Source organism: Nocardia sp. NPDC049526 (assembly GCF_044465765.1).
Lineage (GTDB): Bacteria > Actinomycetota > Actinomycetes > Mycobacteriales > Mycobacteriaceae > Nocardia.
Map to the genome: position 1 here is coordinate 379482 of NZ_JBITMA010000004.1, position 57671 is coordinate 437152.

General features: G+C 66.6%; 51 protein-coding genes and 1 pseudogene (2 of these 52 cut by a window edge). 17 read left to right on the plus strand and 35 right to left on the minus strand.

Going from position 1 to position 57671, the window contains the following annotated elements; translation table 11 throughout:
* Both ACIBW7_RS15320 and ACIBW7_RS15325 read right to left on the minus strand, forming a co-directional pair.
* Window positions 1–620: the 5' portion of a helix-turn-helix transcriptional regulator gene (locus ACIBW7_RS15320; protein ID WP_397046851.1), read on the minus strand. It extends 268 nt beyond the left edge of the window; the window shows 620 of its 888 coding nt (coding positions 1–620); it begins with the start codon at window positions 618–620; its stop codon lies off the left edge, out of view.
* Window positions 621–789: 169 nt separating this feature from the next.
* Window positions 790–1860: a fatty acid desaturase family protein gene (locus ACIBW7_RS15325; RefSeq protein WP_397046852.1), complete on the minus strand. Its 1071-nt coding sequence runs from the start codon at window positions 1858–1860 to the stop codon at window positions 790–792.
* A 531-nt stretch (window positions 1861–2391) separates the two neighbouring features.
* On the opposite strand from ACIBW7_RS15325, the gene ACIBW7_RS15330 reads away from it, so the two are divergent.
* Window positions 2392–3291 (plus strand): ADP-ribosylglycohydrolase family protein, encoded by a 900-nt coding sequence (locus ACIBW7_RS15330; RefSeq protein WP_397046853.1) that lies wholly within the window; start codon window positions 2392–2394, stop codon window positions 3289–3291.
* Window positions 3292–3388: 97 nt separating this feature from the next.
* On the opposite strand, the gene ACIBW7_RS15335 is transcribed toward ACIBW7_RS15330, so the two are convergent.
* Entirely contained in the window at window positions 3389–3835 is a 447-nt protein-coding gene (locus ACIBW7_RS15335) for a hypothetical protein (RefSeq protein ID WP_397046854.1), read from the minus strand.
* Window positions 3836–4276: 441 nt separating this feature from the next.
* Between ACIBW7_RS15335 and ACIBW7_RS15340 the strand changes: the two genes are divergently transcribed.
* Both ACIBW7_RS15340 and ACIBW7_RS15345 read left to right on the plus strand, forming a co-directional pair.
* On the plus strand, window positions 4277–4891 hold the full coding sequence (locus ACIBW7_RS15340; protein WP_397046855.1) for a class I SAM-dependent methyltransferase: 615 nt from the start codon (window positions 4277–4279) through the stop codon (window positions 4889–4891).
* A gap of 72 nt (window positions 4892–4963) precedes the next feature.
* The gene (locus ACIBW7_RS15345; protein WP_397046856.1) at window positions 4964–5515 is read left to right on the plus strand and encodes a dihydrofolate reductase family protein; all 552 of its coding nucleotides are present in this window, start codon (window positions 4964–4966) and stop codon (window positions 5513–5515) included.
* Between the two features lie 164 nt (window positions 5516–5679).
* Here the strand turns inward: ACIBW7_RS15345 and ACIBW7_RS15350 are convergent, their stop codons facing one another.
* Together ACIBW7_RS15350 and ACIBW7_RS15355 are read right to left on the minus strand one after the other, a co-directional pair.
* Window positions 5680–6009: a DoxX family protein gene (locus ACIBW7_RS15350; protein WP_397047083.1), complete on the minus strand. Its 330-nt coding sequence runs from the start codon at window positions 6007–6009 to the stop codon at window positions 5680–5682.
* 247 nt (window positions 6010–6256) lie between these two features.
* The gene (locus tag ACIBW7_RS15355; protein ID WP_397046857.1) at window positions 6257–7048 is read right to left on the minus strand and encodes a GTP-binding protein; all 792 of its coding nucleotides are present in this window, start codon (window positions 7046–7048) and stop codon (window positions 6257–6259) included.
* 157 nt (window positions 7049–7205) lie between these two features.
* On the opposite strand from ACIBW7_RS15355, the gene ACIBW7_RS15360 reads away from it, so the two are divergent.
* A complete protein-coding gene (locus ACIBW7_RS15360; protein ID WP_397047084.1) occupies window positions 7206–7628 on the plus strand; it encodes a Zn-ribbon domain-containing OB-fold protein in 423 nt (140 codons plus the stop codon).
* The gene (locus tag ACIBW7_RS15365) at window positions 7621–8823 is read left to right on the plus strand and encodes a lipid-transfer protein (protein WP_397046858.1); all 1203 of its coding nucleotides are present in this window, start codon (window positions 7621–7623) and stop codon (window positions 8821–8823) included. Before ACIBW7_RS15360 ends, ACIBW7_RS15365 begins: the two co-directional genes overlap by 8 nt.
* 143 nt (window positions 8824–8966) lie before the next feature.
* Here ACIBW7_RS15365 and ACIBW7_RS15370 read toward each other — a convergent pair whose 3' ends face one another.
* The 4 genes from ACIBW7_RS15370 to ACIBW7_RS15385 form a co-directional block, all read right to left on the minus strand.
* Complete coding sequence (locus ACIBW7_RS15370) at window positions 8967–9440, minus strand: NUDIX hydrolase (RefSeq protein WP_397046859.1); 474 nt, start codon at window positions 9438–9440, stop codon at window positions 8967–8969.
* 420 nt (window positions 9441–9860) lie between these two features.
* Window positions 9861–11837: a protein kinase gene (locus tag ACIBW7_RS15375; RefSeq protein WP_397046860.1), complete on the minus strand. Its 1977-nt coding sequence runs from the start codon at window positions 11835–11837 to the stop codon at window positions 9861–9863.
* Between the two features lie 72 nt (window positions 11838–11909).
* Entirely contained in the window at window positions 11910–12563 is a 654-nt protein-coding gene (locus tag ACIBW7_RS15380; protein WP_397047085.1) for a response regulator, read from the minus strand.
* Window positions 12564–12601: 38 nt separating this feature from the next.
* Window positions 12602–13975 (minus strand): sensor histidine kinase, encoded by a 1374-nt coding sequence (locus tag ACIBW7_RS15385; protein ID WP_397046861.1) that lies wholly within the window; start codon window positions 13973–13975, stop codon window positions 12602–12604.
* Between the two features lie 158 nt (window positions 13976–14133).
* On the opposite strand from ACIBW7_RS15385, the gene ACIBW7_RS15390 reads away from it, so the two are divergent.
* The 3 genes from ACIBW7_RS15390 to ACIBW7_RS15400 all read left to right on the plus strand — a co-directional run bounded on the left by ACIBW7_RS15390 (window position 14134) and on the right by ACIBW7_RS15400 (window position 17804).
* On the plus strand, window positions 14134–14523 hold the full coding sequence (locus ACIBW7_RS15390) for a hypothetical protein (protein WP_397046862.1): 390 nt from the start codon (window positions 14134–14136) through the stop codon (window positions 14521–14523).
* Between the two features lie 75 nt (window positions 14524–14598).
* Entirely contained in the window at window positions 14599–15315 is a 717-nt protein-coding gene (locus ACIBW7_RS15395) for an ABC transporter ATP-binding protein (RefSeq protein ID WP_397046863.1), read from the plus strand.
* Window positions 15312–17804, plus strand: coding sequence for an FtsX-like permease family protein (locus ACIBW7_RS15400; protein WP_397046864.1), 2493 nt, complete (start codon window positions 15312–15314; stop codon window positions 17802–17804). The genes ACIBW7_RS15395 and ACIBW7_RS15400 overlap by 4 nt, the downstream gene beginning before the upstream one ends.
* A 57-nt stretch (window positions 17805–17861) precedes the next feature.
* Here ACIBW7_RS15400 and ACIBW7_RS15405 read toward each other — a convergent pair whose 3' ends face one another.
* Window positions 17862–20018 carry a protein kinase gene (locus ACIBW7_RS15405; protein ID WP_397046865.1) on the minus strand — a complete coding sequence of 719 codons (2157 nt, stop codon included), beginning with the start codon at window positions 20016–20018 and terminating at the stop codon, window positions 17862–17864.
* 245 nt (window positions 20019–20263) lie between these two features.
* Here ACIBW7_RS15405 and ACIBW7_RS15410 point away from each other — a divergent pair, with 245 nt between their 5' ends.
* The gene (locus ACIBW7_RS15410; RefSeq protein ID WP_397046866.1) at window positions 20264–21169 is read left to right on the plus strand and encodes a hypothetical protein; all 906 of its coding nucleotides are present in this window, start codon (window positions 20264–20266) and stop codon (window positions 21167–21169) included.
* On the opposite strand, the gene ACIBW7_RS15415 is transcribed toward ACIBW7_RS15410, so the two are convergent.
* On the minus strand, window positions 21166–21831 hold the full coding sequence (locus ACIBW7_RS15415) for a response regulator (protein ID WP_397046867.1): 666 nt from the start codon (window positions 21829–21831) through the stop codon (window positions 21166–21168). The genes ACIBW7_RS15410 and ACIBW7_RS15415 overlap by 4 nt on opposite strands.
* A gap of 149 nt (window positions 21832–21980) precedes the next feature.
* Window positions 21981–23213: a sensor histidine kinase gene (locus ACIBW7_RS15420; protein WP_397046868.1), complete on the minus strand. Its 1233-nt coding sequence runs from the start codon at window positions 23211–23213 to the stop codon at window positions 21981–21983.
* 169 nt (window positions 23214–23382) lie between these two features.
* Between ACIBW7_RS15420 and ACIBW7_RS15425 the strand changes: the two genes are divergently transcribed.
* The 3 genes from ACIBW7_RS15425 to ACIBW7_RS15435 all read left to right on the plus strand — a co-directional run bounded on the left by ACIBW7_RS15425 (window position 23383) and on the right by ACIBW7_RS15435 (window position 26090).
* On the plus strand, window positions 23383–24132 hold the full coding sequence (locus ACIBW7_RS15425) for a hypothetical protein (RefSeq protein ID WP_397046869.1): 750 nt from the start codon (window positions 23383–23385) through the stop codon (window positions 24130–24132).
* Window positions 24133–24257: 125 nt separating this feature from the next.
* Entirely contained in the window at window positions 24258–25583 is a 1326-nt protein-coding gene (locus tag ACIBW7_RS15430) for an alpha/beta-hydrolase family protein (RefSeq protein ID WP_397046870.1), read from the plus strand.
* 60 nt (window positions 25584–25643) lie between these two features.
* A complete protein-coding gene (locus ACIBW7_RS15435; protein WP_397046871.1) occupies window positions 25644–26090 on the plus strand; it encodes an SRPBCC family protein in 447 nt (148 codons plus the stop codon).
* Window positions 26091–26301: 211 nt separating this feature from the next.
* Here the strand turns inward: ACIBW7_RS15435 and ACIBW7_RS15440 are convergent, their stop codons facing one another.
* A complete protein-coding gene (locus tag ACIBW7_RS15440) occupies window positions 26302–26889 on the minus strand; it encodes a TetR/AcrR family transcriptional regulator (RefSeq protein WP_397046872.1) in 588 nt (195 codons plus the stop codon).
* 108 nt (window positions 26890–26997) lie between these two features.
* Between ACIBW7_RS15440 and ACIBW7_RS15445 the strand changes: the two genes are divergently transcribed.
* A complete protein-coding gene (locus ACIBW7_RS15445; protein WP_397046873.1) occupies window positions 26998–27843 on the plus strand; it encodes an SDR family NAD(P)-dependent oxidoreductase in 846 nt (281 codons plus the stop codon).
* A 68-nt stretch (window positions 27844–27911) separates the two neighbouring features.
* Here ACIBW7_RS15445 and gatA read toward each other — a convergent pair whose 3' ends face one another.
* Together gatA and gatC are read right to left on the minus strand one after the other, a co-directional pair.
* Entirely contained in the window at window positions 27912–29387 is a 1476-nt protein-coding gene (gene gatA / locus ACIBW7_RS15450) for an Asp-tRNA(Asn)/Glu-tRNA(Gln) amidotransferase subunit GatA (RefSeq protein ID WP_397046874.1), read from the minus strand.
* Window positions 29384–29683, minus strand: a complete 300-nt coding sequence (gene gatC / locus ACIBW7_RS15455) for an Asp-tRNA(Asn)/Glu-tRNA(Gln) amidotransferase subunit GatC (protein ID WP_040693716.1) — start codon at window positions 29681–29683, stop codon at window positions 29384–29386. The genes gatA and gatC overlap by 4 nt, the downstream gene beginning before the upstream one ends.
* A gap of 261 nt (window positions 29684–29944) precedes the next feature.
* On the opposite strand from gatC, the gene ACIBW7_RS15460 reads away from it, so the two are divergent.
* Window positions 29945–30595, plus strand: coding sequence for an amino acid-binding protein (locus tag ACIBW7_RS15460; protein WP_364357815.1), 651 nt, complete (start codon window positions 29945–29947; stop codon window positions 30593–30595).
* A gap of 64 nt (window positions 30596–30659) precedes the next feature.
* On the opposite strand, the gene ACIBW7_RS15465 is transcribed toward ACIBW7_RS15460, so the two are convergent.
* The 3 genes from ACIBW7_RS15465 to ACIBW7_RS15475 all read right to left on the minus strand — a co-directional run bounded on the left by ACIBW7_RS15465 (window position 30660) and on the right by ACIBW7_RS15475 (window position 33257).
* The gene (locus ACIBW7_RS15465; protein ID WP_397046875.1) at window positions 30660–31169 is read right to left on the minus strand and encodes a GNAT family N-acetyltransferase; all 510 of its coding nucleotides are present in this window, start codon (window positions 31167–31169) and stop codon (window positions 30660–30662) included.
* Between the two features lie 96 nt (window positions 31170–31265).
* Window positions 31266–31610 carry a hypothetical protein gene (locus tag ACIBW7_RS15470; RefSeq protein ID WP_397046876.1) on the minus strand — a complete coding sequence of 115 codons (345 nt, stop codon included), beginning with the start codon at window positions 31608–31610 and terminating at the stop codon, window positions 31266–31268.
* A gap of 402 nt (window positions 31611–32012) precedes the next feature.
* A complete protein-coding gene (locus ACIBW7_RS15475) occupies window positions 32013–33257 on the minus strand; it encodes an ATP/GTP-binding protein (protein WP_397046877.1) in 1245 nt (414 codons plus the stop codon).
* 174 nt (window positions 33258–33431) lie between these two features.
* On the opposite strand from ACIBW7_RS15475, the gene ACIBW7_RS15480 reads away from it, so the two are divergent.
* A complete protein-coding gene (locus ACIBW7_RS15480; protein ID WP_397046878.1) occupies window positions 33432–33797 on the plus strand; it encodes a hypothetical protein in 366 nt (121 codons plus the stop codon).
* Here ACIBW7_RS15480 and ACIBW7_RS15485 read toward each other — a convergent pair.
* The 7 genes from ACIBW7_RS15485 to ACIBW7_RS15515 form a co-directional block, all read right to left on the minus strand.
* Window positions 33784–34875, minus strand: coding sequence for an S-adenosylmethionine:tRNA ribosyltransferase-isomerase (locus ACIBW7_RS15485; RefSeq protein WP_397046879.1), 1092 nt, complete (start codon window positions 34873–34875; stop codon window positions 33784–33786). The genes ACIBW7_RS15480 and ACIBW7_RS15485 overlap by 14 nt on opposite strands.
* Window positions 34872–35570 (minus strand): SDR family NAD(P)-dependent oxidoreductase, encoded by a 699-nt coding sequence (locus tag ACIBW7_RS15490; RefSeq protein WP_397046880.1) that lies wholly within the window; start codon window positions 35568–35570, stop codon window positions 34872–34874. The genes ACIBW7_RS15485 and ACIBW7_RS15490 overlap by 4 nt, the downstream gene beginning before the upstream one ends.
* 84 nt (window positions 35571–35654) lie before the next feature.
* Window positions 35655–37769, minus strand: a complete 2115-nt coding sequence (gene ligA, locus ACIBW7_RS15495) for an NAD-dependent DNA ligase LigA (RefSeq protein ID WP_397046881.1) — start codon at window positions 37767–37769, stop codon at window positions 35655–35657.
* Window positions 37770–37831: 62 nt separating this feature from the next.
* Window positions 37832–39013, minus strand: coding sequence for an FAD-dependent oxidoreductase (locus tag ACIBW7_RS15500; RefSeq protein WP_397046882.1), 1182 nt, complete (start codon window positions 39011–39013; stop codon window positions 37832–37834).
* Between the two features lie 150 nt (window positions 39014–39163).
* A complete protein-coding gene (locus ACIBW7_RS15505) occupies window positions 39164–40216 on the minus strand; it encodes a methionine synthase (protein WP_397047086.1) in 1053 nt (350 codons plus the stop codon).
* A 112-nt stretch (window positions 40217–40328) separates the two neighbouring features.
* The gene (gene mnmA, locus ACIBW7_RS15510) at window positions 40329–41450 is read right to left on the minus strand and encodes a tRNA 2-thiouridine(34) synthase MnmA (protein WP_397046883.1); all 1122 of its coding nucleotides are present in this window, start codon (window positions 41448–41450) and stop codon (window positions 40329–40331) included.
* Window positions 41450–42676: a cysteine desulfurase family protein gene (locus tag ACIBW7_RS15515; RefSeq protein WP_397046884.1), complete on the minus strand. Its 1227-nt coding sequence runs from the start codon at window positions 42674–42676 to the stop codon at window positions 41450–41452. Before ACIBW7_RS15515 ends, mnmA begins: the two co-directional genes overlap by 1 nt.
* Before the next feature lie 253 nt (window positions 42677–42929).
* On the opposite strand from ACIBW7_RS15515, the pseudogene ACIBW7_RS15520 reads away from it, so the two are divergent.
* Window positions 42930–46054: pseudogene (locus ACIBW7_RS15520) on the plus strand (multicopper oxidase domain-containing protein).
* On the opposite strand, the gene ACIBW7_RS15525 reads toward ACIBW7_RS15520, so the two are convergent.
* The 9 genes from ACIBW7_RS15525 to ACIBW7_RS15565 form a co-directional block, all read right to left on the minus strand.
* A complete protein-coding gene (locus tag ACIBW7_RS15525; RefSeq protein ID WP_397046885.1) occupies window positions 46051–47022 on the minus strand; it encodes an antibiotic biosynthesis monooxygenase in 972 nt (323 codons plus the stop codon). The pseudogene ACIBW7_RS15520 and the gene ACIBW7_RS15525 overlap by 4 nt on opposite strands.
* A gap of 10 nt (window positions 47023–47032) precedes the next feature.
* Complete coding sequence (locus ACIBW7_RS15530; RefSeq protein WP_397046886.1) at window positions 47033–49750, minus strand: molybdopterin-dependent oxidoreductase; 2718 nt, start codon at window positions 49748–49750, stop codon at window positions 47033–47035.
* The gene (locus ACIBW7_RS15535; protein ID WP_397046887.1) at window positions 49747–50574 is read right to left on the minus strand and encodes an FAD binding domain-containing protein; all 828 of its coding nucleotides are present in this window, start codon (window positions 50572–50574) and stop codon (window positions 49747–49749) included. The genes ACIBW7_RS15530 and ACIBW7_RS15535 overlap by 4 nt, the downstream gene beginning before the upstream one ends.
* Before the next feature lie 103 nt (window positions 50575–50677).
* Window positions 50678–51937: an MFS transporter gene (locus ACIBW7_RS15540; RefSeq protein WP_397046888.1), complete on the minus strand. Its 1260-nt coding sequence runs from the start codon at window positions 51935–51937 to the stop codon at window positions 50678–50680.
* The gene (locus tag ACIBW7_RS15545; RefSeq protein WP_397046889.1) at window positions 51924–52469 is read right to left on the minus strand and encodes a flavoprotein; all 546 of its coding nucleotides are present in this window, start codon (window positions 52467–52469) and stop codon (window positions 51924–51926) included. The genes ACIBW7_RS15540 and ACIBW7_RS15545 overlap by 14 nt, the downstream gene beginning before the upstream one ends.
* Before the next feature lie 135 nt (window positions 52470–52604).
* Window positions 52605–53078 (minus strand): cupin domain-containing protein, encoded by a 474-nt coding sequence (locus tag ACIBW7_RS15550; protein WP_397046890.1) that lies wholly within the window; start codon window positions 53076–53078, stop codon window positions 52605–52607.
* Between the two features lie 239 nt (window positions 53079–53317).
* Window positions 53318–54331, minus strand: a complete 1014-nt coding sequence (locus ACIBW7_RS15555; RefSeq protein ID WP_397046891.1) for a lysophospholipid acyltransferase family protein — start codon at window positions 54329–54331, stop codon at window positions 53318–53320.
* Between the two features lie 5 nt (window positions 54332–54336).
* Window positions 54337–55164: a GNAT family N-acetyltransferase gene (locus tag ACIBW7_RS15560; RefSeq protein WP_397046892.1), complete on the minus strand. Its 828-nt coding sequence runs from the start codon at window positions 55162–55164 to the stop codon at window positions 54337–54339.
* A gap of 178 nt (window positions 55165–55342) precedes the next feature.
* Window positions 55343–56614: an NAD(P)/FAD-dependent oxidoreductase gene (locus tag ACIBW7_RS15565; RefSeq protein WP_397046893.1), complete on the minus strand. Its 1272-nt coding sequence runs from the start codon at window positions 56612–56614 to the stop codon at window positions 55343–55345.
* A gap of 111 nt (window positions 56615–56725) precedes the next feature.
* Between ACIBW7_RS15565 and ACIBW7_RS15570 the strand changes: the two genes are divergently transcribed.
* Window positions 56726–57583 carry a LysR family transcriptional regulator gene (locus ACIBW7_RS15570; RefSeq protein WP_397046894.1) on the plus strand — a complete coding sequence of 286 codons (858 nt, stop codon included), beginning with the start codon at window positions 56726–56728 and terminating at the stop codon, window positions 57581–57583.
* A gap of 37 nt (window positions 57584–57620) precedes the next feature.
* Here the strand turns inward: ACIBW7_RS15570 and ACIBW7_RS15575 are convergent, their stop codons facing one another.
* Window positions 57621–57671 carry the end of an ABC transporter permease gene (locus ACIBW7_RS15575; protein ID WP_397046895.1) on the minus strand. 711 nt of this gene lie beyond the right edge of the window, so only the last 51 of its 762 coding nucleotides appear in the window; its start codon lies beyond the right edge, outside the window; the stop codon is at window positions 57621–57623.

Below are 57671 nucleotides of genomic sequence, written 5' to 3' on the forward strand. Positions count from 1 at the left end.
TCGAACTCGGGATCGTCGGGATAGCGGGCGGCGTCGGCGCGGAACCCGGCGGCCACCGCCGGGGCGATCTCATCCCACTGCTGGTGCGACACCCGCAACCGCGTGTTGGTGAAAAACGACGTCAGGCAGTTGTGGTCGGTATCGCCATAGCCGAACACCGCCCGAGCCGCATCGTTGACCGCGGTGAAGTTCCAGTGCCGGTCCCGGATGTAGCCCGGCCGCGGAGCCCAGGTGTCGAGTAGACGCCGCATCTGCGGTGATGCCGGAATCGACGGCGCTGCCTGCTGTTGCGGCGGATTCAGGCCCGCCAACCGGTACAGGTGAGCGCGTTCGATGTCGTCCAGTAGCAACGCACGCGCGACCGCGTCGAGCACGTCGTCGGACACCTTGATATCGCGGCCTTGCTCGAGCCACGTGTACCAAGACACGCCCACCCCCGCCAATACCGCGACTTCCTCGCGCCGCAACCCCGGTGTGCGTCGTCGCCCGGCTTCGGGCAGCCCCACTGCCGAGGGAGTCAACCGCTCGCGTCGACTACGCAGAAACTCCCGCAATTCCTCCCGACGTCGGTCCCGGGCCATGCCGCGGTCGGGTTCCTGGTTCAGAGAGGTAGTGCTCACGGATCCACGATAGATCGACACTATTCAGCCTCGGCACCGTCGGGTGCGGCGTGGGTGAACGAACATGTGAACGATTTCTTGCCCCCGCGCGCCGCCACCCCGCCGCCGAAGGCTCAGGTGTGTCCGGACTCCGGCCTACTTTGTCGCTGTTGCCCGGCCGGGGAAAGGTTCATCTGGTGACCGTGTGTCGGTCGGGGGTGCGGAGGGGCGCGCCGACGTGGTGCATGTGCCGCAGCGCCTCGCGGTAAGAGGAGATCAGCCCGGTCTCGTGGTACGGCACGCCGATTTCGGCGCAGTAGTCGCGGACGATCACCTGGGCGTGACGCAGATTCGGCGTCGGCATGCTCGGGAACAAGTGGTGCTCGATCTGATAGTTGAGCCCGCCGAGGGCGAGGTCGGTCAGCACGCCACCTCGCACGTTGCGGGAGGTCAGCACCTGCCTGCGCAAGTAGTCGGGGCGGTCGTCGCCGGTCAGGGTTGGCATGCCCTTATGGTTCGGGGCGAAAATGCAGCCCATGTACAGGCCGAACAGCGCCTGGTGGACAGCGAGGAACGCGAAGGCTTTGTCGGCGGGCAGGACCGCGAACAATGCGGCCAGATAGGCGGCGAAGTGGCCGAAGAGCAGCGCGCCCTCCAATCCGCGGTATTTCACCGATCGATTTCTGAGCGCACGTACGCCGGCCACGTGGAGGTTCAGGCCCTCCAGCATCAGTAGCGGGAAGAACAGGAACGCCTGCGCCCTCCCGATGAGACGAGGCAGGCCACGGCTGGCCCGCGCCTGCTGTTGTGACCAGACCAGAATGTCGGGCGCGACATCGGGGTCGAGTTCCTCGTGGTTCGGATTGGCGTGATGCCGGGTGTGCTTGTCCTGCCACCAGCCGTAGGCCAGGCCTATGCCGGCGTTGCCGACGAGTCGGCCCACGACCTCCGTCGGCCGCCGTAACCGGAAGACTTGGCGGTGCGCGACATCGTGCATGACGAGTGCGACCTGGGCGCACGTCACGGCCATGAGCGCCGCGACGATGAGCGTCCACCACGAGTCGCCGACGAGGACGAACGCCGCCCAGCCGGCCGCGAACGCAATCCCGACGAGGCTGAGCCGGACGGCGTAGTAGACAGGACGCCGATTCATCAGTCCCGCGTCGGAGATCCGGCGCAACAGACGGGCGTAATCACCGCCGGCGCCGCCGCGCCGCGATGACTGTGGAAATGACTGTGGGGCCAAGGCCGGTGTCGTCATAGATCTTCCTGAGGGCTGAGTCGGAGATACCACCTCCGTCCGTCCTCGATGCCGACCGGTAGATGTCGATCGGAGATCTGATCCAGCGGGCACTGCTCGGTGTGTCCGGGGCGGGGTGGCGATTTCGATACTCCGAAGCTATCGGCCCGATTCTCATTCCATGTAATCCCTTGGTATGACCTGGAATCGGACTGCGGTGTGATATCGGATGTCCACCGCAGAGCGAGGATCCGGGGTGCTGATCCGGACGTCGTAGCCGACTGCCCTGCGGCTGCAGCGTCCAGTCGACAATCCACCGGGCGGGATGCTCAGCCAGCGGATACATCCAGCTGTACGTCAACTGCTTGCACGGCCAGGCCGCGCCGCATGGCGGGCAGGCTCCGAGACACGATCGGCGGCATGTGGTCTCGGCAGCCCAAAAGTGAGTCGACCGCAGCGGTCATACGGTGGAATGCAACTGTGGACCGTTGTGCCGTTTGCTCATACCGAGTGTTGCGGTAGCTGATTGCGGTTGGCACTATTGACCACCGTATGCCGTTGGATTCCGCGTATCACAGCCTCGAGGGTTTGTCCGTTGGTGATGCGCTGGGTGCTCAGTTCTTCGTGCCCGGCCACTCCGTCGCTGACCTGCTCGCCGGGCACCCGCCCGCGGCCCCGTGGCAGTGGACCGACGACACCGAGATGGCCTGTTCGGTGTACTCGGAAGTCCACGGCCGCGGCTGTGTCGACCGGGACGCGCTCGCGGCCGCATTCGCCGATCGCTGCGAACCCTATCGTGGCTATGGCGGCGGCACAGTCGTTGTGCTGCACGAGATTCGCGACGGACGCCCCTGGAACGAAGCGGCCGCAGCTGCTTTCGGCGGCCGCGGATCGTGGGGGAACGGGGCTGCGATGCGGGTCGCGCCGCTCGGGGCGTACTTCGCTGGAGACCCGCGCCGAGCGGCAGCGCAGGCCGCATTCTCCGCCGAGGTCACCCATCGGCACCCGGAAGCGATCGTGGGCGCCATGGCGGTCGCCGCCGCGGCGAGCCACGCTGCGGCGACTCGCGGAAAAGGCTGTACACCAAGTGAATTGATGCACGTAGTAGAGCCGTACCTGGTCGATGGCCGGACCACGGACGGTATCCGGCGAGCTCGAAAGCTACTCGGCCGATCGGTAGCCGAAGCAGCGTACGAGCTGGGCAACGGCGCACAGGTCAGCGCCCAGGACACGGTGCCGTTCACGCTGTGGGCGGCCGCCACGTTTCTCGATGACTATCCCGCCGCCGTCACCGCCTGCATCGAGGCCGGAGGCGATGTGGACACCACAGCCGCGATCGTCGGTGGAATCGTGGCAGCACACACCGGGATCGGATGCCGAGGCACGGTGCGCGGAATACCGGAACAGTGGTTGTCGGCACGCGAGCCCCTGCCCGCATGGGCGACGGACTGACGCCGATCATCAGCGAGAGGAACCAGTCGGAGACGAACATGCGCATCGCGATCCCGAAACTGCGGCACACAGATGCGCGGTCCTGCGGTGCGAGGCGCTACGCGACCTTCGTGTAGGTCAGGTCGAAGTCCGTCTTCCAGGTCCTTCGGTCCTCGGCCAGCTCCCAGCGACCCAGGATCGTCCTCCCGTCGTCGGAGAACCTGCCGGTGAATCGCTGGGCAAAGGGCTCGCCGTCGCGCTGCAACGTCCAGATGCCGTCGGTCAGGGTCATCTCATAGATTCGCTGGACGTCCCGGTCGTCAGTGTAGAGCTGGTAGTAGGTGTCGCTCATTCCATCGCAACCGATGACTGCGACACCGTCGGGAGCCTCGGGCAGGTCGATATGCCAGCGCTGAACCAACAGCGGTGTGCCCGTGAGCCATTCGAAGGTGACCACGCCCGCACCCGGCCACGGCGGCCCGCCAGCAGGTCCGGCCTGCATCGTCCATTCCCCGACGAAGACCTCCAGGCGCTCGCGTGCCGATTCGTTGGTGGACTGGTTCATAACGCTCTCCTCTCGGGTGGATTACCGATATCGACGCCGCGAGACAATCGATCTCATCGGTGACCCAGGCAGCAGATCGAGGAGACTGCAAAAAGGTCGGTCGGCTGAGACAGACCGCGACGGTGACCACCTCATCGCACCCAAGTACGGCAAACTGCGCGGATGTCAATAGTGGCCGATGCCGATCTCCGATAGCGACCGTCACCGTCGGCGAAAGGGCCGAAAGACGTCGACGCCGACCGTTTCGGGATACACGTCGAACGCCCGGAACTGTGTCACGAGCGACCGCCGCACCAATCATTCGGTGGTAGTCGAACGGCGTGAGGTCCGGCGTCAATGGGCGGCTGCACCGGCGCGGACACGATCAGGTCGCGCGGTACCGATCGGCCCTACGGTGGCACAGTGAACGGGGAGGCGGGCTCGAATGAGAAGGAGCAGACGATGAGCGGACGTATTCCCAGCCAGTGGGAGGAGCTCACTGCTGCCGACCCGGCTCATTCGACGTGGTACGCGGAGCGGTTCCGTGCGTTGGCGGCCGACGGTACGGATATCGTCGGCGAGGCACGGCTCGTCGACGCGATGCTCGAGCGCGGCAGCCGGGTTCTGGATGCGGGGTGCGGTCCAGGACGGGTGGGTGGCTATTTGCACCAAGCTGGTCACGTCGTGGTCGGCGTCGACGTCGATCCGGTATTGATCGCCGCGGCGGAGCAGGACTATCCCGGTCCGGCCTGGATCGTCGGTGATCTCGCCGAACTGGACCTGGCGGGCCGTGGGATCGCCGCCGACTTCGATGTCATCGTGTGCGCGGGCAACGTGATGACATTTCTGGCGCCGTCCACCCGGGAGGCGGTGCTGGCTGGATTCGCCCGCAATCTCGCCCCGGCCGGTCGGGTGGTCGTGGGATTCGGCGCCAATCGTGGTTACGAGTTTCCACAGTTCCTCGCCGACGCCGCGGACGCCGGTCTCGCGATGGATCTGCGGCTTTCGACGTGGGATCTACGCCCATTCACCGACGAGTCCGACTTTCTGGTGGCGGTGTTCTCCCGCGCACTGTGAGAGCCCGTGTTCCGCAGAACTTGTCTCGTCGGTGTCCGATGAGTTCTCCGCGTCCGGGAGGTCTACCCAGTCATGAGGAAACTGATCTACTCGTTCGGCGTGTCCCTGGACGGCTACGTCAACGACCGCGACGGCAGCATCGACTGGACGAACCCGGACGAGGAGCTGCACCAGTTCCACAATGACCGCTACCGCGAGATCGAGGTCTCGCTGCACGGCCGTCGCCTGTACGAGCTGATGGCCGAGTACTGGCCGCACGTGTCCGAGAACGCGCCGCGCATCGAGCGTGAGTTCGGCAGGCTCTGGACGGAGAAGCCGAAGGTCGTCTTCTCCCGGACGCTCACCGAGGTCCACTGGAACAGCACCCTGATCAGTGAGAACGCGGTCGAGGAGGTCCGCGGGCTGAAGGCTGGGGGCGACGGCGTCATGGAGGTCGGTGGCGCGAGCCTCGCGGCCTCGCTGATGCCGCACGGGCTCATCGACGAGTACTGGCTGTTCCTCTATCCGGTGGTCGTCGGCGGCGGCACGCCGCTCTTCCCGTTGCTGGACAAGCGAATCCAGCTCCGGCTGGCCGAGACGAAGCACTTCGACAAGGTGGTGATGCTGCGCTACGTGGCCGACTAACGGCCCATTCAACCGCAGCCCGCGCTCGAATGCGACCGTCACCGCCGCGCGGACCAGATGGCCGCTGGATCGATCGCCGCCAACCCGACGGGCTATCGATCCGGGAACGCACGACCGGCGATCGGTGGGTGGACAACCGATCGCCAGTCGTGGGTATGGATTTGTCATCGCGAGAGCGAGTCGCGCAGATCGGTGATGGTGGCGCGGCGCTGGTAGGCGATCCAGGCGAAGATCGCGGCGAGCACCAGTGGGAAGATCCCCATCAGGGGCTTGTCGGCGATGAAAGCCTGCGTCCCGGCGGCGAGCACGGTGAGAACCGACAGACCCGCGGCAGCCAGGGCACTGAGCCTGGGCACCATCAGGCCGACACCGCCCGCGACCTCCGCAACTCCGATGAAGACGAGCAGCCCGAGGGGGATGGTCAGATTCTCGGGGGCGTTGTCGGTTGCGCCTGGGCTGGCAGTAGTCGGTCTGCTTGTAGAGCGGGATCGTATTCGGCACTTTCACCTGTGTGACCACAATTTGGCCGCCCAATGGAAATGAGCGGCGCTGTAGCGGCGAGCCACTCCCCCGTCGAGGGCAGCAGGCAACACCATGACCAAACCAGTAGCAGATGCTCCCGAGCCGCTCTTGAACCGATATCACATGGTTGAAAGATTGGTGGAGGACGCGAACACAGAGGCCCGATTATTGCCGCGTAGTCGCTGAACTGCCGAAGGCGTCGCCCGATGGCAGCGTCCGTCAATAGTCGAGAGCATGTTCCGGTTGACAGACGTGCATGGGAGACGGCAGATACCGGACGATGGCTTCCACGAGCGGGGCGATGTCGTCACTCCATGGCGCCGCATCACACAGGACGGGCACAGCGTCGCCGATGCGCGTGAGGCAGCGGATGCGCTCGTGCAAGTATTCGGGTGGGATCTCTCGCAGGCCGAGGATTGCGTCCGAATCCGGCGCGTCCTGTTCCATCACCGTGGCCGAGAGGTCGCGGTACCACTGCTCGGCGACTTTCCAATGGCTGCCGTAGAATTCGACGGCCATCGGTTCGAGCACCCACATCCGGACCAGATCGATGACGCCTTCGAACTCGGTGCCGATGCCGATAGGAATCTGCAGCGCCAACGGCACCGCCCCGCGCGTCTCGGTGATCGTGCGGACGCAGCGGTCGAAGTCGGCGGCGGGATGATCGAGTCCGGTCACCAGACACAGCCGTGCGACCTGGTGGTCGTCGGCAAGCCGCAGTATCGTCCCGAGTCGCGGGGTGCTGTTCACGGCAGCATTCACGACCGCGATCACCCCGTCGGCTACCCGGATGGACCGCTCCAGGTCCGCGATGGGCGCGTTGCTCGACAGCTCGGCGATATGGACAGTGTGGTCGACGCGGCCCGTCACCCAATGGACCGTGGCCGCCGTGCCGGACCCGGTCCTGGCGAAACGGCGGAACAGGCGGTGGACGACCCGCGTCGTCTCGTCGGGGTCCCCGATGATCGTGACGTTGCGGATCGACTGCGGGTCAATGGCTTTGGTGCCCATCGGCGTTGTGGTACTCCAGCTCGGCTCGAGGGTCTCGTCGCGTCCTCAATCCGCACTCACCGTACCGCCGCGCGTACATCGCCGGAGCGAATTTCCGCCCCAAAATAGAACATGTTCCTATAACGTCGGGTTTGTGCAGAAAGAGCAACGGCCCGCGGTGGCAGATTGGTTCACTGCGGACGACGGCGCGGTACGTCTCGTGGGAAGTCGCTGCAATGTGTGCGGCACACCGTATTTCCCGCGGAACACGCTGGCCTGTCGCAACCCGCAGTGTGCAAGTCCGAAGGACGGCTCCGAGCTGGCCGAGTACTTGTTCTCCACGAGTGGCCGGATCTGGTCATACGCGGATGCCCGGTACAAGCCGCCCCCGCCCTATGTCTCGCCCGATCCGTTCGAGCCGTATGTCGTCGCCGCGGTGGAGCTCGAGGTCGAACAGATGGTGATTCTCGGGCAGGTCGTGCGCGGCCTCACGGTGGACGACCTGGCCGTCGGCATGCCGGTCGAACTGACCCTCGGCGTGCTGTACGAGGACGAGGACGCGGAGCACACGGTGTGGATGTGGAGGCCGGTCGATGCCTGACACGAATGATCGCGACATTGCCGTCCTCGGTGCGGGCATGCACCAATGGGGCAAGTGGGGGCGCAATTTCGTCGAATACGGGCTGGTCGCGGCGCGCGCGGCGCTGGCCGATGCCGGGGTGGACCACCTCGACGTCGGCTACATCGCCGGCGCGGACACGATCCGCAATGGATACCCCGGTTTCGTCTCCGGTGCGACATTTGCCCAGGCGCTGGGCTGGTCGGGTGCGCGGATCTCGAGCAGCTACGCGGCCTGCGCCTCCGGTGCGCAAGCCATCGCCAATGCGCGTGCCCAGATCCTGGCCGGGTTGACCGATGTAGCGCTGGTGATCGGCGCGGATGCCGCCCCGAAGGGCTTCTTCCAGCCGGTCGGCGGTGAACGCCGCGACGATCCGGACTGGTTGCGCTTCCACCTGCTCGGTGCCACCAACCCCATCTATTTCGCGCTCTATGCCCGCCGCCGGATGGCGCTGCATGGTGCCACGCTCGACGATTTCGCCGCGGTCAAGGTAAAGAACGCCAAGCACGGCCTGAACAACCCGTACGCCCGCTACCGCAAGGAGGTTTCGGCCGAGGAGGTCGCGGCCTCGGCGATCGTCTCGGACCCGCTGCGGCTGCTCGACATCTGCGCGACCAGTGACGGCGGTGCGGCACTGGTACTGACCTCGATGGAGTACGCCCGCCGCCACGGCGTCACCGAACCGGTCCGTATCCGGGCGCTGTCCACGGTCACTCCGACGTTCCCGAAAACCGTACTCGACCTGCCGGATTTCGCGACGGACTCCGCCGTGGCCGCCGAGCCCCCGCCGCACACGTTCCGTTCAGCCATCGCGCACGCCGCGTACGAGGAGGCCGGGCTCGGGCCTTCCGACCTGTCCTTCGCGGAGGTCTACGACCTCTCGACCGCTCTGGAGTTGGACTGGTACGAGGACATCGGGCTCTGCGACACCGGCGGCGCCGAGGAACTACTGCGCAGCGGCGCAACGACTTTGGGTGGACGTGTGCCGGTGAACCCCAGTGGTGGGCTGGCCTGCTTCGGTGAGGCGATCCCCGCGCAGGCGATCGCTCAGATCTGCGAGCTCACGTGGCAATTGCGCGGCCAGGCCGACAGCCGCCAAGTGGAGAACGCCCGTGCAGGCATCGCGGTGAATCAGGGCCTCTTCGGCCACGGCTCGGCAATAATCGCCACCCGCTGAACCGAGGCCGATCCACGCTGCGAACCCCGGCCATGCCCGGGTTTTCGGATATCGACCGCGATGAAGCCGTGGTCGCTGGTTGTTGGATCGGCTCCCGCCGATCTGGACCCACTCGACGCCGAGATGATCGAGATTCACCCACCTCAGTGCTGGATCAGGCCGCCGACTGGAACAGCAGCGACGTGGCCAGTCTCCGGAACAGTCCGAGCCAAAGCGAGACCGATGTCGACCAGCGATGATCTGCGCAGATGAGCGACGTCGGGGATCGGTGTCCAGACCGACTCGGCGGTCTCGCCATTGGGCTCGGGCCGCAACCGGCCGCCGGTGATACGAACCCGGTAGAAGATGCCGACATTCTGGTGCGGCAGCGGTCCGGGCACACGGCGTTCTGCCGCTGGGATAACCCTCGAGTCCACACCCAACAGGCGCTCGACCACCGCGTCACAGCCGGTCTCCTCCCCGACCTCCCGGGTCACCGCGTCGAACGGATCCTCCCCGTGTTCGACTCCACCGCCAGGAAGAGTCCAGTTCGTCTCGCCCTCTGGCGGTACATAACGCGCGAGCAGCACCCGCCCGTCCTCGATGCACACCGCGTACGCCGCCAGCCGGAAACTCATCCGTGCACCGTATTCCAACGCACAGGATCCGTGCACCGTTCATGAACGACGCGGGACCCAACGCTCACACCAAAATCACGCACGATCCAATGGCGAGATTCGCCAGATAGCCAGTCCGGCAGCAGCTTCGACCAATTCTTGCTCACCACTCAAATCCCTCACCACAAGAGACGCGCTCCCGCTATCCGCGCTGACTGTTGACGAAAACGGCGAACTCCGCCGGTTGACAACAGCAGGGATTCGAGCACTACCGCCAGGCTATCTACGGCAAGCGCGCGGTACCTCGGAAGATCAACGGGCCACGGACATCCGAGGCCGGCCGAACGCACACTCGCCGCACACGGGAAGGGGCGCTACACCTACGCCAGTGCCCGGACAATGATCGGGCTCCGTCCTCTCGAACGCTGAAACCGGACTGCGTCAGTAGACGTATACCACCGCGTTTTCACCGCCGGTGCAGGTCACCAATTGTCCGTCCGCGACGCAGTTCATGGTGTAGGTCCGGCCGGTAACCGGACTGGCTGCCACCACCGAGCGCGATGAGCGCGAGACGTTCGTGGCGGCGGATTCGGCGTATGCCTTGCGGACCGCTTCCGCGAAACCGCAGCTGGTGACCGAGGATCCGGTGGCCGACTGGGTGAAGCTGCCTGCGACGGGTTGGCCGTTCGTGCAGTTCGTCGCGCCCGCGGGCAGGGTGACCGAGGTGGGTGCGGCCTTGGTGGTCGAGGTCGACCGAGATGTGGTCGAACCGCCTGCGGTGCCGATGGCGGCCGTGGTGGTCACCTGCGCACCTGCCTGCACATTCGAATCCCCGGATTTGCCGGAGCCGAGCACCTGCCAGCCGATAGCACCGCCGACCGCAAGCACCACGATGACGAAGACGGTGACCATAATCGGCAACATGACCGATCGATCCCGCTGATACGGATCCGCGGCGGGATCCTGCGTGTAGTAATCGTCTGCGTAATCGGGTTCGGCATAGCCTTGCGGTGAATACTCGGCCGGTTGCGGCGACGGCCGGTACGGGTTGGGCGCCGCATGGGCGGGACCGCGCGGCGGCTCGAATGGCGGTGTGCCGGAAAAGGGTTCCGGCAACGGGACCCGGCGCGTCTCCGGAGCGGACGAATCCTGTTGCGCGCCATACTGTTCCGGATACTGCCGCGCCGGGTATCGAGCCTCCGGGTACCCCGCCTCTGGGTAATGCGACTCCGGATACCGCTGAGTCGGCGGAGCCGCCGGATCACCCGGGTGCCGCGGTGACGGCAAGTGCTGCGGAAACTCCGGCGGCGACTCCTCGTACAAATGCGCATCCGGGAACGGCCGGGCCGGCCGGCCGGCCCCGGGCGACCCGAACGGCGGACCGGCGGGTTGCTGTGGTGGCAACGGCGTGAACTGCAGATCGGCGGGCGAGACCACCGTCGGCCCGGTCGGATGGATCACCGCCGGAATCGCTCCTGTCGACTCCGCGGGCGTCACCGGACTGCGGTGCACCACAGCCTGATCCGATGGTCCGCGCGACGGATCGGGCGGCCGCACGATCAAGGTCGGCGTATTCGCGGCGGGCGCGGTGGCGAGTGCGGCCCTGGCCGCGCGTGCGAGATCGGTCGCGGTCGGGAAGCGATCGGCGGCCTCCTTTGCCATACCGCGGGCGATCACCTCGTCCATCGCCGCGGGAACTCCGGGTCGCTGCACGCTCGGCCGCGGCGGTGCCTCGGTTAGGTGCGACCGGATCAACACGCTCATGCTCCCGGCCGGGAACGGTGTTGCTCCGGTGAGGCATTCGTGCAGTACACAGGCAAGCGAGTAGATATCGGCGCGACCGGTCACCGGTCCGGAATCGAATCGCTCCGGGGCCATGTAGGTGTAGGAGCCGATGGCCGTACCCGCCTGGGTGACCGCGCTGTCGCCCTCGATATGGGCGATGCCGAAGTCGACCAGGTAGGCGAAATCCGCCTCGGTGACCAGGATGTTGGCCGGTTTCACATCGCGGTGCACGAGACCGTCGGCGTGCGCGGCGTCCAAGCCGGCCGCGATCTGCTCGATGATGCCGATCGCGCGCTCGGCGCTCATCGGCCCCTGATTGCGCAGGATCTCACGCAGATCGGTGCCGGGCACCAGCCGCATATCGATGAACAACACACCGTCGATCACCCCCCAGTCGTGGATCGGGATGATGTGCGGTTCGGCCAGCCGGGCCGCCGCCTGCGATTCGCGACGGAAGCGCACCTGGTAGACCGGGTCCCTGGCGAGTTCGTCGGACAGCAGTTTGACCGCGACCACGCGGTCCTTCACCGTGTCGTACGCCTCGTAGACCTCGCCCATACCCCCTTTGCCGAGTAGCGCTCTGAGCTCATACGGCCCGAACCGGCTACCGACTCTCCATCCAGGTCCGTCCACCCCGTCATTCCTCCACATCCCGGGCAAAGATCGCCCATCACCAGCTCCGGGTATGCGCGATCCGGCTGCCCGTCAACCTGTGGATTGTCCTGGTGCGACCACCCCGTGGTCAAACGCAAACACGATCGCGGCGGCCCGATCCCGCAGCTCCAGTTTGCCGAATATGTGTCCGATATGGCTCTTGACGGTGACTTCCGAGATGCCGAGGTCGCGTGCGATCTCGGTATTGACGCGCCCACGCCCGATCAATTCGAGCACCTCGTACTCGCGCGCCGTGAGTTCGGAGAGTCGGCTGTCGTCGCGGGTGACGGCGGGACGAACCGTCCGATATGCCGAGAGCACCCGACCGGTGACCGACGGGTCCAACCAGGCCCCGCCGACGGCGACTGTGCGGACGGCCCGGATCAGATCTTCGGCGGGCGAATCCTTCAGGATGAATCCGGCCGCTCCGGCCCGCAATGCGCCGGAAAGCAGTTGGTCGTCGTCGAAGGTGGTGAGCACCAGCACCGGCGGCGCACCGTCGCGCGCACGCAGCGTGCGGGTCGCATCGATGCCGCCGACGCGCTTCATGCGCAGATCCATCAGCACGACATCGGGTCGATTGGCCGCTAACGCGGCGGGCACCTCATCGCCGTCGGCGCATTCGATGACCACGAAACCGTCGCGCCGCCGCAGGATGCGCCGCAGCCCACCGCGGACGAGTTCCTGATCGTCGACGACCAGCACGGTAACCGTGTCGCCGCCACCGGCCGCAGCCCCTGTCGTCACGCGCCCTCCCCCGCCGCGCCGTCGCGCCGCATGTCACGCACCGCACTCGCGGCCCCGTGGACGACGTCGGGCAGACCGCACGACATCGACCAGGCCCGCGCGCCGCTCAGTGGGAATTCAGCTCGCACCGTCCAGCCGTCGTCGTTGGGACCGGTCTTGATGCGGCCACCGAGCAGTTCGGCGCGCTGGCGCATACCGGACAGTCCCATCCCGCCGCCGAGATCCGGCGGCAATCCCTTGGGCAGCGAATTGTTCACGATGAGCCGGGCCATCGACGAGTCCACCTCCAACAGCACGGTCGCGGTCGCGCCGGGCGCATGTTTGATCACATTGGCCAGGGACTCCTGGCCGATCCGATAGAGCGCGAGCCCGACCGCGGCCGACACCGCGGACAGATCCTCGGTACGGGTATAGCGAACATCCAATCCGGCCCCCGCGAAATCACCGACCAGATCATCGATATCCCGGATGCCGGGCTCCGGAACGAGTTTGGACGGCCGGGCATCGAGCAGGCCGATGGTACGTCGGATATCGGCCATGGCCTGCCTGCCGAGTCGTTCGGCATCGACGAGCGCGTCCACCGCTTCGTCCACGTCACGGTCTGTCTGCAGGGCGTGCCGGGCGGCGGTCAGATGCAGCAGGGTGATGCTCAGCGAATGCGCGATGACATCGTGCACCTCGCGCGCGATACGGCTGCGCTCCGCGTCGGCGGCGCGTTCGGCCCGGATCTGCTGGCTCTGGCGTTCCTGATAGAGGAATTTGCGCTGGTACTGCAGCATCACGCCGACCAGCCAGCCGAGTGCGATCCCGACGATGTACATCTGCAGGCCTTGCAATCGCTGACCCGACACACTCCACATCAGGTGCCCGGCCGCGTCGAAGGCCATCAACTCGAGCACCGCGACAACCGCGAACAGGGCGCTGAAACGTTTTCGCACGATGGCCGCGACCTCGCCCACCATCACCACCAGGATGAACGGGGAGAAGTCGGACGACACCGGCTGGGTGAGCATGATCGCCGTCGCGACCAGGCCGGAGACCGCGAGCAGGATCGGGCTCGGCGTCACACCGAAGAAGCAGAACAGCGGCACCGAGAGGAAGACCAGGACGAGCGCCAGAATCGGCAGCGCGGTCGGAAAATATTCGTGGCGCTGAATGACCGCCCCGACACCGACCACCAGCAGAGCCGCGTCGGCGCTGATCATCACCGAGGGCGGATAGTCGAACGGCAGCTCTTCGAGATTGCGGCGCAGGACCGCGACCGGGTTGCGCACGAAGGCAACGAACCGATCCTGGACGCGCCCACTCTCGCGGAACGGTATCGCCGGTTGGGCGCCCGCCGACGACGCGATGGCGTGGGTCACATCCATCCTGTAAGGCTAACCGCCAGGTCGGGGCCGGTGCATCGTGCTCGGAGCGGGCCGTGGCTCCTACCGCGGTAGGAGATCGATTCGCGTCCCTGGCACGAAGACACCGTATTTCGTCGTCCGTAGCGTGAGATCTACCAAATCACGGAAGGACATATGCCATGTCCGATCATTTCGAGCGACCTGCAAGCAATCCCCACGGCGATCATGTCGAGCGACACAGCAGTCGTAACGGATGGGAAGATCACCACCGCCGAACCGAGATCGTGCGCACCGTGCTCACCCGCGCGGCCGTCGATCCGGCCAGTCCGGACCTGTTCGCGGAGATCCCGGAACTGGACCGGTTGTTCGGCGGCCCAGAGGGCCTCTTGCTCGCGTTGCGGTATCGGTGGAATATCCATCTCGACGCGAAATTGGACCAGGCGCTGGCGCAGGGCCAGTCCACGGTCGAGGCCTATCTCGAACTCGCCGCCGAACAACCGGTACTGCGCGCCGTGCTCGACGCGCAATATCGCCGCCGAGTTCGGGCAGCCGAGGCTATGGCGCGATAACGCGCCCGGTGCGACACTGCGGTACGCCGCAATCGACCAAGATCGAATAGTTGAGAAAGAGGGTGGGGGACCGCCATGTCGGACCAGGCCATGCTGGAACTGACGGATATCACCAAGGAATATCGCGTCGGCGAACAGGTTGTGCGCGCACTGGACGGCATCAGCCTGCGCATCGAATCCGGTGAATTCACCTCGATCATCGGGCCGTCCGGCTCGGGTAAGAGCACGCTGCTGCATCTGCTGGGCGCACTCGATACCCCCGATTCCGGGTCGATCCGCTTCCAGGGTGCGGAGATCGGCGGCCTCGACGACGAGCGGCAGTCCGAATTCCGCCGCCACCGCGTCGGTTTCATCTTCCAGTTCTTCAATCTGCTGCCGACCCTGACCGCTTGGGAGAATGTCGCGATTCCGAAGCTGTTGGACGGCACCGGATTGCGCAAGGCCAAACCGCGCGCGCTGGAACTGCTCGACCTGGTCGGGCTGAGTGAACGCGCCGCCCATCGGCCCGCCGAATTGTCCGGCGGTCAGATGCAGCGCGTCGCGGTGGCGCGCGCATTGATCATGGATCCGCCGCTCATCCTGGCCGACGAACCGACCGGCAATCTGGATTCCAAGACCGGTGCGTCCATCCTGAAACTGCTCGGCGATATTGCGGGCAACGGAAATTCGGTCGTCATGGTGACCCACGATATGGGCGCTATCGAATACTGCGACCGGGTGATCACGTTGCGCGACGGGCAGATCGGCTCCAATGACAAGGTCGATATCGCCACGCGGACGGTACGCGCGTGATCGGCGCGGCATGGGATCGGCTGCGCCTGTTCAATATCGGGGAACTGCTCGCCCACCGCGGCCGCACCCTCATGTCACTGACGGTGATGTCCATTTCGGCATCGCTGCTGGTCGCGGTGTTCAGCATCTCCGGTTCGGTCACCGGTTCGGTGGACCGGCTGACCCGAAGTCTCGGCGGCAAGGCCGTATTGGAGGTCACCGGGATCACCGACGCGGGCTTCGATCAGCAGGAACTGCAACGCATCGCGACCACACCCGGCGTCGACAAGGCAGTGCCGATGTTGCGTGCGCAGATCGGATCCGGTGCGGATAAGGCGCTGCTGATCGGCGCCGACACCAGCATTACCGCACTCGGTAGCGATCTGGGCGGATCGGTGGCCGCGCAGGCGAGCAAATTGCTCACCGTGCCGAACGGTGTCCTGGTCGGATCCGGGATGGGGCGCGCCGAAGGTGAACAGTTCCCGCTCGGCGCCGGAACCGTGACTGTCGCAGCGGTTCTCGACAAGAAGACCGCCGAGCAGCTCAACGGTGGCCACATCATTGCCGCACCGCTCGGGCTGGCGCAGAAACTCACCGACCGCGTCGGGCGGCTGGACTCGATTCAGATCATTGCGGCCGACGGCACCGATGTCGACCAGTTGCGCGAGAGGCTGACCAAGGTGGTCGACGGACGCGCCGTGGTCGCCGATCCCGGGCTGCGGACCGCACAGGCCGGTGGCGCCATCCAGATCGTGCGGTACTCGACGCTCATGGCCTCGGCGGCCGCCCTGATCGTCTCGGCATTCCTGATCTACAACGCGATGAGTATGGCGGTCGCCCAACGCAGGCCGGTGCTGTCCATGCTGCGGGCGATCGGCGGCAAGCGCGGGCCGATGGTGCGTGATCTGCTGGTCGAGGCGGCGCTGCTCGGCGTGCTCGGCGGGTTGGGTGGCGCGGCGGTCGGCGCCGCGATAGGTGGTGTCGCGATCGACAAACTTCCCACCGCCATCATGCAATCGGTGGAGGCGCGCACCGAATATATGGTGCCCGGCTACGCGATTCCGATGGCGATCGGCGCCTGTGTGGCGGCCAGTGTGCTGGCGGCCGCCATAGCGGCGCGCCAGGTGTACCAGGTCGAACCGATCGAGGCGCTGGCGCCGGTGGGGGTGGCGCGCACCGATACGACGAGTGCGGCACTGCGCTGGACCTCGATCGTGCTCGGCGTCGGCCTCATCGTCGGCGCGATCGTCATTGCCGAGGCCGATCTGGGCCGCATGTCGCTGGCGTCGATCTCGATGTCGTTCGCCGGGGCGGTGACGCTGTGCTTCGCTGCCACCGGACCGATCGTGTGGGCCGCCGCGGCGATCGCCGGACGCTTCGGCGCACCGGGCACGCTCGGGGCCACCACCCTCGAACGCGCACCCCGGCGGGTCTGGGCCACCGCGATGACGGTGATGATCGGCGTATCCGCCACGGTCGCGATGGGCGGGGGCTCGCGCAATATGGTCGATTCGGCCACCGCATCCTTCGCCGGCTTCAGCGATACCGATCTGTTCGTCAGCACCAGCTCGATGGAGCAGTTCCCGACGGGGCCGTTGCTGCCCAATGGATTACGCGAGAAGATCGCCGAGGTTCCCGGGGTCGAAGAAGTCGGGCCCGCGCAGATGGCGTTCGCCACCCTCGGCACCGGGCGGGTGATGTTGCAGGGGTATCCGAGCGAGGCGGACGAATCCGAGACCGGCTCGGTGAGTCGAGAAGTCATTGCCCACTTGGCCGCCGGGGAAGGGGTGGCGATCTCGCGGGATGTCGCGCGATCGCTCGGCGTCGGCGCCGGGGCCGAATTGACCCTGCCGACCCCGACCGGCAACCACACCGTGCGGGTGCTGGACGTGATTCCGTATATCTCGGCCATCTCGGGTGTAGTCGTGATGAATCTCGACCAGATGCGCGCGTGGTATCAGCGACCGGGTGAAACCGTACTCGCGGTGCATTTCCAACCGGGCGTGGACAAGTCGGCAGTGCAGGCCGCCGTGCGGCGCGTGGTGCCCGCGGATATCCACGTCGACACCGGTGCGCAAGCGGTCGTCGCCATCTCCTCCAGCCTCCGGCAGGGCTCGGCGATCAGCTACGCCATTCTGTGGATCGTGGTGTTGGTGGCCACCGTGGCACTGCTGAACACCCTGATGCTCTCGGTCCTGGAACGCCGCCGCGAACTCGGCGTACTGCGGGCCATGGGCACCAGCCGCAAATTCCTGCTGCGCTCGGTGCTCGCCGAGGCCGTTGGCATCGGATTCATCGGCGCGGCAATAGGTCTCGCGGCCGGCGCGGCGATCCAGTATCTGGCGACCGTCGCCGTCGGGCACGCGCTGACAATCGACATCGCGTACCAGCCGAGCCCGATGCTCCTGGTGTACGGCACCGCCGCACTGGCGTTGGCGCTGCTCGGATCGATTCCGCCCGCATTACGTGCGGCGCGCATGCCGATCGTGGAGGCGTTGGCGGTCGACTGAGTCCGATCGGGCTGCCGCATTGCATGCCACAGCCCGTTCGGCTCGTTCGGCAGGCGATTACAGCGGTGCTGCGTCCCACCAGGCAGTGAGCGCGTCCTGGGCCGTGGGTGTCGGCGGGACGGTTTGCACTCCGCCTGCGGTGCCGTGGTTACCCACGTACACCAGGAAATTCGAGCGGACCGGGTCGGATTCGAAGCTCACTACGAGTTTGGCCGTGTGGTAGAAGGGCTGGAGGGGACCCGGTGGGTCTTCCACGACCCAGCGGTGAGTGTTGACCGGGATTCCGCTCTTCTTACCGGCCGTTGCGACATTGGCGGGCAGTGCCTGGACCACGGCTCGGGCGTCGGCGGCGGAGGCGTATTCGAGGATGGTGTAGCTCATCTGGGTGGTGGCCTGGGTTTCGCGATGGCATTCCCATGCGGTGACCCAGGGGCTGGATTTCAAGGGTTCGTCCTCGATCCCCAGCGGCTCCCCGGCCTCCGAAGCCATGCAGCGCGCATCTTGATAGGCCTCACCGAAATCGTCCTTGCCCTGCGGCACCAGATTCGGAAAGAGCCTGCGGCTCTTGGCAAGTGCATCGGACGAAGCGGCCGCCGTCGTGGCGGTAACGGGTGGCGGCACGGCGGCATCGGGCGGGCCTTCCGACTCCCAGCCGACGACCACGAGTGTGCCCATTACGGCGATCACCGCGACCACGATGCCGACGACGATCCAGCCGACCAGCACGGCCGTACTCCGCCCATGGTCCGGAGTCGGTTGCGAGCCAACGGCATTCGGCCCGAATGGGGGTGGCGCGGCACCGGGCGGCATCGCAGACGGCGGCTGTTGCGCCGGCTGTCCCGGAATCGGCGAGCTCTGCGCCGCTGGGGCCTGCATCGGCTGGCCCTGCACCTGCGGTGGCCCCTGCTGAGGCGGAGCTGCCTGCTGCGGTGCAGCCGGATACGCCGCAGCTTGCGGTGGCCCCTGCGTGGCCTGTGCACCCGGCTGAGGTGGTGCCGCCGGATACGCCCCAGCCTGCGGTGGCCCCTGTGTCGTCGGCGCACCCGGTTGCGCCGGCGCCACCGAATACCCCGCAGCCTGCGGTGCCCCCTGCGCTGGTATCCCATGCGTCGCCGGTGCACCCGGCTGCGGCGCAGGTGCGGCCGGATATCCCGTAGGCACCCCCGGCGCCATCGGCTGCTGCGCTGGTGGATAGGCCTGCGGCGCACCATATCCAGCGGGCCCGACCGCCTGCGCGGAGGCGGCCTGATCCGCACCGAATCCCGGTGCGGGCGGCGCGGATCCAACGACCTGTCCCGGATACACCGGTGGGAAGCCGGGATTCACCTGCACGGTGGCAACCGGTGGCGCGGTCAATGCCTTGCGGGCCGCGGCGGCGAACTCGACACATGTCGCGTACCGATGTTCGGGGCGTTTGGCCATCGCCTTGGCGAGCACCCCGTCCAGCGCGGGATTCAAGCCCTGGCGTCGGGTCGCCAACGGCGCGGCGATATGTTGCAGGTGCCCGCGGATGATGTCGTTCGGATCGGGCGCGTCGAATGGCGCCATGCCGGTGAACAGCCAGTACAGCGCGCACGCCAATGAGTACTGATCGGTGCGGTTGTCCAGCTTGGCGCCGGTCATCTGCTCGGGCGAGGCATAGGACAGGGTCGCGCTGAACATGCCGGTCTGGGTCAGGTGCGTGGAGTCCTCACGCAACCGGGCGATACCGAAGTCGGTCAGGAAGACCCGCTCGCCCTGCCCACCGCTGGAGCGAGCCAGCAGGAAGTTGGCGGGCTTCACATCCCGATGCAGCACACCCATGCCATGGGCGTAATCCAGTGCCGCCGCGACCCCCTCGATGATCTGCACCGCCCGCTCCGGCGGCAGTGTCATCGGGTCGACGGTCGCCGCGTCGACGCCGTCGATGTATTGCATGGAGATCCAGAGCTGATCGTCCTCGGAGCCGCGGTCGTACACGGCGACGATATTCGGGTGGTCCAGATGCGCGGCCAGATCGGCCTCCCGGTCGAAGCGCGCACGCACCTCGGCGTCGGTGAACAGCTCCCGATTCAGCAGCTTCAGCGCCGTCTGCTTACCGAGGCGGGGGTGTCTGGCCAGGTATACCGAGCCCATGCCCCCCTGGCCGAGCAGCCGCTCCACGGTGAACCCGGCGAACACCTCACCGCTGTTCAGCAACGCGACCCCCTTCAGGTGACTGCGGCCCTCGGACATCGGTCGTCCGAGCGCGTAAACAGAGTTGTGAGCCTACCGGGTAGCCCCTTGGCCACGCCGTTTCGAATTCTCCGGGAAAATCGGCGAAACTATCAACAGTGCGTCATCACCGTGTCAGCTGCTGGCATGACTCGGTGCTGATCGCGCGACGTCCGGTCACCGACCGGGCGGGTGTGACGAGGATGTTTTTCGCACCGCCGATGGAACAACGGGTGTCAGGTTGTGGTGGTGGGGAGGACGCGGCGGTGAGGTCTACAAGAACGATGGTGAATTATCGGGTGGCGCTGCGCGGCGCGGCACTCACGGTTTTGGTCACACTCACCTCCTGTTCCCTCTTACCCAGCACCCACGACGCGCCCGCGGAACCGACGCTCCCCGTCGAACGGCCCGGTTCCTGGCATCCCGGCTGGTCGATCTCGCGGCCCGATTCGCTGGCCGCCGACTTCACCCAACTGCAGCCGAATCTGCTCGGCCAGGTCGGGATGGCGATCATGCCGGTCGGCGGCGGCCGGATGACCATCTTCGGCGACTGGACCAGCGGCATCGCCTGGTCCACCATCAAGGTGCCGCTGGCCATCGCGGCGCTGCGGCACGACCCGACCGGCGTCGCCGAATACGCGCACGAGGCGATCACCGTCTCGGATAACGATGCGGCAGAAGCGCTCTGGGAATCGCTCGGGGACGGTGAAGAGGCCGCGCGGGCCGTCCAGGGGGTCCTCGACGAGGCCGGTGACGCGCTGACCAGTGTGTACGGACCGAAGACCAGTCTGGACTACACCGCATTCGGCGCGACCGAATGGACGCTGGCCAATCAGGTGCGCTTCGCCTCGCAGCTGCCGTGCCTACCCGAGTCCGCCACCGTGGTCGAGCTGATGGAACAGATCACGCCGGAACAGCGCTGGGGCCTCGGCACCATCGAGGGCACCGAATTCAAGGGCGGCTGGGGGCCCGACGACGAAACCGGCGTCTACACGGTCCGCCAGTTCGGCATCGTGCCGACCCGATCCGGCGGTGTCGCGGTCGCGCTTGCGGCACAGGCGGATTCGGGCACCTTCGAGGATGCGACCGCTCTGCTCGATCGGCTGGCCCGGCTGCTGTCGCGACACCTCGACGATCTCAACGGCGGTAAGTGCCAGCAGCAGCCGCGCTAGCCCGGGGTGACCAGACCCGATTCGTAGGCGAGCACGACCGCCTGCGCGCGGTCGCGCAGATTCAGTTTCGAAAATACCTTGGAGACATGGGTTTTCACGGTCTGCTCGGCGACGAACAGCGCGCCGGCGATCTCGGTATTGGACATGCCCTTGGCGATCAACTCCAGCACCTCGCGTTCACGCGGAGTCAATGACGCCAGCGCGGGTGTGGGTTTGACACGGCTCGCGGTGCGGCGGCGGGTGACATCGGCTATCAGTCGGCGGGTGACCGTCGGGGCGAGCAGGGCTTGGCCGTCGGCGACCACACGCACCGCGCGCACCAACTCCTCGGCGGGCGCGTCCTTGAGCAGGAATCCGCTGGCGCCGATGCTCAACGCCTCGTAGACGTAATCGTCGATATCGAAGGTGGTCAGCATGAGGACCCGCACCGGCGGGTCGAAACCGGCGGCAAGGATGGCGCGCGCGGCGTCGAGCCCGTTCATCTCCGGCATGCGCACATCCATCAGCACCACATCCGGGCGCAGCCGCTTGGCCTCGGCGACGGCAACCTTTCCGTCCGGCGCGTCACCGACCACGCTGATATCGGATTGGGCGGCGAGCAGGGCGCCGAAACCCTGACGCACCATGGCCTGGTCGTCGGCGATCAGAACAGTAATTGCCACCAACAGAGCCTATCCGCCTACTCGGGCCGGACAAGTTGGGTGCCATATGCGTCACGTTCAGGTGCACGGCAAGTTTGGGCGTACCCGACGAGTTAGCCATGTCCATTCGAAATCAATTGTCCTGCAGGAATTTTCAGGGAGCAGGCTGCTCAGACATCTTCGGCGGCAGTCATCGTGGCGATCATCGCCGGGTCCAGCGCAGCGCCGGCCGCCGGAGCGATCGGCAGCCGGGCCCGGACCTCGAATCCGCCGTCCGCACGCGGACCCGCCGACACCTCGCCCCCGACCGCGAGCGCACGCGCCTGCATGCCCGCTATGCCGTGACCGCCGTTGCCGACCGGGCGCGCGACGGTAGCGCTCAGAGCGTTGCCGACGCTCAGCTGCAGTGCGTCGGCGCCGATCACGATCGCTACCTGCACCGATGCACCCGGGGCATGCCGGGAGGCATTGGACAGCGACTCCTGGACGATCCGGTACAGCGCGAGGCCGACCGAATCCGGGACCGGATCCAGCAGTCCGTCGACGGTCCAGTCGATGCGCACACCGGCGCGGCGGGCGCCCTCGAACAGGCCGAGCACATCGGCGGCCTTCGGTTGCGGTGCGTGCTCGGGCAGTTGACCGTCGCTGCGCAGCACGCCGAGCATGCCGCGGATCTCGTTCAATGCCTCGCGGGCGGTCGCGCCGATGGATTCGAATTCCGCGCGAGTAGCGGGAGTCACACCCTCGACCCGATAGGGCGCGGTCTGGGCCTGCACCACGACGAGCGACATGTGGTGGGCTACGACATCGTGCAGGTCGCGGGCGATGCGGGCCTTCTCCTCCAGGATGGCGCGCCGGGCCCGCTCCAGCTCGTTCTCCTCCTCCTGGGCCAGCAACTGTTTGCGCGACTGCACCAGCCAGCGCACCAGCATCGCGAACAGCACGACGGCGGCGAAGGCGATCGGCCAGGCCCACGCGCTGCCGGAGATGTCACCGTCGCTGGTCATCGCGGTGGCCAGCAGCAGCGAGGTAGCACCCCAGGCGACCGCGACGATCGGGACGGCCGCGCGCAAGGCCACCGCGAACAGCAGCGCGAACAGGCACAGGATGTGCACGACCTGGATCGGGATCTCATTGTCCGGCTGATTCGGGATGGCCAGGGCGATGAGCAGGGCCGAACCCGCGGATATCGCCCAGCCCAGTGCCGGGTTGAGCCGGATCAGCAGGATAGGGAACGCGGCGAGTGCGGCGATGAACGGCTGCACCGCGACCGGCACGTCATGGGTGAGGTGCAGTGTCGGCCAGGCGACGGCATAGAAGATCACCGCGAGCAGCACGGTGAACGCGTCGAACCACATCCGCGCGTTCATCCCCTTGATCCAGCCACGACGTTTTTCCCTCATGGCTACGACAGTAGGAAGCCCGAGCGGTGGGGGTCCTCATACCCACGGGTGAATTCCGGTCCAGTACCGGAGTAGGAGGACGCGCACGCGCTCCCCCGGCGGCACGGGCCGGGAAACCGCACCGCGGCGTGAGGTGGCGTAGCGGGATGGATTCCTACCGTCGAGCACCATGAGCACACCGACCATCGATGCCGGCGCCCGAACCCGATCCATCGCACGACGCTGTGCCGCACTGACAGCGGCCGCACTGACCACCATGGCGGCCACCATCATGCTTGCGCCCGCGGCGCATGCCGCAACCGTCGAGCCGACGGTGGAGAATGCGTCGGCCGGTGCCGCGGTGGTCGGCCTGACCTCGGGTGGGCCGGGGTCGGTCGAGGTGATTCCCGCCGATTTCGCGGAGCGGTTCGGGTATCGACCAGCTGTTGTCGATGGGCTCCTGGTGAATCCGGGTGGGGAGTGCTCGTCGCCGGTGACGTTGCCCGGTGAGTTCGAGACCGCTTGTAAGGCACACGATTTGGGGTATGACCTGCTGCGCTATGCGGACGCGCAGGGTCAGCCGCTGAGGGGGTGGGCCAGGCAGGCGCTGGATGCGACGCTGGCCGTGCATATGCACGAGGCGTGCGCGGCTCGGGCGGACGGGTTCTCGCGGGCGCGGTGCAATGCGATGGCGAGCATTGCGAATACGTTCGTCGATCTGAATTCGCAGCGGCAGGACTACGGCGTGCCGGTTGTCGAATCCGCTTTCGGAGCAGAAGATTCCGGGAACGGCGGGTGGATCGTCGGTGGCGGTCTGGCCGGGCTCGGGGCGGCCGGGTTCCTGCCGTCGGTCCGGCGGCGGCTTGCCGATGCGCGGGATCGAGGTCGTTCCTCGGGACGAGCTTCGAATCGCATTGGCGCTCTGGCGGTTCGGGCATGAGCACGTTGACCGCGACCAGACCGATTTCTACCCGGAATGATTCGGTCGCATCGCCCAGCCCGAGCATTTCACCTGGACCGGGGAATCGCTGGAAGGCGCTCGTCACCGAAGGGTTTCGCTGGGCTGTGCGGCCGCGAATCGGCACGACGCTCGGAATCGGTCTCGGCACATCGATATCCCTGGCCCCCAGCCTGCTTCCGCGCACACCGAGCGCCCAGGCGATGTTGACCGGGCTGCTCGCCGCAGTTGCGCTGGCCGTTGCGGGGGTTGTTCGATTTGCGTTGCGACGCTCGGATTTCGATATCAACCGCCGGATGGATCGATTCCGCACGCCGTTGCTCGGTTCGGCGGTGCTCGCGGTTGTCGGGATGGTCGTGCAGGCAACCCATTGGCAGAACCGGCTGCGTACGGCGATGGATACGGCGCTGATCGGTCCGGACTATTGGCTGCGCTGGGCGCTCGTATCGGTCGCGATCGTGGGGGTTGTCACCGGAATCGCCCGCGCAACTGGATGGTTCGCGCGAAAGCTGGGTTCGGCGCGCAGTGTCGCCGTGGGGGTGGTGGCGGTGTCGGTGCTCTACCTTGTCGGGGTACCCGCGGCGGTTGATTGGCGACGCAGTGCCTATGCCGCCGCCAATGCGACGATCGATCCCGCACTGGTGCAACCGGTTTCGTATGATCTGTCCGGGAGCGCCGAATCTGCGGTCAGCTGGCCTTCATTGGGCGCGGAGGGACGCAAGTTCGTCACCGGTTCGCCCGCCGGACCGATCCGGGTGTACGTCGGACTCGACTCCGCACCCGATCTCGATTCCCGGGTGGCCCTGGCTATTCGAGAGCTGGAACGGTCCGGCGGATTCGAGCGGTCGAATATCGTGCTCGCGGTGCCGACCGGGTCCGGATGGATCGATGCGAATGCGGTTCGCGGGTTCTACGAACGCTTCGGCGGTGATGTCGCACTCGTCGGGATGCAGTACTCCTACGCCCCCAGCTGGGTGACCTTCGTCTTCGGGCGCGACGATGCGGTCGCGTATGCACGAGCGCTGTTCGATGCCGTGGCGCGCCGCATCGACATGCTCGACCACAAGCCCAAGCTCTACGTCTACGGGCAGAGCCTCGGCGCGCTCGGCGGGAGCTCGATATTCGCCGACGACGCCGACCAGGACCGTCGGACCTGCGCGGCGCTCTGGGCGGGCCCACCCGCCGGTCAGGTGCATCGGGCGGGCGCGACGGTATTGGCCAACAGCTCGGATCCGGTGGTGCATTGGTCGCCGTCGCTGCTGTGGCGCGCACCCGAGCTCCGCGGCGTTCGGGTGGATGCCCCTGTGCCACAATGGCTTCCGGTGGTGAGCTTCCTGCAGACCAGCGCGGATCTGCTCGCCGCGCTGAACGCGCCGCCGGGCCACGGCCACCGCTACGGCACCGATCAGGGCACCGCCATGGGCGCCTGCTGACCCGCGACTTTCCTGCTGAGAGGCTTGATCAGCTATAGAACATGTTCTAATTTGCTAACCATGCCCTTTGTCATCGATGCCACCGTCGAAATCGACGCCCCCGCCGAACTGGTGTGGCAGGTGATCACCGACCTGCCCCGCTACGGCGAGTGGAACCCCTTCTGCATCGAATGCCGCAGCACCCTCGTCCCCGGCGAACCGATCGATATGCTGGTCGCGGTCTCCGGCTCCAGCCCGCGCCGCCAGCGCGAATGGATGGTCTCACACACCCCGGGCACCGAACTCAGCTACTCGATGAAGCCGGTCCCCCTCGGTGCCCTGCACAGCCTGCGCTCACACCGAGTCACCGCACTCGGCCCCGACCGCACCCGCTACGAATCCCACTTCGAACTCGGCGGCTGGCTGCGCCCCCTGGTAGTAGCCGCCCTCGGCAAAAACCTCCAACGCGGCTTCGCCGGCATGACCGAAGGCATCCAAAAACAATCCGAATCCCTCCGCGCCCACTGACGACCTCGCCGATCCCGAAGTCCCAGCGCGACTACCGCCCCCTCCCGAGCACATCGCACGACGACATGCCGTCCGACGTGCCACGTCCGGAACACGAACGCGTGCGGGAGCAAATGCGTCGACTCGACCGGGCCTCCCCCCGGCGGAGGGCAGTCTCGCCTTGCAGGCGGTTCACCTTCGGGTGATCTTCTTCGTGCTCGCGATCATCGAGTCAGGGCGCGAGGTGGGCCAGTGCTGCTTCGAGGGTGGCATCGACATAGGAGTCGGTAAGACCGGGAAGGCCCACCGACCAGCGGGATTGGATCGGGCCGAGGAGCAGATCGATGGCAAGGTCCGAATCGAGATCGGAGCGCAACTGCCCGGCTCGGACGGCAGCCGATAGGCGCTCGGCGATGGCGGCACGCTGTGGCAGCAGGAGTCGCGCACGGTAGGCGTTGGCGAGTTCCTGATCCTGTTGGATCTCGATGTACATCGCGCGCAGGAAGGCCTCGAAACTCGGATCGGTGAGCTCGGCGATCGCGCCGCGGAGCAGTTCGCGCAGGTCCGCGCGGATATCGCCGGTATCGGGAAGGACGAGACCGTCCGGGCCCGAATAGAGTTCGAGCATCGCGTCGAACACGACGGCCCCCTTCGACGGCCACCAACGGTAGATCGTCTGCTTGCCGACCCCGGCGCGGGATGCGATGGCCTCGACGCTCAACTTCGCGTAGGGCAGCTCACGGATCAGTTCGGCGGCGGCAGCGAGGATCGCCGCGCGCGCACGTTCGCTGCGCCTGGCTGCGCTGGGTGTTTCGGCCATGACGAGACTGTACCAATAACGAGACGAAACGTCTCGTCTTGACAAGACAGGATTCGATTGGCATGGTCATCAAACGAGACGGAGCGTCTCGCGACGAAAGGATCGACAATGACCAGAACCTGGTTCATCACCGGTGCTAACCGCGGGCTGGGGCGGGCGTTCACACTCGCCGCGCTCGCCGGTGGCGACCGTGTTGTCGCGACCGCCCGCGACCCGCGATCGATGGCCGATATCGACGACGGACGATTGACGGTGCTGCCCTTGGATGTTCGCGACCGCGACCGCGCGATCGCCACGGTGGACAAGGCATTCGCGAGCGCGGGCAGTATCGATGTGATCGTGAACAACGCCGGATACGGTCTGGTCGGTGCGGTCGAGGAACTGACCGAAGCCGAGATCCGCGCCCAGATGGATACCAATTTCTATGGCGCGCTGTGGGTTTCACAGGCCGCAGTGCCGCATCTGCGCAAGCAGGGCTCGGGGCATATCGTGCAGATCTCGACCGTCGGCGCGGTCGGCAGCCTGCCGCTGTTCAGCATGTACAACGCAAGCAAATGGGCGCTCGAGGGATTCGGCGCGTCACTCGCGGATGAGTTGCGGCCCTTCGGAATTCACGTCACGCTGGCACAGCTCGGCGGTTTCGATACCGATTGGGCGAAGTCGAGCATGAAGTTCGCGACGGCGCTCCCGGCGTACGACGAACTGCGCACAGGCATCCTGGGCATGCCGGACTATCCGGACCCGACCGCTCCGCCGCCGGAGGCGGATGCCGAGCCCGAGTGGGTGGAAGCAGCCCCGGAAGTAGCTGCGGCGGAACTGATCGCGCTCGTGAACATGCCGAACCCACCGGTGCGCAAGGTAATCGGCCCCGGGGCGCACCAAATGGTCGCGCTGGCATTGGATCAGCGACGCCAGGACTACCTCAGCGACCCCGAGTTCGTCTGGCCCGCGTAAGGATGTCCTGAGCGCCCACTCCGATCCCGCGGATTGCGTGTGGGAGTGGGCGCTCAGGCCAATACTTCTTACGCGACCGGCCCCCGCGCGGCCTCATACGCCGCACCGACGCGGTAGAGCCGATCATCGGCAAGCGCGGGAGCCATGATCTGCAGACCCACCGGCATCCCATCGTCCTTGCTCAATCCGGACGGCACCGACATCGCCGGATGCCCCGCCAGGTTCGTGGGCAGGGTGCACAGGTCGGAGAGGTACATCGCCAGCGGATCGTCGACCTTCTCACCCAGCTTCCACGGGGTGAAGGGGCTGGTCGGGGAGACCAGGACGTCGACCTGCTCGTAGGCCTTGTCGAAGTCGCGGGCGATCAGCGTGCGCACCTTGAGCGCCTGACCGTAGTAGGCGTCGTAGTACCCGGCCGACAGCGCGTAGGTGCCGATCATGATGCGGCGCTTGACTTCCGGGCCGAATCCGGCGGCGCGGGTCGCGGCCATGACCTGCTCCGCGCTGTGGTTGCCGTCGTCGGCGACGCGCAGTCCGTAGCGCATGGCGTCGAAGCGCGCGAGGTTCGAGGACACCTCGCTCGGCAGGATCAGATAGTAGGAGGCGAGCGCGTATTCGAAGTGCGGACAAGACACTTCGACGACCTCGGCGCCCAAATCCTTCAGCACACCGACCGCCGCATCGAAGGACGCGATGACGCCCGGCTGGTAGCTGTCGGAGTGCAGTTCCTTCACCACACCGACTTTCACGCCGCGCAGATCGCCCGTGGCGCCCTGGCGTGCCGCGGCGACCACCGGCGGCACCGGCACGTCGCGGGAGGTGGAGTCGCGCGGGTCGTATCCGGCGACCACCTCGTGCAGCAGCGCGGTATCGAGGACGGTGCGACCGCACGGACCACCCTGATCCAGCGAGGACGCACACGCGACCAGACCGAACCGGGAGACCGTGCCGTAGGTCGGCTTGGTGCCGACGGTCGCGGTCACCGCGGCGGGCTGCCGAATCGACCCACCGGTATCGGTGCCGATCGCCAGCGGCGCCTGATGCGAAGCCAGTGCGGCCGCCGAGCCACCACCCGAACCACCCGGAATCCTGGTGGTATCCCACGGATTTCGGGTCGGACCGAAGGCCGAGTTCTCGGTGGAGGAGCCCATCGCGAACTCGTCCATGTTGGTCTTGCCGAGGATCGGGATGCCCGCGGCGCGCAACCGGCTGGTCAGCGTCGCGTCGTACGGTGCGACCCAGCCCTCGAGAATCTTCGAGGCACATGTGGTCGGCATATCCGTGGTCGTGAAAACGTCCTTGAGCGCCAACGGAACTCCGGCCAGCGGCGAGGCGGGCGCATCGCCCGCGGCGAGCGCGGCGTCCACCGCGGCGGCTGCGCTGAGCGCCTCGTTGCCGGCCACATGCAGGAATGCGTGGTACTCACCGTCGACGGTGGCGATCCGATCCAGATGCGCCTGGGTGACCTCCACCGAGGTCACCTCACGGCCATGGATCTTCGCCGCCAACTCGGCAGCGGGCAGCGTGGTCAGGTCGTCGGTCATTCGCCCTCTCCCAGGATCTGCGGGACCAGGAACCGCTGGTCCTCGACCGCGGGGGCACCCGAGAGCGCCTCGTCCGGGGTGAGGCACGGGATGACCTGATCCGGACGCGTCACATTGGTCGCCGGATTCGGCGACGCGGTCGCCGGCACATCGGCGGCGGCGACCTCGGAGATGGTCCGCACGTGACTCAGGATCGAATCCAACTGACCGGCGAACTGATCCAGTTCGGCTTCGGACAGGGCGAGCCTGGACAGCCGGGCGAGGTGTGCGACCTCGTCGCGGGAGATGGCGGGCACCGCGGACCCCTTTCGGCATGGTTGAGCTTGGTGAACGGCCAACGAACAGCCTAGCGACTCCCCACTCCACAACTTTCACAGGAGCCGCGCATGCAACGACACACCCCTCCGGCTAGCGTGACACGCCGCTTCCGCGCGAATTCGCACTGTGGCATCCGTCACTGGCCGCACTTCGAGTCGATAACCGGGACTTGTGGGTGTAAGTATTGCGTGACCCGGGTATTCGTTTCAGAGCCTCGGCCGCCAAGGAAAGGAACGCGCGTGTCTTACCTGCTCCGCGTGCAACTTCCGGATCGACCGGGAAGCCTGGGTGCGCTCGCGCTCGCACTGGGCTCCGTCGGCGCCGACATCCTCTCCCTCGACGTGGTCGAACGGGGTGCGGGATACGCGGTCGACGATCTCGTGGTCGAGGTGCCGCAGGGTGCGCTACCGGATACCTTGATCACCGCCGCCGAATCGATCGGCGATGTGCACGTGGACTCCATCCGCCCGTATTCCGGTGTGCTGGATACCCATCGCGAACTCGAACTGATCGATCAGGTCGCCAGTGCGCGCGACGATCGGCTGCAGGTGCTCGTCGACGGAGTGCCGCGAGTGCTGCGCGTCGGCTGGAGCACCATCATCGATATGGGGCCGCAGGGTGCCTATCGCCTGGTCGGCAGCCAGAGTGCGCCGCAGACGCAGGCTGGTTCGGCGCCGTGGATGCCGTTGGAGAAGCCCGCCGTCCTGGATCCCGAGGCCGACTGGGTGCCGCAGATCTGGCGCGATATGGACACCAAGCTGGCCGCCGCGCCGCTCGGAAATACCGGCAAGGTGCTGCTGCTCGGGCGTCCCGGTGGGCCCGACTTTCGCCCGTCCGAGGTGGCACGGCTCGGTTACCTCGCGGGGATCGTCGCGACCGCATTGGGCTGAGGACGCCCGAATTCTGACCGCGCAGGTCGCCGCTCGGCCGACACCGGTCGGTGCTGTCGGATATTCAGGCTGGGAGATCCAGCCTCAGCACCGACAGCCATTCGCCCGCATCGGTCTTCCAATCCCGCTCCGGCGCAGGGACGAAACCGAATCGGTCATAGATCCGCCGTGCGTCGACCATGGCGGGCATCGTGGTAAGCACCACGGCGGCAAAGGATTCGGCCTGTGCGGTCTCGATGACGGTGCGCACCAACGCCGTTCCCGCACCTAGCCCGCGCGCCGACTTCGACACGGCGAGCATCCGGAACTCCAGCTCCCCCGGTCGGGCGATCTCCGCGTAAGGCGTTCCCGGCCGAGCTACCGCCAGCGAACCGACCACCCGATCGTCGTGCACGGCGACCAGCACCTGCGCCGCACCCGCGCGATGGGTGATATCGGCGAGTTCGGTCACATACGGGCTGCCGGGACGCACATAGCCCTCCCCGACATACACCTCGACCGTCAGGTCACCGACGGCGTCGTATTCGTCCGGACGAGCGTCGCGAACGACGACCTGGGAGTCCTGCACATCCATACCGGCATCCTCCCACCGCCCGAGCGGCCCCTCCCGAACAACCCGGTCGGTCGACCGGATTCGCCGCGGAGGCCGCCGACTCGACATCGACGTCGGTCAGGAACCGAGCCCAGGACGGGCGTCCGGGTGCGAGATCTGCCAGCGTTCCGGTTTGCCGGACGGGTAGACGACCGGGATCAGATCCCCGATGGCAGGCCAGTTGTTCACATCCCACACCAGACGGCCGTACACCACGGTGCCGGGCACCGACGGACCGGTCAGATTGCCGGTAATGGTCACGTACTGCTCGCCGGTCGCGTCGGGCCGCGGGCTCACCCCGGTGACATACAGCGTCCCCGACTCCGGATTCGACAGCCGGACACCGTTGCGCCCACGCAGGTAGAGCATGACCATCGCCACCAGCGCGCCGACCATGATCACCAGCATCGCGAACTGCACCATGGCACCCATGCTATTGGTCCAGGCGTACATACCGAGGCACTGCTGGGCACGGCAGCAACCGAGTCCGGCGCAGCACACTCACCGCATCGCGACCTGCACCATGCGACCCACGCCGGGTCCGGACACCCATACCGCGACGCCGCTGTGCACGACGGCAACCAACGCCAACGCAGCACACCCGCCGACAGCCAGAACGCACCCCCGACCCACGCTCGGTCCGGGCAGGCAAACACGCGATTGGCACGGCGGCAAGCGAGTCCGGCGCAGGCGCTCACCGGCATCGCGAATTGCACCATGCCACCGGCAATTGGTCCGGGCAGGCAAACCGCGGCACTGTTGGGCACCGCAGCGCCGCATGCTCACCGGCAGCGACCGATGGCCTCATGTGGGCGATGCCACGGACTACAGCGAGGCGAGCTCGCTGGTGCCGTGATCGGTGCGGCGGATCTGCCAGACCGCGGTGCGGGTGCGCTGGGAGCGACCGTTCGCGCGATCGATCAGCGACCGATTGTTCGTGGTGAAGATCAGTTGCGCGCCACGGGAATTGGTCTCCGGATTCTGGAAGAGCTGAATCAGCCGATCGGTCTCCTCGACCGGCAGGTGCGCGCCGATATCGTCGATCGCGAGCACCCGGCCGGAGTCCAGTGCGTCGAGCATGGTCGGGAGCAAGCGCAGCATCGAGAGGGTGGCGGCGGATTCGTCGGTGATATCGAAGGCGGAGTCGATGCCGGCGTGCACCAGTCCGAGGCCGACGCCGCGACGCTCGACCATCCGGGTGTAGAGGGCATCGCGCGCGGCCTTCAGATTGGTCAGCTCGCGTTCGAGCATGATCTCGGTGATGCCGTTCTCCCGCAGCAACTGGTCAGCATGCGCCGGTGAGGTCGCACACAACTCCACCTGTTTGCCGGTCCCCGCGATATCGGCGTCGAGTTCGCGCAGGTAGTCCGCGTACATCGGGTCCGGCTCGGCGATCAGCAGATCGGCGATGCCGAGTTCGGCGGTGCGCAGCAACATGAGCAGCCGCACCGCATGGTCCGGGGCCGCGGAAAGATGACTGCCGAGGCGATGTGCGACCGCCGTCGCATCCGTCGCGCCGTGCTGCACCTCGAGCATCGCGGAGAACCACCGATACGCGGGCACCAGCGCCTCGGCATACATCTGCCCGGCGAGACTGAGCAGCAACGCATTCGGCCGCACCAGCGGCAACAATGCGGCGATACCGTAGCGCGCGGCCTCGAACATCGGCCCGATCTTGATCTGCTCGCCGTTGCGCTCGAACACGATTCGCTTGCGCGAGCGCGGATGCGTGTAGAGCCACTCGGCCGTCACATCCGCGTTGTCCAGCCGGAACCCGTAGGTGTACGGCACACCCTCCGCGACGAAGCTCGCCACGAATTCCGAAGGGCGATCCGGGAATCCGCGATGCGGCGCGCGCACCGGTCCCGCGTAAGGATCCCAGCCGGTCACCGAATGCAACACCGCATCGCGCATCTGCCCCAGCGCGTCGATCAGGCTCGTCTTGCCCGCGGCACTCGCACCGTGCACCGCCGTCACCGGCACCGCGACCGGTCCGCTCCCCCGGCTCAAACGCAAGTCCTGCCGTTCGGCCAGCGATCTGTGATTCGTCACCTGAAAACTGCGCAGCATCCCGCCATCCTGTCGGTTCACCCGCCGGACCGCGACACCGCATCCGCGTCACGGCCGCGACAGGCACCGCCCGCGGTGCTTCCGCCGGACAAATGCGCACGTCACGCGTTATCATGCAGGCGCCGCGGCTACCCGCTGGCATCTGCCGGAAATGTACTGATGAGGGATTCAACGATGGAACTGACGATTAGTCGTCTAGTGGCCCGCAGCTCCGTCGCGGCCGCGCTCGCGCTCGGCCCGCTGGTCGTGCTCGGACCGCCGCAAGCTGCCGCCGAGGCGCCCTGTCCGGACGGTACCGCCCGGATCTTCTTCCACGACGAGACCAACACCTGCCAGAGTGGCGGCACCTACAGCTTCGACGGCTCGCCCGCGCTCGTGAAGGTGTGCTCGGTGGGCAAGGTCCAGGTCATCGTCGACACCACCATCCAGAAGAGCCGGACCAAGACCAGGAACGCCCACCTCGATCTCAGCGACGGTAAGTGCGGCCGGATCGAGGTCGGTGGCCAGCTCGACTCCACCGTGAGCATCAGCCCCTCCTAGCGCCGGGACCGAAGAGCAACGCGCTGTCACCGAACTCGTGCCAGAGATATCCGGTATCGAGTGCGGTCGCATACGCCTCGTGGACGGTGGCCTCGCCCGCGACCGCAACGAGTAGCTCCAGATGCGATGCGCCGGGCGCGTGCCAGCCGGTAATGATGCCGTCGACCACCCGGGCGGGGTGTCGCGGACCGAGGACCAGTTCGGTCCACCCCCGGGCCGGATGCACGCTTCCGTTGTGATCGGCGGTGGTCTCCAACGCTCGCGTCACCGTGGTGCCGACCGCGATGACGCGCCCGCCCGCCGCCTTGGTGTCGTTCACCAGACGTGCGGTCGTCGCCGATACAGCGAACCGCTCCGGGCTCGGGGGTTCGCCCGCCTCGGGCGAGGAGACCCCGGTGTGCAGGGTGATCGGCGCGATCGCGACGCCTGAAGTCACCAGGTCGAGCACCAGCCTTTGCGTGAACGGACGTGCCGCACTGGGCATTTCGGCGCTGCCCGGGATCCGGCCGAAGACGGTCGCGTAGTACGAAGGCGACCAACGTTGTGGCACATACGAATAGGTGATCGGATAGCCGTGGGTCGCCAGCAGCCAGGTGGGATCGGCGCTGAGTTCGGCGATCCAGAGTCGGCGTGCACTCGGTAGCCAGGGTTCACGCAGGGTGGCGGCGGCCCCCTCCGGCAGCTGAATCTCATTGCCCGGGTGGAGGTCACGCGGATAGGGCGTGCGCTCGCGGGTGCGCACCTCGACTACCCACAGTCCGTCGCAACCGCCGAAGGTGTCCGGTGGCCCGCTCGCACCGTCGACGGGTGCGTTGAGCCAGGTGGACAGATGCAGCGTGACCGGCATGCCGTCGAGGGTGCCGTCGACCGCCGCGGCCAGTGTCGCCGAATTGTTCACCACCACAAGGTCACCCGCGTGCAGATGCTGTGGGAGTTCACGGAAGGTGTTGTGGGTGAGGCGATCCGCCGCCACCAGCATCCGTACCTCGTCGCGAGCCAGTCCGCGCGCCTCCGGCGGAACGGCGGCATTTCGCTCGGGTGGCAGCACATCGGGCCATTCATTCAGCGCGGTGGTCATCTACCGACCCCCGCGGCGAAATCGGCGGCGGTATAGCGGTCGTTCTTGGGTCGCTGCTCGATCAAGCGCAGCAGCGCGGGCACGACTGTCTCGGGCTCGGGACGATCGGAGATATCGTCGCCGGGAAATGCCGCCTGATGCATTTCGGTGCGCATATCGCCGGGATCGAAGGAGTAGATCGACAGCTCCGGATGTTCGGCGGCCAGGATGGCGGTGAGTTGATCCAGGGCAGCCTTCGACGAGCCGTAGCCGCCCCAGTCCGGATACGGTTCGACGCCCGCATCGGAGCTGATATTCACCGCGACACCATCCGGATCGAGCAGTGGCAGCGCGAACTGCAGGACCGCGAGCGGGGCAATGACATTGGTCCGATACACCAGCTCGAGCTGATCGAGCGGATAGTTCGCCAGTCGCGGCATCGGACTGGGCCCGAGCCTGCTCGCATTGTTCACGAGCAGGTCGAGATGTCCGAATTCGCCCGCGACCTCGGCCAGCTCGGCGCGGTGCGCCGGATCGGTGATATCGCCCGGCACGGCCAAAAAGGCTTCGCCGAGTTCGGCCGCCGCCCGGGCCAGCCGGTCGGCGCGGCGGGCGGTGCCGATCACCCGCCAGCCGCGCCCGATGAGCGAGCGCGCAAGAGCCAGACCGAATCCCGCCGAAGCACCGGTGATCAGAGCGGTAGAGCGGTGAGTCATATCGAATCTCCTGATAGTTACCTACCAGTCGATCGTCATACCTGAAGCCAGGTTCAGGTCAAGGAGTATTCGCCGGCGGCATATCTACTCCTCGGCTTCGGCATCCTCGGCGGCCGTCTCCGGCGTGACCGCCGCCGGACCCTGCTCGAGCAGCTTGCGGAATCCGTCCTCGTCGAGGATCGGCACACCGAGTTCCTCCGCCTTGTCGGCCTTGGAGCCCGGCGAATCACCGATCACCACGAATGCCGTCTTCTTCGAGACCGAGCCCGCGGCCTTACCGCCGCGCACCAGGATCGCCTCCTTGGCGCCGTCGCGGGAAAACCCTTCCAGCGATCCGGTTACCACGATCGATAGACCCTCGAGGGTGCGCTCGATGGACTCGTCGCGTTCATCGGCCATCCGCACGCCCGCGGCACGCCACTTGTCGACGATCGCGCGATGCCAATCGACGGTGAACCATTCGGCGACCGCGGCGGCAATGGTCGGACCGACACCGTCGGCGGCGGCCAGTTCCTCGACCGCAGCGTCCTGGATCCGATCGAGACTGCCGAATTCCCTGGCCAGCACCCGCGCCGCGGTAGGCCCGACGTGCCGGATGGACAACCCGACCAGTACCCGCCACAGCGGCCGATTCTTGGCGGTCTGCAAGTTCTCCAGCAGTCGCTTGCCATTGGCGGACAGGCCGCCGTCCTTATTGGCGAACAGCGTGGTGGTCAGCAGTCGCGCCTCGTCGAGGTCGAACAGATCGCCCTCGTCGGTGATCGCGCTCGACTTCAGCAGATCATTGGCGGCCTCGTAGCCCAGCGATTCGATATCGAACGCACCGCGACCGGCCACATGGAACACCCGCTCCCGCAGCTGCGCCGGACAGAACTGCTGGTTGGGACAGCGGATATCGGCGTCGCCCTCCTTCTGCGGCGCCAGCTCGGTGCCGCATTCCGGACAGTGCGTCGGCATGACGAATTCGCGCTCGTCGCCGGTGCGTGCGTCGACCACCGGGCCGAGCACCTCCGGAATCACGTCACCGGCCTTGCGGATGGTGACGGTGTCGCCGATGAGCACGCCCTTGCGCTTGACCTCGGAGGCATTGTGCAGGGTGGCCATGGCGACCGTGGAGCCCGCGATGGAGACCGGTTCCATTACCGCGAACGGGGTGACCCGGCCGGTGCGCCCGACGTTCACCTCGATATTCAGCAGCTTGGTCGTGGCCTCTTCGGGCGGATACTTGTAGGCGATTGCCCAGCGCGGGGCGCGTGAGGTCGAGCCGAGCCTGCGCTGCAGCGCCATCTCGTCGACCTTGATCACCTGGCCGTCGATTTCGTGCTCGATATCGTGACGGTGCTCGCCCCAATAGTTGACGCGCTCGATCACCGCATCGATACCCTGCACCAGTTTGGTGTGTTCGGAGACCGGCAGACCCCATGCGGCGAGCGCGCGGTAGGCCTCGTGCTGTGAGTTCGGGGTGTAGCCCTCCATGCGTCCGAAGCCGTGGCAGATCATCCGCAGCCGCCGCCGCGCGGTGACCGCCGGATCTTTCTGGCGCAGCGAACCCGCCGCGGTATTGCGCGGATTCGCATACGGCGGTTTGCCCTCGGCCACGATCGCCGCGTTGAGGGTCTCGAAATCCGCCAGCCGGAAGTAGACCTCGCCGCGCACCTCGAGCAGCTCCGGGATCGGGAACTCCGCGGTCGCGGTCAGCTCGCCCGGAATGTCCTCGATGGTGCGCGCGTTGAGCGTGACGTCCTCACCGGTGCGGCCGTCGCCGCGGGTCGCGCCGCGCACCAACCGCCCCTTCTCGTACACCAGGTTCAGTGCGACACCGTCGATCTTCACCTCGCACAGATAGTGCAGATTCGACCCGGTCTCGGCTTCGACCCGGCCGGCCCAAGTGCGCAGCTCGTCGAAGTCGAAGACATTGTCCAGCGACAGCATTCGCTCGAGGTGGTCCACGGCGGTGAAATCCGTCGCGAATCCGCCGCCGACCAGCTGGGTCGGCGAATCGGGCGTGCGCAGATCCGGATGTGCGTCCTCGAGCGCCTGCAGTTGCCGCAGCAGCTTGTCGAACTCACCGTCGGAGATGATGGGCGCGTCCCGCACGTAGTACCGGAACTGGTGCTCCCGAACCTCGTCCGCAAGCCGCTGCCACTCCACCCGCTGCTCCGCCGTAGCCGGCTCCGCCGCAATGTCGCTGTCACTCACCCAACGCACACTAGTCGAGCCCACCGACAAGTCATCGCCACATTCCCGCACGTCGCGGCGGACTATCCGGGCAGCGGATCCTGTCCGAGGTGACGTTGCCCGTCGATAGCGCCCGCCCGCACCGCCGCGAATCCGTAGTCGATCATCTCCGTCTCGTACGCGCGCAATGCGGCGATCGGATCGCCGCTCGCGCGAGCCTCGGTCAGGGCGACGGTCAACCGAGCCGCATCGCGCAGTGCCGTACACGCACCGGAACCCGCCGCCGGACTCATCGCATGGATCGCATCGCCGAGCAGGGTGACGCGGGTGGTCGGCCACGGGTCGATCGGCACGCTGGTGCGCAGTGGCAGCGCGAACAGTGAATCCGGTCGGCAGTGCGCGACGATCTCGCGAACCCGCGGATGCCAGTCCCGGGTCGCGGCAGTCATGATGGCGTGCAATTTTGCGCCGTTCGCCGCACGCAGCGCTTCCCCCGAATCGGCGAACCATTCCCGCCGCGCGCCGAAAGAGCATGTCATGTAGTCGGATAACGGCAGCAGCGTAAGGCCTGCCATCGCGCCGGCCTGCTGCGGCGGCACGGGAAACTCGACCGGCGCGACGCCGAGGTAGGTGCGCTCCGGACCGGTGACAGCGGTGAAGACGCCGAACATATCGTCCTCGAACAGATCCCGTGTGCGGTCGGTGAGTGGCATCGCGCCGTACAGCTGGCGCACCCCGGTGTCGACGATCCGCGCGTGCGGCAGGTATTGCTGTCGCACAGCGGAATTCACGCCGTCTGCGGCGACCAGGACATCACCGTCTGCGCGGCCGCCGTCCGCAAAATGTGCGACGACTCGGCCGTCTCGCTGAATCTCGTAGCTCCGCAACTCTTTTCCGAATTCGACAGCGTCCTCGATACCCGCGAACAGCAGTTGACGCAGTACCAGCCGGTCGACCGCCAGGGAAACCGCCGCCGGATCATCCTCCACCTGGGTGAATACCCGTTCGAGTCGATGATTCAGCGCGGTGAACCGGGGATTCGGCAGTCCGGCGGTGGCCTGGAACACCCGAAATAGCTGCGGCGGCAGCAACCGAACCAGGGCATCCCTGCCGTGGCTGTCGATATGCAGCCGATAGCCCTGCCGACGGACGGTCAGCGCAGAATCCCGTTCGTAGACAACGACTTCGATACCTGCTTGTCGTAGACCCTGAGCCAGGCCGAGGCCACCGAGGCCGGCCCCGACGACGACTACTCGAAAACCCATGACGCTCCCTTCGCGCACAACAACGGAAGGGACGCACAGGTCGCACCTTGCAGTGCGGTGTGAAGCGGAAGGCTGACCGGACTAACCCATACCGGCCCGTGGTCTTCGCGCGTCCGCACCTACGACGATAGCAATCGGCGGCACCGCACGTCAGGAGAAGTCCAGGGACTCCGGCTCTTCGGCGAAGGCGCGGGCTACTTCGGTGGAGAGGCGGAGGGCTCGGCGGGCCCATTCGAGTGGCGCACCGCCCAGCCCGCAGGCGGGGGCGACCAGGATCTGGGAGGCCAGGACGGTGCGACGCAGGCCGAGGCGGTCGACGAGGCGGACTCCGGGTTCGGCGATATCGCGCCAGGTCGGGAGTATGCCGGGTGGCGTGACCGGAACGAGGCCGAGAACCAATTGTTTTCCCGCGTCGAGGGTTTCGCCGATATCGTCGAGTCCGCGAGTGGTGATGGTGGCCATATCGAAGCCGATTGCGGTGGCCGCACTGCCGCGAAGGAAGGATAGGGCGGGCGCGTCGGCGCAGGTGTGGATCAGTACTGGGACGGCCTGGGCGGTGATGACCGCGTCCAGCACCGCGAGTGCCTCCGGTTCGGGGACCTCGCGCACCGTGTTGAGCACGCTGACGCCGCGCAGAGAGCCGTTCAGCACATCGGTCAGTGATGGTTCATCCAGTTGCAGAACGACTTCCGCGCCGAGACGTTTGCGGACCTCGTCCACGTGCTGGGCCAGACCTTCGGCCAGTGATTCCGAAATATCGCGCACCGCACCGGAATCGGTGAGGACCCGGTGTCCGACGGGGAGTTCGAGTTGGGCCGCGAGGCTCAGCGGTCCGGTGGCCTGCAGTTTGACCGTACCTACCGAACCCGTTGTCGCCCAGGCCTCTTCGAGTGCGTCCAGATCCGACCTGAGCAGATCGTGCGCACGCCGCGAGACCGCACCGGGCCGGGATGCCAGCCGATAACCCCGCGTGGTGGTGTCGAATCGCATATCCACCAGGAGTGCCGAGATGCGCCCGATCATGTCCGAACCCACACCGCGCCCGGGCAATTCGACCAGATGCGGCAGATCCGGCAACTCACCGATGATCGTGGCCGCAGCCTCCCGCGGATCCGTACCCGGCCAGGAACCGACGGCGGTCGCGATCCCGCCCGCAATCCGCACGGGTTCCTTCGCCGGGATTTCGCCTGATTCCTTGGCGATTTCACTCACTGCGTTGCCCCTATGCGGGGTATGCACCCCATCGTGTGGTGGAACCCGGTCTGTGCCGGGACGAAGCGATCTCGCTTGCCGCGCCGCCCGATGTCGGCGTCACTCACTGCCTTGTGCTCGCGCCCGCGCTACTCACAGAATCCGACGCATCGCGCGCGGTGCCGGTGATGGTGCCGCTGCCGATCACCTGATCTCCCAACGTATCCGGGCGATACAGCACAACGGCCTGGCCGCGGGCGACACCGGTCAGCGGCTCGCGCAGTCGCACAATCAGCCCGTCGCCGACCGCCTCGGCCACGGCCGGTGCGGTACCACCGTGTGCGCGCACCTGCGCCACGCACTCGATCGGGCCCTCGGGCGCCGCGCCGGAGGTCCAGATGGCGCGATCGGCCGCTACGGTCCACACCTGCAGATCCTCGGCCGAGCCGACGCGGACGGTGCCGGAGTCGGGATCGATCTCGGTGACATAGCGCGGCTTACCATCGGCGGCCGGGCCCGGCAGTCCGAGCCCCTTGCGCTGACCGATCGTGAACCCGTGCACGCCTTCGTGATTCGCGAGCACCTGCCCGTCGGAGTCGACGACCGCACCCGGCCGGATGCCGATCTTCGCGCCGAGGAAGGCCTGGGTGTCACCGGACGGGATGAAGCAGATGTCATGGCTGTCGGGCTTATTCGCCACCGCGAGCCCGCGCTCGGCGGCCTCGGCGCGGATCTGCGGCTTAGGGGTGTCGCCCACCGGGAACATGGCCCGCGACAGCTGCTGCGCGGTCAGCACCGCGAGCACATAGGACTGGTCCTTGTCGGCATCGACGGCACGGCGCAGCACACCTTCCTCGAGCCGCGCGTAATGGCCGGTGACCACGGCATCGAAGCCGAGGGCCACCGCACGGTCGGCGAGGGCGGAGAACTTGATCTTCTCGTTGCAACGCAGACAAGGATTCGGGGTTTCACCCGCGGCGTAGGCGGCGACGAAATCGTCGATCACGTCTTCCTTGAAGCGGTCCGCGAAATCCCAGACATAGAAGGGGATTCCGAGCACGTCGGCGGCCCGCCGGGCGTCGCCCGCATCCTCCTTCGAGCAGCAACCGCGCGAACCGGTGCGCAGGGTGCCCGGTGTCGCGGACAGCGCCAGATGTACGCCGACCACCTCGTGACCAGCGTCGACGGCACGTGCCGCCGCCACAGCCGAATCCACACCACCACTCATCGCGGCGAGAACCCGCATCAGACACCTCCCTTCGCACCGGCCAGACCCGCGGCCATGGCCCTTTCCACAATCTGGGGCAAGACATTCAGCACCGCGTCCACATCGGCGCGAGTCGAGGTGTGCCCCAACGAAAAGCGCAGTGAACCGCGGGCCTGCCACGGCTGCACGCCCATGGCGATCAACACATGACTCGGGGTGGCCACACCCGCATTGCAGGCCGACCCGGTAGAGCATTCGATCCCGGCCGCGTCCAACAGCATCAGCAGCGAATCACCTTCGCAGCCAGGAAAAGTGAAGTGCACATTGCCCGGCAACCGACGCGTACCGTCCGGACCGCTCAGCACCGCATCCGGAACCGCATCGCGGATGCCCTTGATCAGCTCGTCCCGCAGCGCTGTCAATTCCTTTGTGCGCGTCGGTAACTCGGTCACCGTGTAGTTCAGTGCGGTGGCGAGTCCGACCGCCGCGGCGGTATCGGAGGTCCCGGAGCGCAGATCGCGCTCGTGCCCGCCGCCGTGCAGGAGCGGCACACACGGCACCTGCCTGCCGAGCAGCAGCACGCCGACACCATGCGGTCCACCGACCTTGTGCCCGGCGAAACTCGCGGCCGAAAGCCCACTCGCCGCGAAATCGATCGGCAGCTGCGCGGCGGCCTGGATCGCGTCACTGTGCATGGGCACGCCGAATTCCTGTGCCACCGCGGCCAATTCGACGATCGGCGCAATGGTGCCGACCTCGTTATTGGCCCACATGATGGACACCAGTGCGACCTCGTCGATATGTTCGGCCAGCGCCGCCCGCAGCACCCGCGGCGACACCACACCGTCGGAGTCGACCGGCAGCCAGGTCACCTGCGCGCCCTCGTGCTGCTCCAGCCACTCGACGGCATCGATGACGGCATGATGTTCGGTCGAACCCGCGATAATCCTGGTCCGGCGCGGTTCGGCATCATGGCGGGCCCAGTAGATGCCCTTGATCGCCAGATTGTCGCTCTCGGTCCCGCCGGAGGTGAAAATCACCTCCGATGGCCGGGCGCCCAGATCGGCGGCGATCGACTCGCGTGCCTCCTCCAGCATCCGCCGGGCCGCACGTCCCGAACCGTGCAGTGAGGAGGCATTGCCCGCCATCCCGAGGGCAGCCGTCATCGCCTCGATCGCGGCAGGCACCATCGGAGTGGTCGCCGCATGATCGAGGTAGACCGTCTGGGGCGCCCCATGGACCGGACCCGCAAAAGCCGACTTCATGACCGTCAAAGCCTATCCCACCGTTGACCTGCACATCTTCGGGGTATCCCGTCGCATTCGCCGATTTGTCCGCGACTCACCCACGATGCGCAACCCGCCGACCACCTTCCGGTATTCCCCGCTCCGGCGCGTCTGCGATGGTCAGCGGCTCATCCCACGGCAAATCCGAGCGAGCCGACCGACTTCCTGAGTAGTCTTCGGGTCGTCGATCGATGCTTTGGAACCCAGCCGCTGTCGTGGAAACGCCGAGCCCATGGTTACTCGTCGAAGGAAGCCGATTGTCACGATCGTGGCTATTGCCGCGTCGATAGCACTGCTGGTTGCCGCGTGCACGTCCGATGGGTCCACTACCTCGAGCGGCGGCAACGCCCCGGTCGCGTACAAAGAGCCGGTCGAACTGATGAGCAAGAACGGCGTTCTCGAAGTCCGGCTGTCGGCGCATCAGGGCACCGTCGCCCTCGACACGGTCTCGGAACCGGTTTCGAACTTGCTGGTCTTCGGCTACGACCTCATCAGAGGAACCGCCTCGGACGGCTCGACCAAGGGGGACAACGGTTATCCGGCGCCGACGCTGCGGGTCGATCCGGGCGAGCGCTTGATCGTGCACTTCGACAACGATCTGCAGGGGCTGACGATCAGGGACTTCTACAACCCGGCCTTCACTCCCGTGGGCGGCGATGTGCCGATCTACCCGCCTGCCCTCGCCTCGTCGCCCCTCAACCTGCACACCCACGGACTGCATGTGAGCCCCGACGGCAACGCCGACAATGTCCTGCTCGACATCCCGGCGGGCAAGGGCAACGTCTACGACTATGCGGTGCCGAAGAGCATGCCGAACGGCATGTACTGGTACCACAGCCATCGCCACACAGTCACGGCGCAACAGACCTACAAGGGGCTGCGGGACTACTGGAAATCGGGCGGCCCGACGGCAATCTGCCACTGGTGACGCAGAACAGCATTCCGATCCGCGTTATGGCGCTGCAGTACAACTTCGTCTTCGACCGCAAAGGCCGCGGCCATCAGTTGAACGACCCGAACTGGCCGCAGTACGTGAGCACACTGCGGCCGCCGGAGGGATCGCAGCTCGCCGACGGCACCTACCGGCCGAGCCTGGCCCCGGTGAACTTCGCGGAAACAACTACGGGCTCCCGGTACGTCACCAACTGGCACAGCGGGCCGCTGTCGCCCGCCAACCACCGCGGGCAAACCCAGTTCGTGCCGAACAACCTGCAGAGTTTCACCAGCGACCCGACGACCCAGCCGCCCATCACGGTCCCGGCGGACCCGACGCTGCCCGACAACCAGCGCGACGTCCAGTTCACGATCAACGGACAGTTCCAGCCCTCGTTGAAACTGAAGCCCGGTCAGACCGAGATCTGGATCCTGGCGAATATCAGCGACTTCGCCTATATGCCGGTCACGCTGACCGAGACCACGACCGGCAACCATCCGCAGTTCGCGATCGTCGGCCAGGACGGCGTCCCCTTCTCCGAGGTCCACCCGCCGGTCGACGGCGACGGCACCCGCCTGGTCATCCCGCCGGGGTCGCGATACGCGATCGCTGTGACAATGCCGCGAACCGGCGATCTCGTGCTCGAGATGCCACCCCTGCCCGGAGCACGCCCGGTCACGAATCCCGGTGTGCTCTATACGAATAACGGTACCGACCACCCACCCGCCGTGCTCGGCACGCTCAGCATCGACCCCTCGTTCATCAGCTACGAGGACGGCTTTTTCGTCTTCCCCACCCAGAAGCTCATCCGGGTGCGGCCCGACGACGGCATCGGGCAGACCACGCCGTTCGTGCCGGGCCAGCAGCTCGACGCCTACACCTCTTTCGTGGACACGTCGGTCGGGCAGCCCGATGTGCGACGCACGCTCACGGTCACGGGTGGTTTCGGCAACGACAAGGCCAGCAGCAGCGATCCCAAGGCGTTCACCTACCAGTTCGACGACAACACCTTCCCGAATATCCCGCTGCTCCAACCGCGACTCGACTCGGTCGAGGAATGGCTGATCACCAACCTGAACAATGACCAGCACCCGATGCACATCCATGTGAACGATATGCAGGTGATGGAGATCGTGGATCCGGTGGCGAATACCAGGACCGGCGTGCAGATGTGGGGTGAGGACAACGTCAATGTGCCTGCCCCGGTGACCGACGCGAACGAGAACCCGCTCGTGCCCGCCTCGGTGACGTTGCGCATGAAGTTCTCCGAGTACATCGGCACCTTCGTAATCCATTGCCATCGCCTCAATCACGAGGACAACGGCCTGATGGCGCTCGTCGACGTAATCCCCGCGGTATCGACCTATGCGGTGGCGATACCGGGTTCGCCCGGCAAGCCCGCGACCGTGCAGGTATACGACGGCAATGGCGACAGGCTGGTCGCGACGGTCACGCCGTTCACTTCGTTCGAGGGCACACCGACTGTCGCGATGGCCGATGTGAACGGGGATGGGGTGCTCGACCTGGTGGCCGGTACCGGCGCGGGAGTGAGCTCGGAGGTCGTGGCCTACAACGGCGCGGGCGGTGCGCCCTTCAGTGAGGAACTGGCTCGGTTCGCGCCGTTCGGACCCGACTTCCGCGGCGGGGTCGATGTCGCGGGTGCCGATATCGATGGAAATGCATTGGCCGACAACATCATCGCCGGCTCGGGCCCCGGCATCGAATCCCAGGTGAAGGTGTTCTCGTCGACGCTGCCGAGTGAACACGGCAAGGCACCCGAGCAGTATTCGACCTTCACGCCGTATCCCGGATCGACGGCTGGGGTCACGGTTGCCGCCGGGATGGTCGATACCGCGTCAGGCCGGGCCGGCATTGTGACCGCACCTGGTCCCGGTGACGCCCCGCGTGTGAAGACCTTCCGCTACGACCTGTACACGGCGAAAGGCGACAACCACGCCGGTCATTCCAGCGAGCCGGTAATGACCTCGGAGTTCCTGGCTTTCGACGAGAACTACCGGGACGGTGTCGCGCTTTCGACAGGGTGGGTGGCCGGCGCCGAGGGCGGAGCGAAGAGCATCATCGCCGGCATGCTCGGCGGCGACGGCACAGTGCGCGTGTGGTCGAGCGGGTCGCGGCTCGACGGGCAGCCCGCGATGTACACAGAGAGCCCGAACCATCATGCGAGCACGGTCGCGTTCCGAGAGATCGCGTCGTTCGTCCCGTTCACCGATGCACCTGCGGGCAGCGGCGTGCGGGTGGGGACCACCAGCACAACCTCCGGCGCGGATCTGCTCATCAGTGGACAGACCGAGATCCGAAAGTTCGGACTGAACCGAGCCGACCCGGATGCCACAACCCTGACACCGACGCTATTGAGCACGATTCCCGCACCGACTGGGCCTGCACCGCTGGGTGGCCGTTAGGGCAACGACCACAGCTGGGTCGTCACCACGTAGAAGATGACTACCCACGCCAGCATGACGGCGACGACAATGGCGATGCCACGGCGGTTCATCTTGGCCACCGGTGTATCCGGGGGCGGGCGCAGCCATCGCCGCAGCAACCGGTTCACGTAGTACGGCATCGTGAAGAAGCTCATCACGAAACTGGACAGCAGATTGCCGATGAGCAACCCCAGCCAGAGCGGCATCTTCAGGGGTGACAGTGCGAGGGTGAGCAGCACGACGGTCGGGTAGAGGCCCACCCACACCGCGACGGCGGTCTTGGTATCCGACGGAGCCGCAGTCTCGTTGCCGTTCTCGTCGAAGGCGAACCAGCTGCCGAACGAGTTATCGATGGTGCGCAGCTCGAAGTCGCTGAACTTCTCGCCCTCGGTGAGGAGCTCTTGCCGCCGTTTCGAGGTGAGCCAGGTGGCCAGGTTCGCCGCGGTATCGAAGCGGTAGAGCGCCGTCCACTCGTCCTGCACACCCTCGATCGGGCGGAACAGCTCGGTGCCGCGGAAGCCTTCGAATTTCGCCTCCTCCCGGCTCAGATCTGCTTGCCACGTAAGGAAATCCGCAACGCTGTCGGGGGTCACGCGGTGGGTGACCACGACCGTCACGAGGGGATCCACCGGTCGCGTGCCGCCACTGATGACCTGCTGGGTGGCGGGGCCGTCGAAGTATTGCTGCCCGCTGTCCAGGAATTCCTGACGGGTGGCGCTGTTTATCCAATCCTGTAGACGGCCGACGGAGTCGAAGCGGTAGACCACGACCCATTCGGGCTGCACCGCGGTGGGAGCGGCGATCTCGGCTCCGAGGAATCCCGGATAGCCCGATGCCGCGGCGTTCAGGTCCTCCTGCCACGACTTGAATGCCTTCTCGAAACCCGGGCGCACCTGCTGGCCGATGATGACCGTCGCCGCACTATCGGTGAGTTTCCCGGATCCCATCGCAGTCTCCTCACGGCTCGGGGCGCGCCGGAACCGGTATGAGTCGCCGATAGATGCGCTCGGGTGTGAGCGGCAGCGCGCGGAATCGGACGCCCGTCGCGTCCTGAAGCGCATTGGCCAGCGCAGGCGCCACCGGGTTGACGCAGCACTCCGCAATGCCTTTCGAGTGCATCGCCCCGACGGAATCGGCGGAGTCGACCGTCAGTACTTCGGTGCGGGGAATATCGGCGTAGGCCGGGATGCGGTAGTTGCGCAGGTTCGGGTTGACCATCGCGCCGTTCGCATCGACGTGGAAGTTCTCGGTCAGCGCGAAGCCGATGCCCTGTGCGACACCGCCCTCGATCTGGCCGCGCACCTGCGCCGGGTTGATGAGGACGCCCGCGTCGGCGGCGTGCACGCTGTAGAGGATGCGGATCTCGCCCGTCATCCGATGCACGGCGATCCGGAAGCCGTGAGTGTTGAAGACGACGCTGCGCGGCGACCCGAAGGCCTTGCGCGCCTCGGTCAATCGGATGCCGCGACTGCGCGCTACCTCGATCAGCTCCGACAGCGATATGCGGCTGTCACCGCAGACGATCGCGGTGTCGTCCATCGCGCACGAAGCGATATCGACTCCCGCATGTTCGGCCGCCAAGAACAGAATGCGATCGCGCAGCGCCTCGGCCGCCCGCAGCACCGCGTTCCCTGCGACGAAAAGACCCGCGCTGGCGAATGCGCCGGTATCGAAACCCGTTCGGTCGGTATCGGATTGCACCAGGCGCACCCGTGCCGGCGTGGTGCCGAGCCGGTCGGCCGCGATCTGCACGTGGGCGGTCGGGGTGCCCTCGCCGAATTCGACGGTGCCGACGGCGAGCTCGTATATACCGTCGTCACCGAGGGTCAGCCAGGCCTCGGCGAGATGGTCGGTCGGGGGCGCGGTCTCGTGCAGCGTGCTGGCGGTGCCGGTGCCGATGACCCACTCGGCTCCCGGGGGCGGCTCGACGGCGTTGCGCCGCAACGCGTCATCGACGAGATCGATGCATCGGCTGAGGCCGTCCTCGCGGAACATGACATCGTCCGGGCCGTCGTCGAACGCGACGAGACCATCGCCGGGACGCACGATATTGCGGCGCCGCAGCTCGAGCGGATCCATATCGAGCGCGACCGCCAGCTCGTGCATGGCCGACTCCATCGCGAATGCGGGCTGGGTCATGCCGTAGCCGCGCAGTGCGCCGCCGGGCACGCTGTTCGTATAGACCGAATACGCATCGAACTTCTTGTTCCGGCAGCGGTAGGTCGCGACGGCGGCCCCACCGGCGAACAGCGTCTCGCCGCCGTGGTTGCCGTAGGCGCCGGTATTCGACACATTGCGGACCTGGATCGCGGTGAGCGTGCCGTCGGCTCGTGCGCCGAGCTTCACCGTCAGCGACATCGGATGCCGTGGTGAGGCCGTCGTGAACTCCTCTTCGCGCGTGAACTCGAAACTGACCGGCCGCCCGGTATCCAATGCGGCAAGGGCGACCAGATCCTCGGTGATGACCTCCTGCTTACCGCCGAACGCACCGCCGACCCGCTTGCAGAACACGCGCACCTGATCGGGACGCAGGTCGAAGAGATAGCCGAGCTTGTTCTTGGCGATGGACGGCGATTGGGAGCTGGTACGTACGTGCAGGCGACCGTCCTCGATCCACGCGATCGATCCGTGTGTCTCGAGATGCGCATGCTGAACGCGCGGCGAGAAATACGTGCCCTCGTGGATCACATCGGCCTCGGCGAAGCCCGCCTCGACATCACCGACGTGCCCGTGGATCTCGAGCAGGATGTTGTGCTCGGGATCGTGCATGAACGGGTCGTGCGAGCCGTGCAGCTGGGGAGCGCCGTCGGCCATCGCCGCTGCCGGATCGAAAACCGCGGGCAGCACCTCGTACTCGACGACCACCTTGCGACAGCCCTCCTCGGCGGCCGCGACGGTGTCGGCCAGCACCGCGACCACGCGTTGACCGACGAAGCGCACCACATCGTCGAGGATGTAGGTGTCGCTGGGATCGACGAGGTGATCGGTGTGGATCGCGGTCGTGAAGCGCTTGCGCGGCACGTCTTCCCAGGTATAAACGCGATGCACACCGGGAACCGCGAGCGCCGCGGTCTTGTCGATCGACACGATGCGGGCATGGGCGTGCGGAGAGCGCAGCATCTTCAGGTGCAACATGCCCTCGACGGCGGTGTCCATGGTGAATTCGGCGCGACCGGTCACCACCTCGGCGCCCGCCGGAGTACCGACGCTGGTCCCGATTACTCGGCCCGGCCGGGCGACCTCGATCTCGGCGACACCGTGCACCGCGTCTTCGATCGCCCGGTAGCCGGTGCAGCGGCAGAGGTTGCCCTTGAGCGCGCGCGAAAGGTCTTGTCGCTGGGCGTCGGTGAGCGCCACCGTGGTCATGATCATGCCCGCGGTGCAGAAGCCGCATTGGAAGCCGGGACCATCGCGAAACTGTCGCTGCATCGGGTGCATGTCCTCGGGCGACCCGAGGCCCTCGATAGTGGTGACCGTACGTCCCTCGGCACGGAATGCGGGCGTGATGCAGCTGTGTACGGGATCGCCGTCCAGCCATACCGTGCAGGCGCCGCAATCGCCCGCGTCGCACCCCTTCTTGACACCGTGGCAGCCGAGTGAGCGCAGGAATGTGCGCAGGCATTGACCCGGGTTCGGCTCGGCGTCGAAGGTATTTCCGTTCACGGTGTATGTCACGGCGGACCGCCTTCGCTGAGCTCGACGCGGATCTCCTCGGCGAAGTACCTGGCCAGGTGGTGCCGATGGTCGGGCGTGCCGTTCGGGTCGCTGAACCACAGGGCTTCGGGAATGGCGTCGATGCGCTCGCGCAGTGTGGCGGCGTCGGGCATGGTGTCGAACGCCAAGCGCACCGGGCGGGTGGTACCCGCGGTGATGGTGAGCAGCAGGTCCGCGGTCCCCGGCGACTGGGTGGCGATCAGGAAAAGCGTCGAGCGGCCCAGGCGTGTCAGGCTGAAGCGCCGGTGCGTACACCGCTTGCGAAGTGCCGCGACCGGGATATCGATGCGGCGCAGGATCTCGCCGGGGGCGAGGATGTTCCGGTGGTCGCCGAGGACGAAGTCGGCGGCATCGACGGTGCGTTCGGATCCGTCGGCAGCCCACACCGTGTATGTGGCTTCGAGCGCGACCGTCAGTGTGATCATCGGACCCGCGGGCAGCGACATGCAGATATTGCCGCCCACCGTCGCCGCGTTCCAGACCTTGAACGAGGACAGGAACGCCTCGCAGCACGTGGTGAAGAGCATCCCGGCGGGCCGGTCACTCGGCGGCGCAAAGGCATTCAGCTCGCGGATGGTGCATGTCGCGCCGATCTCCAGGCCCGCGGCGCTCGGCACCAGGCTGTCCCAGCCGAGTGCGGTGAGATCGATGAGACGGCGCAGCTCCGGCTGCTCGGTCGAGAACAGCCACGTTCCCCCCGCCAGCCACGCGTCGCCGTCGCGCCAGGCCGCGCCCGGTCGGTCGGGGGGTCGCCGAACGATATCGGTGATCGTATCGAGATCCATAGCGCCGCTCCCTCTGGGAAGGTGCCGCCGATCGTCCGCCGAGTTCGATCACGCAACGAATCCGCCCCACTGGGGTCATCGCCGATCACGTACTCGCCTTGGGTCAACGTACCCGACCCGGGTGTGACGCGGCCGGCAATCCCGCAGCCACCGCATCGGTATTGCCGGACACATGGCGAACGGCGGGAACTGCGACGGTCGCGACACTGGCGGCGACCGCGATCGCGGTGAGTAGCACCATTCCCCCGTGCAGCCCGGCATAAGCCGCCAGCTGACCGGTGGCGAGGTAGGCGACGGGTGTGAGCAGCGTCGAGCCGAAATCATCGATCGACCTGACGCGCGATAGCACCGACAGCGGTATCCGCTCCTGTAAGAGCGTGCGCCAGTACACCATCGCCATCGAGACGGCGGCTCCGGACAACGCGCTGTAGACGCCGATGATCGGCAGGCCGAGCCCGCTGACCAGCAGCGCGGGACGCGCCGCCGCGACAGCCAGCAGGGCCGCGCAGACCGCGGCCGGGCGGGCGGCGGATATGCGCAGCGCGACGGCGCTCCCGAGGACGGCACCCGCGGCGAAGGTTGTCATGATCACCGCCCAACCGTCCGGACCGCCGAATTCCAGCTGCGCGACCCGCGGCCCGAGCACGAGTACGGCGGGCACCGCCACCGCGCTGAATACGGTGAAGTTCGCTATCGAGGTCCACAGCCAGGCGCGGGAGGCCACTTCGCGCCAGCCGGTTCGCAGTGCGCTCAATAGGGGCTCCGATGTCGTCCGCTGGCTCGCGGCCGGGCGCCGAACCCCGAGTAGCACAACCGCGCTGATCAGGAAGGTGACGGCATCCACTGCCACGGCCGCACCGAGCCCCGCCGCCGCGATGAGCACCGCCCCCAGCGCCGGACCGACCACGCGCAGCAGGCTGCTCGACATGGCAACCAGCGCATTCGCGGCGCGCAGTGAGTCGGCAGGCACAAGTTGCGCGACGATGCCGCCCGACGCCGGAGTGAACAGTGCCTGCGCGCCGCCGTAGACCACCTGCAACACCATGATCTGCCACAGCTGAGCCGCCCCGCATGCGAGCAATACGGCCAGCACGGCCTGGGTGGCCGCGCGGGTGAGATCCGCCGCGATCATCAACTCGCGACGCGGAAACCGATCCGCTAGCACTCCGCCGAGCAACAACAGTCCGGTCAGGGGCACGAAGCGGGCGGCGAGCACGCCACCGAGCGCCGCGGGTGATCCGCCGATCTCCAACACGACGAAGGTGAGCGCGAGCACCGCCGGGGCATCCCCGGCCATCGATACCGTCTGACCGACGAAGAGTAACCGAAAATCGCGCTGCCGCAATACATTACGTGCGCTCATCGAACCACTCGCGCACGATGACGGCAGCCTTGTCCGGCGGCACCATCGACACGCCGTCGCCCCGCGCCCCGCGCCACATCTCGTACACGACACGGGATTCCGGCTCCACCACCGTTTCGCCCGCCGCCCGCAGACTCGCCACATGCCGCTGGAGCACGGGCTTGTCCCACATGACCTTGTTCATATGCGGAAACCACAGGCAGGGTCGAGGCGCGGCGAGCAGTGTGGTCGTCGCGGGCGTCGACGCGAGTCCCAGTGCCGAGGCGGCGACCAGGTGCGCGGTGGCCGGGAGCACCACGATGCCGTTCGAGGTCAGCGCGAGTTCGACCGGATTGAGGGTCGGGCTGTCGGAGGTGATGACTTCGTCGGCCAACCAGCCGACCACTTCCCGTGGCACGAATCGTTCCGCGCTGCGGGTGAGCAGGACGACGATCTCGCCGGGCTGGGTCTTGCGAAGTTCGGTCAGATAGAGCGGCAGGACCAGCGACGCGCTGGAGCCTGCGGCGATCACCACGAGCGCGCCATGGCGCATGACTGATCTCCTATGGATGGAAGCGGGGATCGCCCGGTACGCACGGGCGATCCCCTCGGGTTCAGCAGGTCGGGCCGTCGTCGACTCCTGTCTCGATCATGGGATTACCTCCTTTCATCTGTGCGAGTTCGGGTTTCAGAACCGGCAGTTGCCGGGGTCCGGTTCGCTGATGCCGGATGGTTGGCCGGCGGGCGTGATGAGGACGACGTCGAGCGTCAGCGGTTTGTCGGTCTCGTTACGCACGGTGTGTACGTGGTGCGGGTGCTCGACCCAGCCTCGGCCCACACCGAATGTGGTTGGTGCGCACTGCCGGTCGTCGGCCTCATATCGAGTTGCGATGCCATCGGCGACATTCACGAGTACGTCACCGGGATGCGAATGCCAGCCGACACTGCCGCCAGGGGCGACGGTGAGCACGGAGAACTGGACATCGACGGGGCCGTCCGGAGCGATGTGGATCGGCTCGGTGACAGTCGCCTTGCTGAGTTGCTCGCCGGTCACACCGACATTGGGTGTGGCGACGGCGGGCAGTGTCGCAGAGGTCGACAATACGGCGAAACCGATTGCCGCACCGATGAACCCAACGCACCGACGGACGCTGCTGGACATGGATATCCTCCCCGCGAAATGGACCCTGTTCTCCGCTCCGCGCCGGCTCCTCCCAGCCGGTCGGTGCGGTTGCGAACAAGCATCCGGGCGATGCCTTTCACCGGCATCTCACGCGCGTTTCACCGGATATCCGCGCTGCTCACAACACCGAAATCTATTGCGGCGGAGCGATTTCGCTGCCGAAACGGCGGAGGCCGACCGGGCAATCGCCCAGTCGGCCTCGTGACCGTGCCCTTCGATCAGTCTGTCGACACCGCAGACGAGGCAACTTGATGGCCGGAGCCCCTGCGTCGGAACGGTCGCAACCGCCGCGACGGCCGTTGCGGCTGCGCCGCTGCCGACTCCGGATCCTGCACGCGGGTAGCCGTCGCCTCGATCCAATCCGATGCGTCGATGGCCCCGTGGCGCGACAAATCGGTGCCGCGCACCGCCTGTTCGCACCGGCGAGCCAGATCACGGCGATCGAGCCCGGGGTACTCCACCGGCTCGAGCACCACCTCGGCGACCATGCCGCGCGAGCGCAGGACGCGCTTCGCCGAGGTGCCGAAGCTGTCGTCACCCACGAATCCGGGAATGGTCGACTGGGTGCCGTGCGCGTCCAGATACCGCACGCGCACCGGCTGCACCGAGGTTCCGGTGTCCACCGCCGCCTGGAAGAGCGCGGGCCGCATGGTGCCGTAGGCGCGGCCACACCATGTCGTTCCTTCGGGGAATACCGCGACCCGGTCCCCCGCCGCCAGCCGTTCACCGAGATGTGCCACCACACCGGGCAGTTCGCGCAGCCGTTCGCGTTCGATCGGAATGACCCGCATGAGTTTGGCCAGCCCACCGAGCAGCGGCCAATCGACCATATCGGCGCGGGCCACGAAGCCCAGTGGCTGCACCGCGGCCATGACGACCACATCGGTCCAGCCGATATGTCCGGCCACGATCAGCAGCCCGTCACCCGAAGCGCCGAAGCGCGCATCGGCCGACTCCCCCGCATCGGCTCGGTTGTCGACAACCCGCAACCGAATCCCCAGACAGCTCAAAACACTTCGCGCATACCGCCGCTGCAACTGTTCGCGGTGTCCGCGGGGCGTCACGACATTGACGACGGGAAAGCTGAGCAACAATCCGGCCACGCCGAATAGTCGGCCGATCACCCGTGCGGTACCGATCTCATCGACCGGATCGATACAGCCGGGCCCACATGGGCTCGACGGCATCCAGGAATGCGCGGAGCGCTCTGCGGGCGGCGCGTCGAACACCATCTGACTCACCGTCCCCCGTCGAGTGCATTGGCCGCGTCTTGTAATCGGTTGAGGTAGCGGGTGTTGATCGTGTCCAGGCCGAGCAGTGCGACGAAATCGGCGACCGCGAAATCCGGATCGTGCGCGGGTTCGCCGCAGATCTCCGCACCCAGGCGCAGGTAGCCGCGCAGCAGCGGGGGCAGCTTCGGGCGCGCGGGCGGTGTCATCTCCTCCAGCGTCAGCCCGTCGACGACCACCGGACGGTAGGGGTGCACCCGCCGCTCGGGATCGGATCCGTGGCGGCCGAGCAACATATCCCGCACGCCGCGCACGTTCACACCGGCCGGGTCGGCTGGAGTGTCCTGCATGGGCACCGAGACGCAGCCCATCACCCATTCGTATCCGGTGAGCTGGATGTAGTGCAGGATGCCTGCCCACATGAGGGTCAGCACCGAGCCGTTGCGGTGGTCGGGCACCACACACGCACGGCCCATTTCCACGATCCGGTTGCCCTCCGGATCCAGTTGGGCCAAATCGAATTCGGTGGCCGTGTAGTAACCGCCCGCGGCAGTCACCTTGTCCGGCGGCAGCATTCGGTAGCAGCCGACGAATTCCTCGGTCCGGTCGTCGCGGACCAGCAGGTGGTCGCAGTGCTCGTCGAAATGGTCCGCGTCGAGACCCGTTCCGTTGTCGGGAATGTGGAAGCCGGGCTCACTGGCGAAGACGCCGTAGCGCAGGCGCTGCGCGGCCAGCCGGTGCGCCGAATCGGAGGAGACGACGAGCGAATACCGAGACCGTTCCGCCCCGGAGTCCGTCGGTCGAGCCGGGGCTGTCAACACGGACGAAATAGTCATATCGGTGATGAAGCCAGTCCGAAACTGCGCCGGAGCAACCTCGAAGTGTCGCCTCGATGCCGGTTCGGTGAACGAGATGATGATCACACCGAGCGTTCACCGAACTGTCGCGTCGCGTTCCGTCTCCCGCATCGCTACCGCCGCCTTTTGCCTGATCCGTGACCTTTTCGCCAGCAGATCAGGCGGCGTCGCGCTCCGGTATCCGCACCGGATCCTGCGCCGCATCCACCTCGTCGAAACCGGGGCGACCCGTGCCGATGAAGGCGACGAGCCACGAGGCCACGGCGGCGAAACGATTGCGGAACCCGACCAGGTACAGCAGGTGCACCGCGAGCCACATCGTCCACGCGATGACGCCGCGGAAGGTGATGTGCTCATTGAGTTTCACCACCGCGCTGAACCGGCTGATCACCGCCATGCTGCCCTTGTCCCAATATTTGAACGGGGTGCCGGGGAGCTTCTTGCGGCGAATGATGTCGGCGGCGTGCCTGCCCTCCTGCATGGCGACCGGCGACTGGCCCGGATAGCCGTTGAGCGAGGTCATATCGCCGATGGCGTAGATATCGGCATGTCCGCCGACGGTCAGGTCCGGATTGATCAAAAGCCGTGCGGCGCGGTCGGTTTCGCAGCCGGTGGCCTCGGCCAGGAGCTGTGCGAACCCGCCCGCCTGCACACCCGCCGACCAGACGACCGTCTCGGCCGCGATCCGGCGCTCGATGCCCTGCTTGTCCTTGACGGTCACCTTGCCGTATTCGATATCGGTCACGAAGGTGCCCAGCAGCACCTCGACGCCGCTCTTGGTCAGCGATGCCTTCGCGTACTCCGAGAGTCCGCCACCGAAGGGCGGCAGCACCTCGCCCGCACCCTCGACCAGGGTCACCGAAACCTCTTGGTGGTAATGCCGTTTCGCGAGTTCCTTCAGCTGACCGGCAACCTCGACACCGGTCGCGCCCGCGCCGACCACCACGAAGCTCAGCAGGCGCTTGCGGGTCTCCGCATCCGCGCCCCCGGCCTCGGTGAAGACCCGCTCGATCTGCGCGCGCAGCAACTTCGCATCGTCGATGGTCTTGAGCGAGAACGTCTTATCGGCGAAATCGTCGCGGCCGAAGTACGACTGCGAGGCGCCGGTGGCGGCGATCAGCGAGCCGTAGCGGATCTGCGTGCGCTCGCCGTCGTGCTCGTAGGTGAGCACCGCGTTGTCGGCGTCGATGGCGACGACCTTGCCGAGCCGGACGTCGGCCTCCCTATGCCTGCGCAGTACCGAGGCGATCGGCGGCGCGATCTCGTGCGATGCCAGCACACCTGTCGCGACCTGATAGAGCAACGGCTGGAAGAGATGCTCCGGAGTGCTCGAGATAAGAACGTAATTGATGCCCGATTTGGCCAACTGCTTAGCGGCGGCAAGCCCCCCGAATCCCGATCCAACGATGACAACATCTGCGTGTTCCATGACAGCCTCCTTCTCTCATTACCAACCGTCATTCGATCCGCAGATATTTCAGGTGTTCAGGCGCATAATAGATATGACTCTTATCTGGATCGCTCATGAATTGGAGATCAAGTGGAGCTTCGCCAGCTCACCTACTTCGTCGCGGTGTGCGAGGAGCTGAGTTTCAGCAGGGCCGCGGCCCGCTGCTACATCTCCCAATCGGCGATCAGCCATCAGATCGCCCGGTTGGAGCGTGACCTCGGCGTAGCCTTGTTCGAGCGTTCGACCAGGGCCGTTGTGCCGACCGACGCGACCATGCGGCTACTTCCCCTGGCTAAACAGATGCTCAGTCTGGAGTCGGCCATCCGCGCCACCGTGCGCACCTCAGGTCACCGCATCCGGCTGGCCGCGAATATGTCCTTCGCGACCCGATCCCTCTCCGCGATCGCCGGGGCGCGCGCCGCGCATCCGGATGCCGAGATCGAATTCGTCATCAAACCGTTCCGGCAGCGGATCACCGCGGTGGCCGACGGCGACTGCGATCTCGCGCTCATCCGCGGCAGTGTCGACGAGCCCGGTCTCGCGGTGGAGAAGCTGTGGATCGAGGACCTCGTCATCGCCACCTCCGCCGCCCATCCGCTGGCCCCGCACGACCAGGTGACGCTGGCGGATCTCAGCCCGTATCCGCTGCTGCTCCCGCCCGAGCAGGAACAGGTGCTGCTGCACAATGTGATTCGGGCTGCCTTCGCCGATCTATCGGCGGGACCCACCTTCGGTCCACCGATTCCACCCGATCACACCGCGACCATGGAGCTGATCAATCGCCCGGACGCCTGGACGGTGCTCTACGCCGACAGCCCGACCGAGGGCCTGGTCGTCCTGCACCTCGCCGAGCACCGACTACGTATTCCGGTCTCCGCGGTCTTGCGCAGCGATGCGCGCCGCTCGCCGATCCTCACCACGCTGCTGTCCGGGTTGCACCGCCGCTGAGATCTGCTGTCACCGAGCAGATCTCACGGCATCGGTGTCAGGCGTTCTCGCGAGTGAAGCTACGTGCGCCGATCAACATCGCCACCGC

Bases quoted from the DNA above. Each gene is read 5' to 3' on its own strand.
- ACIBW7_RS15535 (WP_397046887.1), bottom strand. From the start codon at position 50,574: ATGGATCTCGATACGATCACCGATATCGTTCGGCGACCCCCCGACCGA.
- mnmA (WP_397046883.1), bottom strand. From the start codon at position 41,450: ATGCGGGTTCTCGCCGCGATGAGTGGTGGTGTGGATTCGGCTGTGGCG.
- ACIBW7_RS15445 (WP_397046873.1), top strand. From the start codon at position 26,998: ATGACCAGAACCTGGTTCATCACCGGTGCTAACCGCGGGCTGGGGCGG.
- ACIBW7_RS15335 (WP_397046854.1), bottom strand. From the start codon at position 3,835: ATGAACCAGTCCACCAACGAATCGGCACGCGAGCGCCTGGAGGTCTTC.
- ACIBW7_RS15355 (WP_397046857.1), bottom strand. From the start codon at position 7,048: ATGGGCACCAAAGCCATTGACCCGCAGTCGATCCGCAACGTCACGATC.
- ACIBW7_RS15540 (WP_397046888.1), bottom strand. From the start codon at position 51,937: ATGAGCGCACGTAATGTATTGCGGCAGCGCGATTTTCGGTTACTCTTC.
- ACIBW7_RS15525 (WP_397046885.1), bottom strand. From the start codon at position 47,022: ATGGGATCCGGGAAACTCACCGATAGTGCGGCGACGGTCATCATCGGC.
- ACIBW7_RS15405 (WP_397046865.1), bottom strand. From the start codon at position 20,018: ATGTCCGAGGGCCGCAGTCACCTGAAGGGGGTCGCGTTGCTGAACAGC.
- ACIBW7_RS15515 (WP_397046884.1), bottom strand. From the start codon at position 42,676: ATGAAGTCGGCTTTTGCGGGTCCGGTCCATGGGGCGCCCCAGACGGTC.
- gatA (WP_397046874.1), bottom strand. From the start codon at position 29,387: ATGACCGACGACCTGACCACGCTGCCCGCTGCCGAGTTGGCGGCGAAG.
- ACIBW7_RS15325 (WP_397046852.1), bottom strand. From the start codon at position 1,860: ATGACGACACCGGCCTTGGCCCCACAGTCATTTCCACAGTCATCGCGG.
- ACIBW7_RS15480 (WP_397046878.1), top strand. From the start codon at position 33,432: ATGGAACTGACGATTAGTCGTCTAGTGGCCCGCAGCTCCGTCGCGGCC.
- ACIBW7_RS15395 (WP_397046863.1), top strand. From the start codon at position 14,599: ATGTCGGACCAGGCCATGCTGGAACTGACGGATATCACCAAGGAATAT.
- ACIBW7_RS15370 (WP_397046859.1), bottom strand. From the start codon at position 9,440: ATGAGTTTCCGGCTGGCGGCGTACGCGGTGTGCATCGAGGACGGGCGG.
- ACIBW7_RS15440 (WP_397046872.1), bottom strand. From the start codon at position 26,889: ATGGCCGAAACACCCAGCGCAGCCAGGCGCAGCGAACGTGCGCGCGCG.
- ACIBW7_RS15390 (WP_397046862.1), top strand. From the start codon at position 14,134: ATGTCCGATCATTTCGAGCGACCTGCAAGCAATCCCCACGGCGATCAT.
- ACIBW7_RS15420 (WP_397046868.1), bottom strand. From the start codon at position 23,213: ATGAGGGAAAAACGTCGTGGCTGGATCAAGGGGATGAACGCGCGGATG.
- ACIBW7_RS15545 (WP_397046889.1), bottom strand. From the start codon at position 52,469: ATGCGCCATGGCGCGCTCGTGGTGATCGCCGCAGGCTCCAGCGCGTCG.
- ACIBW7_RS15365 (WP_397046858.1), top strand. From the start codon at position 7,621: ATGCCTGACACGAATGATCGCGACATTGCCGTCCTCGGTGCGGGCATG.
- ACIBW7_RS15470 (WP_397046876.1), bottom strand. From the start codon at position 31,610: ATGGTGCAGTTCGCGATGCTGGTGATCATGGTCGGCGCGCTGGTGGCG.
- ACIBW7_RS15485 (WP_397046879.1), bottom strand. From the start codon at position 34,875: ATGACCACCGCGCTGAATGAATGGCCCGATGTGCTGCCACCCGAGCGA.
- ACIBW7_RS15550 (WP_397046890.1), bottom strand. From the start codon at position 53,078: ATGTCCAGCAGCGTCCGTCGGTGCGTTGGGTTCATCGGTGCGGCAATC.
- ACIBW7_RS15555 (WP_397046891.1), bottom strand. From the start codon at position 54,331: ATGGTGTTCGACGCGCCGCCCGCAGAGCGCTCCGCGCATTCCTGGATG.
- ACIBW7_RS15475 (WP_397046877.1), bottom strand. From the start codon at position 33,257: ATGCTGCGCAGTTTTCAGGTGACGAATCACAGATCGCTGGCCGAACGG.
- ACIBW7_RS15435 (WP_397046871.1), top strand. From the start codon at position 25,644: ATGCCCTTTGTCATCGATGCCACCGTCGAAATCGACGCCCCCGCCGAA.
- ACIBW7_RS15560 (WP_397046892.1), bottom strand. From the start codon at position 55,164: ATGACTATTTCGTCCGTGTTGACAGCCCCGGCTCGACCGACGGACTCC.
- ACIBW7_RS15330 (WP_397046853.1), top strand. From the start codon at position 2,392: ATGCCGTTGGATTCCGCGTATCACAGCCTCGAGGGTTTGTCCGTTGGT.
- ACIBW7_RS15565 (WP_397046893.1), bottom strand. From the start codon at position 56,614: ATGGAACACGCAGATGTTGTCATCGTTGGATCGGGATTCGGGGGGCTT.
- ACIBW7_RS15340 (WP_397046855.1), top strand. From the start codon at position 4,277: ATGAGCGGACGTATTCCCAGCCAGTGGGAGGAGCTCACTGCTGCCGAC.
- ACIBW7_RS15425 (WP_397046869.1), top strand. From the start codon at position 23,383: ATGAGCACACCGACCATCGATGCCGGCGCCCGAACCCGATCCATCGCA.
- ACIBW7_RS15345 (WP_397046856.1), top strand. From the start codon at position 4,964: ATGAGGAAACTGATCTACTCGTTCGGCGTGTCCCTGGACGGCTACGTC.
- ACIBW7_RS15500 (WP_397046882.1), bottom strand. From the start codon at position 39,013: ATGGGTTTTCGAGTAGTCGTCGTCGGGGCCGGCCTCGGTGGCCTCGGC.
- ACIBW7_RS15490 (WP_397046880.1), bottom strand. From the start codon at position 35,570: ATGACTCACCGCTCTACCGCTCTGATCACCGGTGCTTCGGCGGGATTC.
- ACIBW7_RS15465 (WP_397046875.1), bottom strand. From the start codon at position 31,169: ATGGATGTGCAGGACTCCCAGGTCGTCGTTCGCGACGCTCGTCCGGAC.
- ACIBW7_RS15385 (WP_397046861.1), bottom strand. From the start codon at position 13,975: ATGGATGTGACCCACGCCATCGCGTCGTCGGCGGGCGCCCAACCGGCG.